Annotated in this window: 46 protein-coding genes (2 of these 46 only partly in view); 23 read left to right on the top strand and 23 right to left on the bottom strand. The window is 70.2% G+C overall.

Going from position 1 to position 45,065, the window contains the following annotated elements; translation table 11 throughout:
- The 10 genes from AC3IF3_RS15490 to purC form a co-directional block, all read left to right on the top strand.
- On the top strand, positions 1-326 hold the 3' portion of the coding sequence (locus AC3IF3_RS15490) for a sigma-70 family RNA polymerase sigma factor (RefSeq protein ID WP_489217071.1). It extends 271 nt beyond the left edge of the window; 326 of the gene's 597 nt are visible here — the last part of the coding sequence; its start codon lies beyond the left edge, outside the window; its stop codon occupies positions 324-326.
- Positions 327-410: 84 nt separating this feature from the next.
- Positions 411-1,340, top strand: a complete 930-nt coding sequence (locus AC3IF3_RS15485) for a DUF4880 domain-containing protein (RefSeq protein WP_489229444.1) — start codon at positions 411-413, stop codon at positions 1,338-1,340.
- Between the two features lie 297 nt (positions 1,341-1,637).
- On the top strand, positions 1,638-2,450 hold the full coding sequence (locus tag AC3IF3_RS15480) for an energy transducer TonB (RefSeq protein WP_489231310.1): 813 nt from the start codon (positions 1,638-1,640) through the stop codon (positions 2,448-2,450).
- Between the two features lie 120 nt (positions 2,451-2,570).
- Complete coding sequence (gene exbB / locus AC3IF3_RS15475; protein WP_489229443.1) at positions 2,571-3,542, top strand: tonB-system energizer ExbB; 972 nt, start codon at positions 2,571-2,573, stop codon at positions 3,540-3,542.
- A 4-nt stretch (positions 3,543-3,546) separates the two neighbouring features.
- Positions 3,547-3,978 (top strand): TonB system transport protein ExbD, encoded by a 432-nt coding sequence (gene exbD / locus AC3IF3_RS15470; protein ID WP_489229442.1) that lies wholly within the window; start codon positions 3,547-3,549, stop codon positions 3,976-3,978.
- 130 nt (positions 3,979-4,108) lie between these two features.
- Entirely contained in the window at positions 4,109-5,413 is a 1,305-nt protein-coding gene (locus AC3IF3_RS15465; RefSeq protein WP_489229441.1) for a M16 family metallopeptidase, read from the top strand.
- 86 nt (positions 5,414-5,499) lie between these two features.
- A complete protein-coding gene (locus AC3IF3_RS15460; RefSeq protein WP_489229440.1) occupies positions 5,500-6,780 on the top strand; it encodes a M16 family metallopeptidase in 1,281 nt (426 codons plus the stop codon).
- A gap of 150 nt (positions 6,781-6,930) precedes the next feature.
- Entirely contained in the window at positions 6,931-9,456 is a 2,526-nt protein-coding gene (locus tag AC3IF3_RS15455) for a TonB-dependent siderophore receptor (RefSeq protein ID WP_489229439.1), read from the top strand.
- Positions 9,457-9,588: 132 nt separating this feature from the next.
- Complete coding sequence (locus AC3IF3_RS15450; protein WP_489229438.1) at positions 9,589-11,382, top strand: ABC transporter ATP-binding protein/permease; 1,794 nt, start codon at positions 9,589-9,591, stop codon at positions 11,380-11,382.
- A 290-nt stretch (positions 11,383-11,672) separates the two neighbouring features.
- Positions 11,673-12,467 (top strand): phosphoribosylaminoimidazolesuccinocarboxamide synthase, encoded by a 795-nt coding sequence (purC, locus tag AC3IF3_RS15445; protein WP_091789573.1) that lies wholly within the window; start codon positions 11,673-11,675, stop codon positions 12,465-12,467.
- A gap of 5 nt (positions 12,468-12,472) precedes the next feature.
- Here the strand turns inward: purC and AC3IF3_RS15440 are convergent, their stop codons facing one another.
- From AC3IF3_RS15440 to AC3IF3_RS15425, 4 genes are all read right to left on the bottom strand, one after another.
- Entirely contained in the window at positions 12,473-14,050 is a 1,578-nt protein-coding gene (locus tag AC3IF3_RS15440) for a glycosyltransferase (RefSeq protein WP_489229437.1), read from the bottom strand.
- Complete coding sequence (locus AC3IF3_RS15435) at positions 14,047-15,927, bottom strand: glycosyltransferase family 2 protein (protein WP_489229436.1); 1,881 nt, start codon at positions 15,925-15,927, stop codon at positions 14,047-14,049. The genes AC3IF3_RS15440 and AC3IF3_RS15435 overlap by 4 nt, the downstream gene beginning before the upstream one ends.
- Before the next feature lie 151 nt (positions 15,928-16,078).
- Entirely contained in the window at positions 16,079-16,744 is a 666-nt protein-coding gene (locus tag AC3IF3_RS15430; protein ID WP_489229435.1) for a hypothetical protein, read from the bottom strand.
- A gap of 23 nt (positions 16,745-16,767) precedes the next feature.
- Positions 16,768-17,313, bottom strand: a complete 546-nt coding sequence (locus AC3IF3_RS15425; RefSeq protein WP_409564807.1) for an invasion associated locus B family protein — start codon at positions 17,311-17,313, stop codon at positions 16,768-16,770.
- Between the two features lie 185 nt (positions 17,314-17,498).
- Here AC3IF3_RS15425 and AC3IF3_RS15420 point away from each other — a divergent pair, with 185 nt between their 5' ends.
- Positions 17,499-17,873, top strand: a complete 375-nt coding sequence (locus AC3IF3_RS15420; protein ID WP_243968427.1) for a hypothetical protein — start codon at positions 17,499-17,501, stop codon at positions 17,871-17,873.
- A 16-nt stretch (positions 17,874-17,889) separates the two neighbouring features.
- On the opposite strand, the gene AC3IF3_RS15415 is transcribed toward AC3IF3_RS15420, so the two are convergent.
- From AC3IF3_RS15415 to AC3IF3_RS15405, 3 genes are all read right to left on the bottom strand, one after another.
- A complete protein-coding gene (locus tag AC3IF3_RS15415) occupies positions 17,890-18,624 on the bottom strand; it encodes a M48 family metallopeptidase (protein ID WP_489229434.1) in 735 nt (244 codons plus the stop codon).
- A 112-nt stretch (positions 18,625-18,736) separates the two neighbouring features.
- Positions 18,737-19,288 (bottom strand): A24 family peptidase, encoded by a 552-nt coding sequence (locus AC3IF3_RS15410; RefSeq protein ID WP_489229433.1) that lies wholly within the window; start codon positions 19,286-19,288, stop codon positions 18,737-18,739.
- 185 nt (positions 19,289-19,473) lie between these two features.
- Entirely contained in the window at positions 19,474-19,638 is a 165-nt protein-coding gene (locus AC3IF3_RS15405) for a Flp family type IVb pilin (RefSeq protein WP_243968360.1), read from the bottom strand.
- Positions 19,639-19,956: 318 nt separating this feature from the next.
- Here AC3IF3_RS15405 and AC3IF3_RS15400 point away from each other — a divergent pair, with 318 nt between their 5' ends.
- The 6 genes from AC3IF3_RS15400 to AC3IF3_RS15375 all read left to right on the top strand — a co-directional run bounded on the left by AC3IF3_RS15400 (position 19,957) and on the right by AC3IF3_RS15375 (position 24,229).
- Complete coding sequence (locus AC3IF3_RS15400) at positions 19,957-20,445, top strand: pilus assembly protein N-terminal domain-containing protein (protein WP_489217045.1); 489 nt, start codon at positions 19,957-19,959, stop codon at positions 20,443-20,445.
- Positions 20,446-20,616: 171 nt separating this feature from the next.
- Positions 20,617-21,258: an RraA family protein gene (locus tag AC3IF3_RS15395; protein ID WP_489229432.1), complete on the top strand. Its 642-nt coding sequence runs from the start codon at positions 20,617-20,619 to the stop codon at positions 21,256-21,258.
- 55 nt (positions 21,259-21,313) lie between these two features.
- A complete protein-coding gene (locus tag AC3IF3_RS15390; protein WP_489229431.1) occupies positions 21,314-22,477 on the top strand; it encodes a mandelate racemase/muconate lactonizing enzyme family protein in 1,164 nt (387 codons plus the stop codon).
- A gap of 59 nt (positions 22,478-22,536) precedes the next feature.
- On the top strand, positions 22,537-23,214 hold the full coding sequence (locus tag AC3IF3_RS15385; protein ID WP_489229430.1) for a metallophosphoesterase family protein: 678 nt from the start codon (positions 22,537-22,539) through the stop codon (positions 23,212-23,214).
- 280 nt (positions 23,215-23,494) lie between these two features.
- Positions 23,495-23,701 carry a type II toxin-antitoxin system HicA family toxin gene (locus AC3IF3_RS15380; protein ID WP_489229429.1) on the top strand — a complete coding sequence of 69 codons (207 nt, stop codon included), beginning with the start codon at positions 23,495-23,497 and terminating at the stop codon, positions 23,699-23,701.
- Between the two features lie 78 nt (positions 23,702-23,779).
- Positions 23,780-24,229 carry a type II toxin-antitoxin system HicB family antitoxin gene (locus AC3IF3_RS15375; protein WP_489229428.1) on the top strand — a complete coding sequence of 150 codons (450 nt, stop codon included), beginning with the start codon at positions 23,780-23,782 and terminating at the stop codon, positions 24,227-24,229.
- Positions 24,230-24,359: 130 nt separating this feature from the next.
- Here the strand turns inward: AC3IF3_RS15375 and AC3IF3_RS15370 are convergent, their stop codons facing one another.
- The 8 genes from AC3IF3_RS15370 to hemA form a co-directional block, all read right to left on the bottom strand.
- Complete coding sequence (locus tag AC3IF3_RS15370; protein WP_489231309.1) at positions 24,360-24,731, bottom strand: DUF423 domain-containing protein; 372 nt, start codon at positions 24,729-24,731, stop codon at positions 24,360-24,362.
- Positions 24,732-24,733: 2 nt separating this feature from the next.
- Positions 24,734-25,387, bottom strand: coding sequence for a ribosome biogenesis GTP-binding protein YihA/YsxC (gene yihA / locus AC3IF3_RS15365; RefSeq protein WP_243968365.1), 654 nt, complete (start codon positions 25,385-25,387; stop codon positions 24,734-24,736).
- 11 nt (positions 25,388-25,398) lie between these two features.
- Entirely contained in the window at positions 25,399-27,258 is a 1,860-nt protein-coding gene (gene yidC / locus AC3IF3_RS15360; protein ID WP_489229427.1) for a membrane protein insertase YidC, read from the bottom strand.
- Entirely contained in the window at positions 27,248-27,859 is a 612-nt protein-coding gene (gene rnpA, locus AC3IF3_RS15355) for a ribonuclease P protein component (RefSeq protein WP_489229426.1), read from the bottom strand. Before rnpA ends, yidC begins: the two co-directional genes overlap by 11 nt.
- 61 nt (positions 27,860-27,920) lie before the next feature.
- Positions 27,921-28,055: a 50S ribosomal protein L34 gene (rpmH, locus tag AC3IF3_RS15350; protein ID WP_039893469.1), complete on the bottom strand. Its 135-nt coding sequence runs from the start codon at positions 28,053-28,055 to the stop codon at positions 27,921-27,923.
- A gap of 169 nt (positions 28,056-28,224) precedes the next feature.
- The gene (locus AC3IF3_RS15345; RefSeq protein WP_243968368.1) at positions 28,225-28,770 is read right to left on the bottom strand and encodes an adenine phosphoribosyltransferase; all 546 of its coding nucleotides are present in this window, start codon (positions 28,768-28,770) and stop codon (positions 28,225-28,227) included.
- A gap of 70 nt (positions 28,771-28,840) precedes the next feature.
- Complete coding sequence (locus tag AC3IF3_RS15340; protein ID WP_243968369.1) at positions 28,841-29,638, bottom strand: inositol monophosphatase family protein; 798 nt, start codon at positions 29,636-29,638, stop codon at positions 28,841-28,843.
- Positions 29,639-29,797: 159 nt separating this feature from the next.
- Positions 29,798-31,078, bottom strand: coding sequence for a 5-aminolevulinate synthase (hemA, locus tag AC3IF3_RS15335; protein ID WP_489231308.1), 1,281 nt, complete (start codon positions 31,076-31,078; stop codon positions 29,798-29,800).
- 330 nt (positions 31,079-31,408) lie between these two features.
- Here hemA and AC3IF3_RS15330 point away from each other — a divergent pair, with 330 nt between their 5' ends.
- The gene (locus AC3IF3_RS15330; RefSeq protein ID WP_489229425.1) at positions 31,409-31,621 is read left to right on the top strand and encodes a hypothetical protein; all 213 of its coding nucleotides are present in this window, start codon (positions 31,409-31,411) and stop codon (positions 31,619-31,621) included.
- A gap of 85 nt (positions 31,622-31,706) precedes the next feature.
- Positions 31,707-32,996, top strand: coding sequence for a UDP-N-acetylglucosamine 1-carboxyvinyltransferase (murA, locus tag AC3IF3_RS15325; protein ID WP_243968432.1), 1,290 nt, complete (start codon positions 31,707-31,709; stop codon positions 32,994-32,996).
- A 187-nt stretch (positions 32,997-33,183) separates the two neighbouring features.
- Here murA and AC3IF3_RS15320 read toward each other — a convergent pair whose 3' ends face one another.
- Positions 33,184-34,857, bottom strand: coding sequence for a DHA2 family efflux MFS transporter permease subunit (locus AC3IF3_RS15320; protein ID WP_489229424.1), 1,674 nt, complete (start codon positions 34,855-34,857; stop codon positions 33,184-33,186).
- Between the two features lie 5 nt (positions 34,858-34,862).
- Positions 34,863-36,158 carry an HlyD family secretion protein gene (locus AC3IF3_RS15315; RefSeq protein WP_489229423.1) on the bottom strand — a complete coding sequence of 432 codons (1,296 nt, stop codon included), beginning with the start codon at positions 36,156-36,158 and terminating at the stop codon, positions 34,863-34,865.
- A 205-nt stretch (positions 36,159-36,363) separates the two neighbouring features.
- On the opposite strand from AC3IF3_RS15315, the gene AC3IF3_RS15310 reads away from it, so the two are divergent.
- The gene (locus AC3IF3_RS15310; protein WP_243968373.1) at positions 36,364-36,999 is read left to right on the top strand and encodes an HdeD family acid-resistance protein; all 636 of its coding nucleotides are present in this window, start codon (positions 36,364-36,366) and stop codon (positions 36,997-36,999) included.
- Between the two features lie 103 nt (positions 37,000-37,102).
- Positions 37,103-39,553, top strand: a complete 2,451-nt coding sequence (locus AC3IF3_RS15305; protein ID WP_489229422.1) for a PBP1A family penicillin-binding protein — start codon at positions 37,103-37,105, stop codon at positions 39,551-39,553.
- Positions 39,554-39,557: 4 nt separating this feature from the next.
- Here AC3IF3_RS15305 and AC3IF3_RS15300 read toward each other — a convergent pair whose 3' ends face one another.
- Positions 39,558-39,986: a DUF1810 domain-containing protein gene (locus tag AC3IF3_RS15300; RefSeq protein WP_489229421.1), complete on the bottom strand. Its 429-nt coding sequence runs from the start codon at positions 39,984-39,986 to the stop codon at positions 39,558-39,560.
- A 98-nt stretch (positions 39,987-40,084) separates the two neighbouring features.
- On the opposite strand from AC3IF3_RS15300, the gene AC3IF3_RS15295 reads away from it, so the two are divergent.
- Entirely contained in the window at positions 40,085-40,450 is a 366-nt protein-coding gene (locus AC3IF3_RS15295; RefSeq protein WP_489217020.1) for a hypothetical protein, read from the top strand.
- A gap of 27 nt (positions 40,451-40,477) precedes the next feature.
- Here AC3IF3_RS15295 and AC3IF3_RS15290 read toward each other — a convergent pair whose 3' ends face one another.
- Positions 40,478-40,747 (bottom strand): hypothetical protein, encoded by a 270-nt coding sequence (locus AC3IF3_RS15290; protein ID WP_489229420.1) that lies wholly within the window; start codon positions 40,745-40,747, stop codon positions 40,478-40,480.
- A 211-nt stretch (positions 40,748-40,958) separates the two neighbouring features.
- On the opposite strand from AC3IF3_RS15290, the gene AC3IF3_RS15285 reads away from it, so the two are divergent.
- Positions 40,959-41,234: a DUF2061 domain-containing protein gene (locus AC3IF3_RS15285; protein WP_489229419.1), complete on the top strand. Its 276-nt coding sequence runs from the start codon at positions 40,959-40,961 to the stop codon at positions 41,232-41,234.
- Between the two features lie 115 nt (positions 41,235-41,349).
- Here AC3IF3_RS15285 and lanM read toward each other — a convergent pair whose 3' ends face one another.
- The 4 genes from lanM to AC3IF3_RS15265 all read right to left on the bottom strand — a co-directional run.
- Positions 41,350-41,763 (bottom strand): lanmodulin LanM, encoded by a 414-nt coding sequence (gene lanM / locus AC3IF3_RS15280; protein ID WP_489229418.1) that lies wholly within the window; start codon positions 41,761-41,763, stop codon positions 41,350-41,352.
- A 183-nt stretch (positions 41,764-41,946) separates the two neighbouring features.
- A complete protein-coding gene (locus AC3IF3_RS15275; protein WP_489229417.1) occupies positions 41,947-43,566 on the bottom strand; it encodes an ABC transporter substrate-binding protein in 1,620 nt (539 codons plus the stop codon).
- Between the two features lie 130 nt (positions 43,567-43,696).
- Complete coding sequence (locus AC3IF3_RS15270; protein ID WP_489229416.1) at positions 43,697-44,758, bottom strand: MBL fold metallo-hydrolase; 1,062 nt, start codon at positions 44,756-44,758, stop codon at positions 43,697-43,699.
- A gap of 88 nt (positions 44,759-44,846) precedes the next feature.
- On the bottom strand, positions 44,847-45,065 hold the 3' portion of the coding sequence (locus AC3IF3_RS15265) for a DUF6894 family protein (RefSeq protein ID WP_243968382.1). The gene runs 18 nt beyond the window's last position; 219 of the gene's 237 nt are visible here — the last part of the coding sequence; the start codon falls outside the window, past its right edge — the gene reads right to left on this strand; the stop codon is at positions 44,847-44,849.

Genomic DNA, 45,065 nt, shown 5'->3' with positions numbered 1-45,065 from the left:
TGATCACGATCGCCAAACGGCTGATGATCGAGATCTTTCGGCGAAATCAACTGCGCAAGGATTACGAGGCCGAACTCGCGCGGGCCCCCGTCGGCACGGTCGCGTCCCCCGAACACCAGCTCATCGTGCTGGAGGCCCTGCGCGAGATCAGCAGGATCCTGGCGTCGATGTCGCCGCGGGCCCGGGCGGCCTTCCTGCTCAGCCATATCGACGGCATGACATACACCGATGTCGCCCGGGAACTCGGCGTGTCGGTGACGATGGTCCGACGCTATATCGCGCAGGGCCTGATGCGCTTCTACCAACACCACCCGGACCGGGGCTGAGAGCCCGTGGCGAAGTCCAGATCCTCCGAGAGATTTCGCGCCGATGCGCCGGTCTCAGGTTCGTCCAAAGAAGTTCCTCCCGCGGTGATCGAGGCGATCACCTGGATGGTCAATCTGAATTCCGGCGCGGTGACGGCGTGCGAGCGCCGGGACTTCGCCGCCTGGTATGAGGCCGATGCCGCGCACAGGGAGGCCTGGGGCCGCCTGTCCGCGTCGCTCGCCCGGGCGGATCTCGTCCGCGACGCGCAACCCGTATCAGGGGACGGCCTCGGCCGGCGCCTCGTCCGAGGCGAGATGAGCCGCCGCCGCTTCGTCAAGACCGTGGCCCTCGGCGGCGCCGCGGTGGCCGGAGCCGGTTTGGCGGACAGGGTGCGCCCCCTCGGTGATCTCCTCGCCGACCAAACAACATGGACCGGCGAGCGGCGGGCGCTCGACCTCGCGGGCGGCGGGAGCCTGATCCTGGGGCCGCGCTCGGCCGTCAATCTGGGCGGCGACGCGGGGACCGACCGCATCGATCTCCTGACCGGCGACCTGTTCGTGACGCTCGATGCCGCACGGCGCCGGCCCGTGCACGTCACGATGGGCGACTGGCTGCTCGAACCGACGGCCGGGCGCCTGTCGCTGCACCGGAACGGCCCGTCCCTCGCGATGGTCGGCCTCGATGCGCCGGTGCGGGCGACCGTCGGGGGGCGGCGGCTCAGCGTCGAGGCGACCGAGACCCTCACGTTCGAGGACGGCGCGCTGCGTCAGGGACGTGCCGATGTCGAGGTCGAGGCCGCCTGGACCAGGGGCCTCCTGATCCTCCGCGACGGCCATCTCGCCGGCGTGGTTCGCTCGTTGCAGCCGTATTTCGTCGGCCTCATCCGGGTCTCGCCGGCGGCCGCGGCGGTGCGGGTGGCGGGCGTGTTCGACGTCAGCGACCCGCACGGCACGCTCGACGCCCTCACCGAAATCGCCCCGGTCACGATCCGCGCCGTGACGCCCTTCTGGCTGAGCGTCGACGTGATCGCCTGAGCCGACCGGAGGACCATGCATTCCCGCAAACTTTTTCGCCGCGGGGGGTGTCACTCCGGGCGTCAGCCCCGTCTTCCTCGAAGCGGTGCTGCGAAGCGGCCGTGCCGTCGCGGGGCGGCGTCTTCAGGGAGATGAAGCATGTCGGCTCGGGGATGGCCAGCCTTGCAGCTCTTCGTCCCGCGTCCGGAAGCGCGGCGCCCCCTCCATGAGGCCGAGATCGGCCGTCGGGGCACGCATGGCCGCGCACGGCCGGGTCGTGATGGGGGCTCCGATGGGCGGATGTGGTCCTTGGGCGCGATGCCCCTCACCGCCCAGGGTCGGATCCATCCGGATCGCAGGCGGGCGCTTCAGGCGGAGGATAGGAGCCGCCGCCGGGCGCTGGCCGCCGGATGGGGCGCCGCCGCCCTCCTGGTGGTCGGGCTGCATGTCGGCGCCGCCTTTCTCCTGACGCGCGCCCGGATCCCGGACCCGGCCCGCCCCGACGAGATGGGGGCGATCGTGATCGACCTCGCCCCCGAGATCCGGCAGGCCGCCTCGCAGGTGGACGCCGCCGTCGCCAAGCCGGAGGAGCAGGCCGAGCCCACCATGCCGGAACCGGCACCACCGGAGGAGACGGTCGAGCCGGTACCGAAGGTCGCGGAGGCGCCGGTCGAGGCGGTCGCGCCGCTTCCGCAGCACAGGGAGAAGGCGAAGCCGGCCGAGCGGAAGCCGGTGACGCGCAAGCCGCCCGAGCGGACGCTGCGGGTCGTGCGCAAGGTCGGCCTCCGCACCGCCAGCGCGCCGCGCTCGGAGCAGCACGCCGCGGCGACCGCCGCGGCTGCGGCCGGAGCGGCCAATTCCCTGTCCGCCGCCGACTGGAAGAGCCTCGTCTCGGCGGCCCTCAACCGGAACAAGCGCTTTCCCTCCGGCGTGGCGCTGAGCGGCAGCCCGACGCTCCGGGTCGCCATCGCCGCCTCGGGCCAGGTCACCGCCGCGGCGGTGATCGCGTCCTCCGGCTCGCCGGAACTCGACGCCGCCGCGGTCCAGACCGTCCACAGGGCCTCGCCGCTGCCGCCGCCGCCCGCGGGCCCGCAGACCCTGACGTTCCGGATGAACTTCCGCCCCCGCTGAGCGGCCCCTGAACCCGGAGCAGCGCCGGCGCGAGGCGAAGAAAATCGCGGCGCCCCGTTTCGGATTCCGGGGCTCGTCGCACAAGCATAGGGAACCGTCTTCTCCAGGGGGCTAGAAACGATGCCGGCATGGATCGCAGCAATCCATCCGTTCCTCCCGTCCGGCGCGGTGCGCCGGCTGCTGAGGCTTGTCGTGCTGGCCATGCCGCTCATCGGCCCGGTCGCGGGATCCGCAGGCGCCCAGGATGTCGAGACAGTCGGTCAGACCGCGCCGGCCGTATCGGGCGGGGAGACCGGCGCGCCGGCCGTCGCGGCTCCGCCGTCCTCGTCGTCGGCAGACGCCCCGTCACCGCCCGTCTCCGCCGGGCCCGCGGTCGCGGCCGCGACCCCGAAGGACCACGACCTGACGCCGGCCGGCATGTTTCTCCACGCCGACCCGGTCGTGCAGGGCGTGATGATCCTGCTCGCGTGCGCCTCCATGGCGTCCTGGGTGGTGCTGCTGGTCAAGGGACTCGGCCTCCGGCTCGCCAGATGGCGCCTGAACGCGGACCTCGCGGCGATCGGCGCGGCGCGCAGCCTCGCCGAGGCGGGGCTCAGGGTCCGCCGGGGGATCGCCGCCCACCTTCTCCTGGAGGTGGAGGAGGAGCTCGCCGCCTCGCAGGGTCTGGCCGCCGAGGGGATCAAGGAGCGCGCCGCCATCGGCCTCCAGCGCATCGAAGCCGCCGCGGCGAGGCGCATGGCGGTCGGCACCGGCATCCTGGCCACGACCGGTTCGATCGGTCCCTTCGTCGGCCTGTTCGGGACCGTCTGGGGCATCATGCACAGCTTCGTCGGCATCGCGAAGTCCAACACGACGAACCTCGCCGTGGTCGCCCCCGGCATCGCCGAGGCGCTGCTCGCCACCGGCATCGGCCTCGTCGCGGCGATCCCGGCGGTGGTGATCTACAATGCCCTGACCCGCTCGATCGGAGGCTACCGGATGCTGGTCGGCGATGCCGCCGCCCTCGTCCTGCGTCACCTCTCCCGGGACCTCGACCGGCGCGACTCCGAGGCCTTCGGGCCGACGGTCGGCCTGCGCGCGGCGGCGGAGTGACGCGATGGCCTTCCACGTCGGATCGGGCGACGACGGCGATCTCAGCGAGAACGCCGACATCAACATCACGCCGTTCATCGACGTGATCCTGGTGCTGCTGATCATCTTCATGGTGGCGGCCCCGCTCTCGACCGTGACCGTCCCGGTCGAACTGCCGACGTCGAACGCCAGGCCGCAGCCGCACCCGAACAAGCCGATCTTCCTCAGCGTGCGGGCGGACCTGTCCCTGGCCCTGGGCGAGGAGCCGGTGGCCCGCCCGGCCCTCGCCGCGGCCCTCGATGCCGCCGCGAACGGCTCGAAGGAGGAACGCATCTTCCTCCGGTCCGACAAGGGGGTGCCCTATGGCGAACTCATGCAGGTGATGAACCTGCTGCGGGCGGCGGGCTACCTCAAGATCGGCCTCGTCGGCCTCGAAGACGCGACCGGCGCCCCCTGAGCCGAGCGGGACGCGATCGCACGCGTCGGCCTGCGCGCCATGGACCGGCGCCCGCTCAAAAAAAACCGTCCGGCCTGCCGAGGGGCCGAGGCGCCCGTCCGAAACCCGCCGGCCCAGGATGCCGCCCGTGATGCATCGTCCCACCGCATCCAACAGCCCGGCGCCCGACGGCGGCGAGCCGGTCGCCGTCGAGGCCGCATGCCTGCCGAACGGCCTGCAGATCGTCGTGATCCCGGACCGGCGCAGCCCCGTGGTCACCCATATGGTCTGGTATCGGACCGGGGCGGCCGAGGATCCGCCCGGACGATCGGGCACCGCACACTTCCTGGAACACCTGATGTTCAAGGGTACGGCGCGCCACCCGGCCGGGGCGTTCAGCGCGTTCCTGGGGAGCGTCGGCGGCCAGGAGAACGCGTTCACGAGCTGGAACTACACCTGCTACCACCAGCAGGTTCCCCGTCCGCACCTGAGCGCCTGCATGGCGTTCGAAGCCGACCGGATGGGCCGGCTCACCATCGACGCGGCGGTGGCCGCGACCGAGCGCGCGGTCATCCTCGAAGAGCGCGCCCTGGTGGCCGACGGCCGGCCGCAAGCGCTCCTCGAAGAGGCCATGGCGGCCGCCTTGATCCCGGAGCATCCGGCCGGGCGCCCGATCATCGGCTGGCGGCATGAGATCGCCGGCCTCACGGGCGCCGACGCGCAGGCCTATCACGGGCGCTTCTACGCGCCCGCCAACGCCATCCTGATCGTCGCCGGCGACACCACGGCCGAGGAGGTCGTGCGGCTCGCGGACGACGCCTACGGCCCGGTTGCCGGCGGGGCGGCCTTCATCCGGCGCCCGGCGCCGAACCCGCTGCCCCCGGTCGGCCGGCGGATCACCCTGGCGGATGCGCGCGTCCGGCAGCCGCAACTGCAGCGCCTTCACGCGGTACCCTCGCCCCGCACGGCAGCCCCCGGCGAGGCGGAGGCCCTGGAGGTTCTGTGCCACCTGCTGGGCGGGGGCCGGACCTCCGCGCTGCACCGGCGGCTGGTGGTCGAGACGCGCTGCGCGACCTCAGTCGGCGTGTACTACCTGAGCGAGTACTTCGCCCAGGAATCGCGCTGCTACCTCGTCGCCGAGCCGGCCGTCGGGGTCACGCCGGAGGCCCTCGACGACGCGGTGGAGGCGGCCCTTCAAGCCGTGCGCGACACCGGTTTCGCGCCGGCCGCGCTCGCGCGGGCCAAGACGCAGATCGTCGCCGACGCCCTCTATGCCCGCGACAGGCAGGTGCAGCTGGCGACCTGGTACGGGCGGTCCCTAGCCCTGGGCGCGAGCCTCGCCGACCTCGCGGGCTGGCAGGACCGCATCGAGGCGGTGACGCCGGAGGCGCTCGCCGCGGCGCTGACATTCCTCGACCGCCGGCACGGCGTCTCCGGCTACCTCGTCGGCGGCTGAGGGCGCCGGGGGCCCGGCGCGACCCGGTCGCCGGGAGATCGACCGTCCCCAGCCGTGCCGTTTCCACCCGGATCGAGACCGCGTCCATGCCATCGCAGCCCCCCTCGCCCGCCCCCTCGACCTACGCGGAGCGGATCCGAATCCTGCGCAGTCCCGGCGGCATCGCGGCCTGGCTGATCGAGGACCACACCCGCCCGGTCCTGACCTGTGCCTTCGATTTCCGCGGCGGCGCGCGTCTCGATCCAGAGGGCGCCCCCGGGGCGACGCGCATGCTGGGGGGCCTGCTCACGGAGGGGGCCGGCGCCCTCGACGGAACCGCTTTTCACGAGGCCCTCGGCGACGGGGCGATCCGGCTGGGGACCAGCGTCGGGCTCGACGGCCTCCAGGGCAGCCTCACCTGCCTCGTCCGGACGGCGGAGAGCGCCTTCACGCTGCTGGGGCTCGCCGTCCGGGAGCCCGCCTTGGCGCCCGACGCGGTGGAACGGCTGCGCGCCGTGATCGCCGCGCAGATCCGGTCCGCCGGCGGCCGGCCCGAGGAGGTCGCCCGGCAGGCCTTCATGGCGCGGGGTTTCCGCGGCCATGCCTATGCGCGGCCGGTCCAGGGCGACCTCGCCTCCATCGCGCGGATCGGCGAGGCCGACCTCCGGGCCGTTCAGGCGCGGCTGCTGACCCGGGACAACCTTCACGTGGCGGTGGTCGGGGCGATCACCGCAGACGCGCTCGGGCCGCTCCTCGATCGCGCCTTCGCGGCGCTCCCCGGCGGGGCCGCCCCGCCGGTCGCCCGAACCGAACTCGGCGGCCTGGGCGAACTGGTCCGGACCGACCACGCCGCGCCGCAGACCGCGATCGTCTTCGGCCGGCCCGCCCTCCCCCGGGACGATCCGGATATCGCCGCCGCGATCGTGGCGAACCATTGCTTCGGCGGCGGCGGCCTGACCTCCCGCCTGTTCCGGGCGCTGCGGGAGAGAGATGGGCTCTGCTACGCGGTCGGAACGAGCGTGGCCCCGTTCCGGGGGGCGAGCACGCTCATCGGCTCGACGCGGACCGGTAACGACCGCGTGCCCGAGATGATCGACCGGCTCCGCGGCGAGATGCGATGCCTCGCCGAGACGGGCCTGGACGCCGCCGAATTGGAGGCGGCGAAGAGCTACCTGATCGGTTCGCACGACATGGGGCTCGCCAGCTCCTCCGCCCTCGCCGGCGCCCTGCTGACGCTTCAGGTCGAGGGCCGGCAGCCAGACTGGCTGGATGCATGGCCGGCGATGATCGCGGCGGTCGGCGCGGCGGAGGTGGACCGGGCCATCGGCCGCGTCTTCGGAGACGGCGCGCTGCTGTTCTCCGTCGCGGGCCCAGCAATCAACCCCTGACGCGCCGGAACCGGTTGCGCTTTCGCGATCTCGCTCGTCATCCCAGGACAACAGAAAGGGCTGGAACAGCCCGAGTCGTGGGGGCGTGGCATGAGCTTGCGGCGTATCGGAAAAGTATATCTGCTATCGAGTCTGCCAATATTATTGGCGGTGCCGGCACATGTCACACTCGGCAACTTGGCACGCGCCGAAGACGGCGCGGTCGACTTCGCGATAAGCTCCGGCACACTCGGCGACGTGCTCACGCAGATCGGAACGGTTTCGGGGTCGCCGATCTCGTTTCCGCCGCAGGCGGTCCAGGGCCTGAAGGCCGGGCCGATCCGGGGACGGATGAGCAAGACGGATGCGGTCGCGCGGGCCATCGCGGGCACGCCCCTGCGGATGAGCGTGGGCGCCAACGGCATGGTGATGGTCACGGCCCGGCCGGCCCCCGCGGCGTCCGGGGGCGCCGCCACCGACATCGCCGACATCGACGTCACCGGCAACGGCATTAACGCCAACGGCAGCAGCGACCCCCTGGCGACCGAGGGATCGGGAAGCTACGGCGCCGCCGCCGCCAACGTCGCCAGCAAGACACCCCTGTCGCTCAAGGACACGCCGCAGAGCGTCTCGGTCATCACGCAGCAGCAGCTTCAGGATCAGAAGATCACGACCCTCGATCAGGCCGTCGATGCCGCGCCGGGCCTGATAAGGCAAACAGGCGGCGGCGCCGGCCAGAGCAACCTCAGCAGCGCCTATTATTCCCGCGGCAACCAGATCACCAGCCTGTCGGTGGATGGCGGCACCCCGATCCTGATCGGTGACCTCGGCGAATCGTTCAGATCCAGCTACATCCCGGTCATCGACCTGTCGCAATACGACAGCGTGCAGATCCTGCGCGGCTCCGGCGGCCAGTACAGCGGCACCGGCTCGCCCGGCGGCACCCTCAGCCTGCAGCGCAAGCGGCCCCTCGACCGGCTGACGGGCTCAATCGACCAATCGTTCGACTCGTTCGGAAGCAAGAGAACCGTCGGCGATATCAATACCGGCCCGATGCTCGACGGACTGGTCAGCATCCGGGGATCGTTCGTCCACGACGACACCGAGAATTTTTACCGGATCTCGAACAAGACCGTCAATCAGGGCTATCTCAACGCCGAGATCCGTCCGGCGGAGGGGACGCAGATCAATCTCGGCGGGACCCACAACGAGACGAACGCCGTGCCGTGGTTCAACGGTCTGCCGACCTACAAGGGCGGCGCCTTCATCCCGTTCTCCAGGTCGATCTGCCTCTGCGCACCGTGGGCCAAGACCGATATCGTCACCGACGAGTATTTTGCCCAGGTCCGGCAGGATATCGTGGAGGGGTGGCAATTCAATCTGAACAGCTCCGTCAATTTGCAGAGCTCGAAAAACGACAATTTGAATTTCAACGCCAGAGAAAATAACGGCATCCTCGCGAACAACACCGGATCGCGCTGGTTCGCAACATACAATCAGAGCAAATCCGATCAGTATCTGCTCGACAGTTTCATTACCGGTAAAGACGATCTTTTTGGGGTGCCGATCGAGACAACGTTCGGCACCAGCATCCAATACATCAACCAGGCCTTGCCGAATCAGCCGCTCAGTTATTCCTATCCCAACGCGACACGCATCAACGTCCTCGGGTATTCGGGATATGAACTGCCGCGGATGCCCCTGTCCAAATATTTCAAGGTGGATCAATACGACAAGGCCTATGACCTCACCCAGATCGGCGGTTACGCAAGCATCCGTCTGTCGCCCGTTCCGTGGGCGCATCTCCTGATAGCCGAACGGATCAGCGGCTTCCAGCAGAATATCCAAGAGTTCAATAACGGAACGACCATTACCTCCAACAGCGGCAACATTCACATCCCGATCCCGGATGTCGGGCTGACGCTGGATATCGATCCGCAGACATCGATATACGGAAGTTACACGACGATCTATCAGATCAGCCAGAACCTGTCCGCGCCGAGCAAGCTGATGCCGCCGATGGAGGGCCATACCTGGGAGGCCGGCATCAAGCGCAGCGATTTCGATAATCAACTCCAATCGTCGCTGGCATTCTATCAATCGGAATTGATCAATGTGCCCCTCTTGGATCCGAGCCAACCCTACAATCAGGATCCGACATCGCTGCTGAGCTGCTGCTTCCTGCCGGCCGGCCGGGCGATCTCGCAAGGGTTCGATGTGGCCGTGTCGGGCAAGGTCACGCCGGATTGGGATGTAAACGCGAACTACACGTTCAACGACAACAAATCATTTTCCGGCGACGGGTCAAACCAGAAGACAACCTACCTGTTCCCAAAACATATTGCCAAGCTGTTCACGACCTTCCGGCCCTGGACCGGGTGGGACGAACTGGATCAGCAATTGCGGCGGGTACGGATCGGGTTCGGTACCGATTTCCGCAGCACAACGGCCCATTCGGGCGTGTATTACGATGTTGCCGGACGCCGTCCGCAAGCGTTCTTCTATCAGATCAGGCAGCCGAGCTACGCGACATTCAACGCGCTCATCAAGTATGACGTCACCGAAACGGCCTTCGCCCAGATCAACGTGTACAATCTCTTGGACCGTCGGTACTATCAGTCGATCGGTACCTTCGGCGGCGGCAATTGGCTCGGCCAGGGGCGGACGGTGGTGGGTTCGGTCCATCTCACGTTCTGACCTGTGCCGGGATCCTCGGGCCCGCTGTGCAGGCCCGCGATCTCCAGGGCTGCGCTCAGAACCCGCACACGGTCCGAGACCTTCTGAAACCGGGATTTTGCCGATACGTGATCGAATACCGGACACGATGCGATGCAGGACCAATCCGTGACCGGCCTCGCCTCGGCCGAGGCGAGCCGCGTCGCGACGGATCCCGGCAATTTCAAGCTGGACACCCGCTTCGCGCGGCGACTCTGGGCAGTTCTCAAACCCTACTGGCTGCGTCGGGGGGCGTGGCCATCCTGGCTGCTCGCGCTCGCGGGGATCGTCCTGTCGGCCGCCTACGGCATCGCGGGCGGCTACGTGACCACCACCACCGCGAGCCTCACGAACCAGCTCGTCGCCAGGAACGCATCGGCGTACTGGCCGCTGTTCTTCGCGCTGCTTGGCCTCAATTTCCTGCGCCAGATCATCAGCACGCTGCAGATCCTGTCCAGCCAATACCTCAATGTGCACTGGCGCGGATGGCTGACGACCCGGTTGATCGATCAATACCTATCGGCGCGGACCTATTACGAGATCAGCCTCACGCAGTCGATCGACAATCCCGATCAGCGCATCCAGGAGCAGGTCGAGCCGTTCTGCGAGGCCGTCAGCCGCTTTCCGCGGGAGCTGACCCATGCGAGCATCGATGTCGGCGTCCAGGTCGCGATCCTGGCGAGCATCTCCCGGTCGATGCTGATCGCGACGCTGGCCTATGTCGGCTTGCAGATCGTCCTGAACTACGTCGTCTATCGGCCGCTGATCCGGAAGCAATGGGACGTGACGGTCGCGGAGGCGGACCTGCGCTACGGCCTGCTGCACGTGCGCGATCATGCGGAAACCATCGCGTTCTATCAGGGCGAGGCCGCGGAGCGGGGGCACCTGCTCGATCGGCTGAGGATCGTCCTCGCCAGGCGGCTACGCATCGTCCGCTACGCCCTGGTGATCGCCGGGGCGGGCGAACTCACCGCCATCATCTGGCATGCCCTGCCGGCGATCTGCCTGGCGCCGGTGTTCTTCGCGGAAGCGATGGATTACGGGACCATGACGGCCGGGATCGCGGCGGCGAGCATGATCGTCGGCGGCCTCAGCGTGGTCTCGCGCTTCATCCCGAGCATCGTCGAGGCCGCCCCGACGGTGGTGCGCATCGCTGAGATCCAGGAGACGTTCAACGCGCTGGCCGCCAACGCCCGGCCGGACGACGCCCCGCGCATCACCCTGCGCTATGGGAGCACCGACGGGATCGCGCTCCGCGACGTGTCGGTCCAGACGCCGGCGGGCGAGCGCCATCTCGTCGAGCGGCTCACCCTCAGCCTCGGCGCCGGGGAGCGCCTGCTGATCGTGGGCCGGACGGGCATCGGCAAGAGTTCGCTCCTGCGCGCGATGGCCGGGCTCTGGACCCGGGGACAGGGCACCATCGAGATGCCCGATCCCGCCACGATGATGTTCCTGCCGCAGCGGCCCTACATGCCGCTGGGTGACCTGCGGCTGCAGCTCACCTATCCCCGTCAGCGGAGCCTGTCCTTGAGCGACGGGGAGCTTCAGGCGATCCTCGAACGGGTGCACCTGCCGGACCTCGCGGAACAGGCGGGCGGCTTCGCGGCGCGGCGCGACTGGGGCCGGATCCTGTCCCTCGGCGAGCAGCAGCGGATCGCCTTCGCCCGTATCCTCGCGAGCCGGCCGCGCTGCGTCTTCCTCGACGAGGCGACCAGCGCCCTCGATCCGGAGACCGAACAGCTCCTGTACGACCAGTTGCGCCGCACCGGCGCGACCGTGGTCAGCGTCGCCCACCGGCCCAGCCTCACGGCCTATCACGACACGGTGCTGCGCCTGTCGCCGACGGACTGGACCCTCGAGCGCCTCGACGCGGCGGTGGATGAGCCCGCTCAGCTCCATCCCGCCTGAATCGGATCCCGGGGCGGGCCTGACGCCGAACCCCGCCGCCCCTGCGCCGCTCGCTCCGCCCGAGGCCGGCCGGGGGAGACTCGGCCGGCCATCCGCGCCCGCGCCCCGCGTCGACGCGGATCCGGCACCCCTGCCCCGCGGGCTAACGCGTTGTGCTGGAAGCCCGGTTCGGCTAGTTTAGAAGCCGGTCGCCGGGGCTCTCGGGCAGAGGTCGTCCGGCGGCCCGACCTCGCGTCCGGTCGCCGCGCCGCGGATTCCGCCCCATCGTCGCGCATCAGGAGCCTCGGCCCATGGACTTCCTCAAACCACGGTACACGCCTATGAACCGCCGCCGTCGCATCTACGAGGGCAAGGCGAAGGTCCTCTACGAGGGACCCGAGCCCGGCACGCTCATCCAGCACTTCAAGGATGACGCGACGGCCTTCAACGCGAAGAAGCACGAGGTCATTGACGGCAAGGGCGTGCTGAACAACCGGATCTCGGAATTCGTCTTTCAGCACCTCAACGACATCGGCGTGCCGACGCATTTCATTCGCCGGCTCAACATGCGCGAGCAGCTGATCCGCGAGGTCGAGATCATCCCGCTCGAGGTCGTGGTGCGCAACGTGGCGGCGGGCTCGCTGGCGACCCGGCTGGGCCTGGAGGAAGGCACCCAGCTGCCGCGCTCGATCATCGAATTCTATTATAAGAACGACGCGCTCAACGACCCGATGGTGTCGGAGGAGCACATCACGGCCTTCGGCTGGGCGACGCCGCAGGAGATCGACGACATCATGGCGCTGGCGATCCGCGTCAACGACTTCCTGTCGGGCCTCTTCCTCGGCGTCGGCATCCGGCTCGTTGACTTCAAGATCGAGACCGGCCGCCTGTGGGAGGGCGACATGATGCGCATCGTCGTCGCCGACGAGATTTCCCCGGATTCCTGCCGGCTCTGGGACATCAAGTCGTCCGACAAGCTCGACAAGGACCGGTTCCGCAAGGATCTGGGCGGCCTGATCGAGGCCTATACCGAAGTCGCCAAGCGGCTCGGGATCATGTCGGAGAACGAGAAGGTCCAGGGCAGCGGGCCGCGGCTCGTCCAGTAGCGGCGTCAGGCGCGCGGACGGCGCAGGCCGGCGGATCCGCCCCCCGGGAAGCCCGTGCGCAGGCGCGCATGGGTCGAGAGGTCCGGATCGAAAGCCGGGTGATAATGGGGGTCCTGCGCAAGCAGCGGCCCCCATCGCTTTTCGAGGGCCGCGATCTCGCGCTCGTGCCGGGCGCGGGCCTCCGGCGTCCAGCGGCGGCTCGCCGCCTCCCGGTGATGCAGCACCGCCGCCGGCACGAGGAGGGTGCGGTAGCCGGCCGCGCCGAGCCGCAGGCACAGATCCACGTCGTTGAAATCGACGGCAAAATGTTCGTCGTCGAAGCCCCCGACCGACCGGAACTTCGCCGCCTCGACGACCAGGCAGGCGGCGGTGACCGCCGAGACCGCGTGCGTCGCGCGCAGCGCCGCGAGATAGCCCGGCGCATCACCGGGGAAGTGGCGGTGCCCGTGCGTCACCAGCCCGCCGGTGCCGAGCACGATGCCGCCGTGCTGGATGCGGCCCTCGCCGTCGAGGAGCTTGGCGCCGACGGCCCCGACCTCCGGCCTCAGGGCCTCGCGGGCCATGAGCGTCAGCCAGTCGGGTCGGAACGCCTCGACATCGTTGTTGACGAAGACCAGCAGCGCCCCCCTGGCCCGGGCGGCGGCGGCGTTGTTCATCGCGGCGAAGTTGAACGGACCGGGACAGGGCACGACGTGCCCCCTCCCCTGCCGTTCCAGATCGACGAGGTAGGCCAGGGTCTCCGGCTCGCGGCTGTCGTTATCGCAGACCAGGATCTCGAGGGACGGCCAGTCGGTGGCGGTCCGCAAGCTGTCCAGGCAGGGGCGGAGCAGGTCGAGGCGGTCCCGGGTCGGCACGATGAGGCTGGCGAGCGGCGGCGGCTCGGGGAGCGGGTGCTCCACGCGCAGCAGACCGTCCGCCGCGGCGACGATGCCGGTTCCGGCGCGGCCGGTTCGCGCGAGATGGGCCTCCACCACCCGATGTTGGATGCCCCCCCTCCCCTCCCCCGCAAGCGGGGCGGTGCCGGACGTGCCCCCACGACGGACCGACAGGATCTCCGGCAGGTGGCCGACCGATCGGGCACCGTGCCGCTCTGCGATGCGGAACGCGGCATCGGCCGGGCTGAGCGGGGCTTGGCCGGGATCGAGGGCGCCGCGCAGATAGACCAGGACCGGCCCGAGATAGTCGAAGGCCGCGAGCCGGTCGGCGTCGAAGACCGGCGGCAGCAGCGGCAGAACCGGGCCACCGGGGTGATCCTGCGCGAGCGCGTCGCCGTAGACGGCCTGGAGATCGGGATCGGATGCGAAGGCCGCGGCGATCCGTGCCGGGGCACCGGCGACGAGTTCGCCGTCGCCGATCAGACGGATGTCGTCGCCCGGTCCGTCGGGAGCCGGCGGAAACCGCGCGAGGATCCGCTCCGGCAGGGCGAGCCGGTGATCGATGCCGACGAGCGCCGCGAGTCTCTGGCGGGCGCGCAGCCGCTTCCCGGTCAGGCGCGCCCAGGCGATCGCCCCCGCCTCCCGGGGATGGCTCAGGACCCGGCGCATCGCATCGGCCAGCCCGCGCCGGGATCGGCGCGGCGTCATTCGAGATCCTCGCCGAAGGTCGTGAGCGACAGGGCCGGATGATAGAACGGATCGTGGCGGATCGCCTCGCGCCAGCGCTCGGAGAACCGCGCGGCCTCCCGCTCGAACCGGACGCGCTGCGCGCCGACCGAAGGCCCCCGGCTGACTGATTCGAGATGGGCCAGGGTCGCGGCCGGGGTCCAGACCGTCTTCCAGCCGGCGGCGCCGAGCCGCAGGCAGAAATCGACATCGTTGAAGTCGACCGGGAAGGCCTCGGCGTCGAAGCCGCCCACCGCCCGATATTTCTCGCGCGACACCGCCAGGCAGGCCGCCGTCACCGCCGCGACCTCGTGGGCGACGCGCAGGCGCCCGAGATGGCCGGGGGTGTCCCCGGGCCGGCGGCGCAGGATGTGGCCCGCCCGTCCGCCGAGGCCGACGACGACGCCGGCATGCTGCAGGGTGCCGTCGCCGTAGACGAGCTTGGCGCCCACGGCGCCCACCTCGGGCCGGCAGGCGTGGCGAACCATCGCGTCCAGCCAGCCGGGTTCCAGCACCGCCACGTCGTTGTTGAGCAGCACGATCACGGTGCCCGTCGCCAGGGCGACGCCGGCATTGACCATGGCGGCGAAGTTGAACGGCTGCGGGTCGATGCGGATACGCACCCGCGGATCCCGGCGCAGGACCTCGTAATGGGCCAGGACCGCGGGGTCGGTCGAACCGTTGTCAACGATGATCAGTTCGAGGGGCGCGTAGGCCGTCTCGTGCAGGACGCCCCGGCAGACGCGGGCGATCAGTTCGAGCCGGTCGCGCGACGGGATCACGACGCTGACCGTCGGCGCCGGCTGCGGCAGCGGCCAGTCCAGCCGGACGGCACTCTCATGAAGAGCGGTCGCGGCCGGTGCGCCCGCTCCCTCCAGGCGCGCGCCGAGCGCCCGCGCCCGGGCGGCGGCGTCGAGGGGCGCCGCCACGGTGCGGGCGAGGATCCGCGGGATGTGGGCCACCTGCGCCCGCGCCGCGACAGCCGCAAACTCCAGGGCGAGGTCCATCTGCGCCATCGGCCCCACCGGGGCCGGCAGGGCCGTGGCGAGAAACGGCCGCGCCGCCAGCAGGGGCCGGCCCGGATAGCCCGTCGCCAGGGCGAGATCCGGGCTCCAATCCGGGTTCAGGCGCGGTTTCCCGTCGGGACCGATGGCGTCGCCGTAGGCGAGGTCCGCCCCCGGCATCGCCTGCGCGAGGAGCGCCAGGGCATCGGGCTCCGGGATGTCGCCCGCCCGCAGGAGGCACAGGGCCTCGGCATCCCCGATGAGATCGTCCGGGCCGGCGCGCTCGTCCCAGCGCCGGTGGGCGGCGCGGGCGTCCGGCGCCCCGGGCGGCTCGCCAGCCCAGGCGACATCGATCTCTGGCGCGCGGTGCGTCTGCACCGCGAGCGCGTCGAGCGTGGCGGCCAGGGCCGTGGCCTCCCCGGGCCGCGCGAGGACGAGGCAGCGGATCCGCAGGCTGTTAGGCGGCAGCAGGCTCGGCCGGGTCCGGGCCGCGGCCCAGGACGGGAAGCGCGCCAGCGGCGTCACCGCGCAGGCGCCGCGCAGGGTGTCGCGATAGGGACGCTGCGCGCCGCGGGCCCGTTCATAGAGCGCCCCGACGCAGCGCCAGGGCCGCCGCAGGAGGCATTGCGCCAGCACCCCGATCTCCCGCCGGGCTCCGACCCGCTCCAGAACGAAGTCGGGACCGGCGCAGAGGCGGATCTCCCGCGCATCGGGCGGGATCAGGCCGAGCCAATGCGCCACGCCCTGGGATGCCCCCGGCAGGACGAAATCCTGGGGCGTAAGGTCGGAACCGCGCAGGACGCGGAGGATCGGGCGGCGCGGCGCCCCCGTGGCAGCGCCCCCGTAGCTCAGCACGACCCAGCCGGTCGGATGGTCCGGGAGGAAGAGGCGGCGGTCGAAGACGGGGTCGTCCGCCGGTTCCAGGCGGAAGCGGGTCGCGCGGCCCGACCAGAGCCGGTGGCGATCGATCGTCGACGGGCGCGGATCGACGCGGCGCGCCGCGGCGTCACTGGGCAGCGTCGTCGCCTCCGCCCGCGGGGGGCGACGCGGCGACCGCCGGCTTCCGGCGGCGCGGCTTGGTGGCGGTCTTGGTACCCTTGCCGCCGGCGCCGACGGCCACCGCGATGTCGTAATCCGCCGTCAGCGCGGTGGGGACCAGGAGCGCGTCGGCCACGATGGTGGCGAAGCCCTGCGCCTCGCCGGGCCCGACGACCACGCTGGCGCGCTCGACGCGGCTCGTGACCACCTTGCCGTCATGGCGGATCTGGAGCGTGACCGGGACATCGAACCGCCCCGGCGCGCCGGCAGGCCCGAGCAGGACGTTCACCTCGACGCCGGCCTTGACCGAGATCGAGCCGTCCTGGAGCCGCGTGCATTCCCGGGCGAGACGGCCGAGGGAGAATTGCGTGCGCACCTCGGAGCCGGCCAGGGTGCGGGTTGCAGCCGCGCCTTCGGCGACCTCCACGGGCGGGCAGTAGGGCGGCTCGAGGCCCTCGGCCTGCGACGGCGGGACGGTCGTGCCGCCGAACTTGAGCAGGTTGGAGAAGATGTTGCCCTCCTCGGCCCGGGCCGGGAAAGCCGCAAGCGCCGCCGCGACCACCAGAACCGCGGCGGTCGCGCACAGGGGCGCAAACCGGCGGCAGATCCCCACTCCGTCCCGACCTCCAACCATCGCACGGCTCCCGAGCGGCATCGTCATTTCAGGCTGTCGAACCCGGCGGCGAAGCCCTTCATCGAGAGCGGGATGCCGACGCCTTCCTCGGGCGTCTGGAACACGATGAAGGTCGCCTGCGTGCCGCTCTTGAACTGCCGGACCAGACCGTCATCCATCACCACCTCGGCCACGCAACCGGTGGTGAGGCAGCGGACGAAGCCGGCCCGGCCGATATCGGTCTGGTCGATCTTCAGGCCGAGGCCGGAGGGCAGGAGCACCCCCAAGGGCGCCACGACCCGCAGCAGGTAGCCGCGGTTGTCGGCCGTCTTCAAGACGATGACCACGAGGGTCAGGTTCGGCCGGTCCTCGGCGGCGAGATACTGGACCAGGGCGCATTGCTCGGCCTTGGCGCCGGCCGGCGTCTCGCAGCGCAGCTGCCAATCGTCGAAGGTCTTGCGCACCATGCCCTGAGCCATGGCGGGCCCCGCGGGGGCGAGCGCCGCCGCGACCAGGGCGAGGAAAACCGGCGGCGCGGCGCGCCGGACAGCGCGCCGGAAACGAACGAGCCTCGCGTGAAGCGGCACCACCGATCCCTTCGGAACGCTCCGGCCCGGACGGGCGGGAGCCGTACAATCGGGCGTGTTCGGACCATGGTCGGACCCGCGCTGTCAAGCGATGCGGGCCCTGTGTTGCGCGACGGTGCTACCCGGCGCGCGGCTTACGGCCTAGATAAGTCTTCATCAGTCCTCAAGCGCCGGATCGTGACGTCGTGATGCGCCTGCTCGCCCTCTCGGCCGCCTGCTTGATGGCCGCCGTCACCCAGGCCGGGGCTCAGTCCCTGCCGGTCGATGAGACCACCTATGTCGAGCGCTCGCTCAACCACACCGACACGCTGGTGATCGAGCATCCGCCCGTGGCGGAGAACCCGTATGGCCGCCGCAACGGCCAAGCGGCGATCGCCGGCTATTGCCGGGAGGGCGGCCTGATCCGGCGGCGCGACGCGTTCGGCAACCCGGTGATCCTCCGCCAGCGCGAGATCTGCGACGGCGTCGCCCCGCGCACCCTCAATCCCGGCGAAGTCGAGCCCCGGCCGGCCTGGCCGGCCGACGCCGTCATCGGCCAGCGCGTGCTGCGCGCCAAGGGCTGACCGGCCGCCGCCGCGCTCAGCCGTACCGGTGCAGGTCGGTGCCGTTGCGCTTCAGCCACGCCTCCGCGGCCTCCACGTTCGGGCACAGCTCCCCCAGCAGCGTCCAGAACCGGGGCGAGTGGTTCATCTCGCGCAGATGCGCCATCTCGTGGGCGACGAGGTAGTCCAGCACCATCGGAGGTGCCAGGATCAGGCGCCACGAGAAATTCAGCTCGCCCCGCGCGGTGCAGGATCCCCAGCGGCTTCGGGTATCGCGCAGGGTGATGCGGCCCGGCCGCTGGCCGAGCCGCGGCGCGTAGCGCTCGACCGCCGCGGCGAGGTCCCGCCGGGCCTCCCGGGCCAGGAAATCCCGGATCCGGCGGGCGACATGGGCGGGCTCGCAGGCGAGCGAGATCACCGGCCCGCCGGCATCGTGTTCGACGCGCACCGCGCCGCCGCGCCTGTCGCGGAGGGTCACGCAGTGCGGCGCGCCACGCAACGGCAGGTGCGCGCCCGGCTCGAAGACCACGCGTTCGGGCAGACGGGCCAGCCGCGCGGCGATCCAGCCGGCGTGGCTGGCGGCGAAACGCTGCGCGGTGTCCACGGCCGTCCGGCTCGGGAGCGTGATCACCACCTCGCCGGTGGCGACCGAGACTCGGAGGGTGATGCGGCGCGCGGTCGGGCGGCGCCGGAGTGCGATGCGCAGGCGCGCGCCCTCGTGCTGGACCTCGAGATGTTCCGGATCGGGGCGACGCAGCAGCGCGAGGGGCATGCCGGACTTTTAGCGGGGCCCGGACCGGGGCTCCAGACGGCGGCCCCGGGAATCGAGTCGGGCCGGTGGAAACGGCAGGGTCGGCGCGGGACACAATCCCGCGCGCCGCGTGTCAGCCGGCGAGCGCCCGGGTCCAGACCTCGGTCTCCGGAAGGACCAGGAGGGCGGCGGCCGCGAGGGCGATCCCGTAGGGGATGCCGGTCTTGGCGTCGTGCAGGTGCAGGGCGAACGGCATGCGGGCGATGCGCAGGGGCAGCGGGTGCGTCCGCGCGAACAGGATCGCCAGGGTCAGGACGCCGCCGAGGATCGAGGCAACGAGGAGATAGTCGGCCAGACCGTCGAAACCGAGCCACAGGGCCGTTGCGGCCGCCAGCTTGGCGTCGCCGCCGCCGATCACGCCGCAGGCGAACAGCGTGAAGGTGACCGCGAGGATCGCGGCCCCCGCGCCGAGGTGGGAGCCGACCTCGGCCCAGCTCATCGGGCCGGCGAGCGCGAGCAGCGCGAAACCCGCCACCAGGGCCAGCGAGATCCGGTTCGGGATCAGCATGGTCAGCAGGTCGCTCGCGGCCGCGTAGGCCATCAGGAACGGGAACAGCACGAGCAGGCCGAAGCCTGCGGGACCGAGGCCCGCCATCTCAGAGCCTGCCGCGCCTGCACCGACCATGATGGGGCCAACCTGCGTTGTCAGTTGCCGGAAAGGAGATTTGCGCGGGGCCGGGACCATCCGCTTGTCGGAGGCCGTCTGCGCTCCGCGCCACGTCGGCGCCGGCCGGCCGGGAACGCCCCCGTCCGCTCACGCGCGACGGGGGTGTCCCGGACCTGCCGCAGATCGTGATCGTCGGGGTTCGATCAGTTCAGGTTGCCGGAGATCTGGGTGAACTTGTTGGTGAGGTTGTTACCGACGGTCTTCAGCGCGGCGATGATGGCGACGGCGATCAGGGCCGCGATCATGCCGTACTCGATGGCGGTGGCTCCGGACTCGTCGGAGGTGAAACGCGTGAACAAGCTCTTCATGGGGGGCGATCCTTCGATCAACACGGTGCGACGGAAACTCAAGCGATGACCGACGAAGAATTTTAAGGTCTCGATCGGCGGCTTGCACAGACTGCCAATTACGCCTTGAAAATCGGTTAAATCGGATTTTGGATGCATCGTCGGCCGTAACCATTGGAAGCTTGGTGAAGGTTTAGTTTCGGCGATGCCCCGCAAATCGGCCGACGCGCTGCGGTTCCACCACGCAAGTTTGCTTAGCGCTTCCTTCACCGGTGCAGCGTATCCCCGACACCAAGGGTGGAGCCCCGTCCTCCGCCCGCCTCCATTCGAGCACGTCCGATGCGCCGCACCCTGTCGAATGCGGGCCGAGCCGGCCTCCTACTCCTGATGACGGGCGTCGCGGCGGCCGGCCAGTCCGAGCCGCTGCCGGTGGTGACCGTGCTGGTGGACAACGCCAAGGTCATCCGCCTACCCGAGAAGACCGCGACCGTCATCGTGGGCAATCCGATCATCGCGGAGGTCACCCCGCAGAAGAACGGCGTGCTCGTGCTCACGGGCAAGAGCTTCGGCTCGACCAACCTGATCGCCCTGGACAACGCGGGCGCGATGATCGCCGAGACCATGATCCGGGTCGAGGCGTCGCGGGATTCGACCATCACGGTCCAGCGCGGCCTGGATCGGGAATCGCTGTCCTGCACGCCGAACTGCCAGCCGGCGGTCCAGCTCGGCGATTCGGCGAGCTATTTCGGGGCCGCCAGCGGCCAGGCGGACGCGCGGCGCAAGCTCGCCACGGGCGGCGGCGGGGCGGTGCCGGCGGCCGATCACTAGCGCATCGTCCCGAACGGTGGTCGCCGGCCCCCGGCCCTCGACGATCCCTTTCAAGAAGCGAACACCGAGATCCGCGAACGACAATGGGCGGTTCCTGAGGCAAGATCCCCCGACGCGTCGCCGGTTCCGCACGGAGCCGGCGGGCAAGCCGCTGGGGTGAGATCCGGGCCGATGACCGCCATCACGCACAACCCGCCGCCGCCTTCCGTCGATCCCGGCCTGCTCGCCGCGTTCGGGGATGTCGCGACGGCGACGATCAGCGATTGCCTCGACCGGATGCCGGTCCTGGCGGGCCTGCGCGCGTTCCATCGCGGCGGCCGGCTGATCGGCACCGCCTTCACGGTCCGGGTCCGGGCGGGCGACAACCTCGCCATCCACCAGGCGCTGGAGGCGGCCCGCCGCGGCGACGTGATCGTGGTCGATGGCGGCGGCGATACGAGCCGCGCCCTCGTCGGCGACGTCATGAAGGCGATCGCCGAGAGCCGGGGCGTCGCGGGCTTCGTGATCGACGGCGCCGTACGCGACACCGACGCCTTCGCGGCGTCCGATTTCCCCTGCTACGCCCGTGCCGCGACCCCGCGCGGTCCGTTCAAGACGGGCCCCGGCGCCACCAACCTGCCGGTCTGCATCGGCGGCTGGACGGTGAATCCGGGCGATGTGGTGGTGGGCGACGCGGACGGCGTCGTGACCTTCCCGCCGGGAATCGCGCCGACGCTGCGCGAGGCCGTGCGCGCCCAGGCCGATCGGGAGGCGGAGGTTCTCGCGCTGATCCGGGAAGGCCGCTACGACGGGCGCTACGCCCGGCCCGCTTAGGACCAAGGCGCCGCCGGCGATACGGTGGCGGAGGCCAGCGAAAGGACAGCCCACCATGCGCATCGTCGACGTCCGCGAGGTGACCAAGCCGATCGCCTCGCCGATCCGCAACGCCTATATCGACTTCTCGAAGATGACCACGAGCCTCGTGGCGGTGGTCACCGACGTCGTCCGGGACGGGCGCCGGGTCGTCGGCTACGGCTTCAATTCCAACGGCCGATACGGCCAGGGCGGCCTGATCCGCGAGCGGTTCCGCGACCGGATTCTGGAGGCCGATCCCGCGAGCCTGCTCACCGAGGGTGGCGACAATCTGGATCCGCACCGGATCTGGGCCGCCATGATGCGCAACGAGAAGCCCGGCGGCCACGGCGAGCGCTCGGTGGCGGTGGGCACCCTCGACATGGCGATCTGGGATGCGGCGGCCAAGATCGCCGGCAAGCCACTGTTCCGGATGCTGGCCGAACGAACCGGGAAGCATGCGAACCCGCGGGTCTTCGTCTACGCGGCGGGCGGCTATTACTACCCCGGCAAGGACGATTCCGCCCTGCGGGCCGAGATGCGCGGCTATCTCGACCGCGGCTACACGGTGGTGAAGATGAAGATCGGCGGCGCCCTGATCGACGAGGACCGGCGCCGGATCGAAGCGGTGCTCGCCGAGATCGGCGGACGGGGCCGCCTCGCGGTGGACGCCAACGGCCGCTTCGACCTCGAGACCGCCATCGCCTACGCGCGGATGCTGCGGGATTACCCGCTGTTCTGGTACGAGGAGGCGGGCGACCCGCTCGACTACGCACTCCAGGCGGCGCTGGCGCCCTATTACCCCGGGCCGATGGCCACCGGCGAGAACCTGTTCTCGCACCAGGACGCGCGCAACCTCCTGCGCTACGGCGCCATGCGGCCGGACCGCGACTGGCTGCAATTCGACTGCGCCCTGTCGTATGGACTGGTGGAGTATTTGCGCACCCTCGACGTGCTCGCCGAATTCGGCTGGTCGGCGTCCCGCTGCATCCCGCACGGGGGACATCAGATGTCGCTCAACATCGCGGCCGGCCTCGGGCTCGGCGGCAACGAGAGCTACCCCGACCTGTTCCAGCCCTACGGCGGCTTTCCGGACGGCGTGCGGGTCGAGGACGGCCACATCACCATGCCGGACCTGCCGGGCATCGGCTTCGAGGGCAAGGCGGATCTGATCACGGTGATGCGGGATCTCGCGGCGTAGCGCCCCTGCGGATCCGGCACGGCCTTGCGGCGGGCTCCGCCGCGTTGGACGATGGCGCCATGGAATCCGAATCCCTCACCTACGCCGTCGGCGACATCCACGGCTGCGCGGCCCTCCTCGATACCCTCCTGGAGCGGATCGCCGACCATGCCGGCGGCCGGGAGCACCGGCTCGTCTTTCTGGGCGACTACATCGACCGGGGGCCCGACAGCGCCGCGGTCCTGCACACCCTCGGCCGCCTCAACTGGGCCGAGCCCGACCGCGTCACCTGCCTGATGGGCAATCACGAGCGCATGTTGCTCGACGCCCTGCACACGCCGCAGGCGGCCGAGCGCTGGCTCAGCAACGGCGGCGACGCGACGCTCGAATCGTTCAACGCGCACGAGGTCGGCGAGCTTCCCCGCGACACCCTCGACTGGATCGAGGCCCTGCCAACCCTGCATGCGGACGCGGCCCGCTGGTACGTCCATGCCGGCTTCCGGCCGGGCGCCCCGATTCCGGATCCGGACGACCACAACCGCCTGTGGATCCGCGAGCCGTTCCTAGAGGGCGACCACGATTTCGGCCGGCACGTGGTCCACGGCCACACGCCGCAGCGGACCGGACGGCCGGAGCGGCGCCGGTTCCGCACCAACCTCGACACCGCGGCGGTCTACGGCGGCGCATTGACGGCCGGGGTGTTCTCCCAGGCCCAGGGACCGGCGCTGGCGTTCCTGCAGGTCCGGGCGGGCCATTGAGGCGGTCGGAGCCTTCCCTGTGTGCCAACCGGCCTGGATCGAAGAGGCTCATCGGTTCGGCATCCGCGCCCATACACGCTCTGCGGACAGAGCGGCTTGTACGAAGCGTGTCAGGCCTTTCCCAGAAGCCGACCCAAGTCGGGCCGCGGTCCGCAACATCCAGGACAATAACTCTTTCACCTTGATCGATGACCGGATGGGGTCAGACGTCCGTGTCCGCTCGCGCTTGCCATTCGGACATGAATGTCCGAAATTGGCGCCGTCGACCGGAGCGGGAGGCATGAAGCGGGACGATTTGATCCGAGAGTTGCGCCGCTACGCCCGGAGGAACGGCCTCGCCTTCGATCTGCTGAAGGACAAGGGCAAGGGGTCGCATTACACGGTCAGGGCGGGCAGCCGAACGACCACGGTACAGAGCGGTGACCTCAAACCTCTCTTGGTCAAACGAATCCTGAACCAACTGGGCATCGATCCCGCCGCCTTTTAGGCAAAATTGCTTGCGGTGGAGCGGCCGGACCATCGGCTGAGCCCCCGCATCTCGGCTCGGTCCTCGGATGACTGGGACATGACGATGGAATTTGATTGGACGTATGTCGTCGCACTCCGGCCCGAAGGGGATGGCTCGGTCGGCGCCTATGCGGAAGCAATGCCCGACGCCGTCGCGGCGGGTGATGACGAGGCGCAGGCGCTCGCTGAAATGGCGCATGCCCTCGACGCTGCGGTCCGTGGCCGCATCCATTTCGGAATGGACCTGGAGCCGCCCCCCCCGGCGCCGAGCCCGCTCACAGGGCCGCACCGGATCGCGGTGTCTCCAGCGCTTGCCGCGAAGGCGAGCCTCTACGTCCTGTGGCGCCGATCTGGGCTCTCCAAGGTGGCCCTGGCGGAGCGCCTCGCCGTGAACGAGAAGGAGGCCCGCCGCATCCTCGACCCCGATCACCCGACCGGGCTCGACCGGTTGGCCGCAGCGGTGGCGGTGTTCGGGCATCGTCTCACAGTGGGGGCCGTGACGGCCTGATCCTCTCCCGAGGCTCCACACGCCGACCGTTTCCATGCGGCGGGACGTGCGGCGTCAAGCAGATGCAAAGCCTCGAAGCCGTCCCGGAGCATTGTCGCGAACGGCGATCGCCAGTCTTTGCGGTGACGCGCTAGGAACGGACGGGTACCACGGCGCACACAACCCCAGTGAGCCAGCCGCCCATGAGGGCGAAACCACCAGTGGGCGCCGCCATCGGGAAGAGCGGGTGCTGCAGCCAGGTCCGCACCGCAAGATCGCCGCAGAACAGGATCAGGCCGAGGACCAGCAGCCCCGCCGCCGCGCGGGCGAGGCCCGGCCGGACGAGGCCGGCCGCGCCGAAGCCGACGAGGGCCAGGATCGCCGGGGCATGGAACAGCAGGAACTGCGCCGCCGTCTTCAGCGAATCCGCCCCGGGGATGTGCGCGGCGGCGGCGCTGAGCGCGACGCCGAGCAGGCCGGCGAGGCAGGCGAGCGCCGCGAGCGCGCGGTCGAGGCCGGACAATCTCACGCCGGGCGCTCCACGAGGAGCTTGGCGATCGCCGCCCGGAGTTCCGGGACGCCGCTGTCGTCGCGGCTGGAGGTCAGGATCACCTGCGGATAGGCGGCCGGGCGCCGGGCGAGCCCCGCCTCGATGCCGCTGATGCGGTCGGCGACCTCGCCCTTCTTGAGCGAATCGCCCTTGGTCAGCACGACCTGATAGCTCACCGCCGCCTTGTCGAGGCCGTCGAGCACGTCGGTATCGATCGCCTTGAACCCGTGCCGGGCGTCGATCAGCATGAACACCCGGGCGAGGTTGGCGCGGCCCTTGAGATAGGCGTGGATCAGCCGGGTCCAGGCCTCGACCTTGGCCTTCTCGACGGCGGCGTAGCCGTAGCCCGGCATGTCGACGAGCGACAGCCGCTCCCCGATCCGGAAGAAGTTGAGCTGCTGCGTCCGGCCCGGGGTGTGCGAAGTCCGCGCCAGGGTGTTGCGGCCGGTGAGCGCGTTGATCAGGCTCGACTTACCCACGTTCGAGCGTCCCGCGAAGGCGATCTCGACACCCTCCATGGGCGGGATGCGCTCAAGGGTCTGGGTGGCCGCGTAGAAGTCGGCGGCGCCGGCGAACAGCAGGCGGCCGGCCTCGACGAGGTCGGCCGCGTCGTCGTTGGTCTCGGTCACGGCTTTCCCTGTCAGCCCTTGGTGGTGGCCGCCGCCTTGGTGCCACCGCGTCGGAATGTCGATCGCAGGTTGTCCCACAGCTCCACCTTCACGCCGTTGCGGCGCATGATGACGTATTGCTGGATCACCGACAGGGTGTTGTTCCAGGCCCAGTAGATCACGAGGCCGGCAGGGAACGAGCCTAGCATGAAGGTGAACACGATCGGCATGAAGGTGAAGATCTGCGCCTGGACCGGGTCCGGCGGCGCGGGGTTCATCTTCATCTGCACGAACATGGTCACGCCCATGATCAGCGGCCAGACGCCGAGATGGACGAAGTCCGGCGCCGGGAAGGGCAGCAGGCCGAACAGGTTGACGATGCTCGTCGGATCCGGGGCCGCGAGATCGTGGATCCAGCCGAAGAACGGCGCGTGGCGCATCTCGATGGTGATGAACAGCACCTTGTAGAGCGCGAAGAACACCGGGATCTGGATCAGGACCGGCCAGCAGCCGGCGACCGGATTGATCTTCTCCTTCTTGTACAGCTCCATCGTGGCCTGCTGCTGCTTCATGCGGTCGTCCTTGTACCGCTCGCGGATGCTGGCCATCTCGGGCTGCACGGCCTTCATCTTGGCCATGGACACGTAGGAGCGGTTGGCGATCGGCAGGAACAGCAGCTTCAGGCAGAAGGTCACCACCAGGATCGAGACGCCGAAATTGCCGAACAGGTGGTAGAAGAAGTCCAGCGCCCGGAACATCGGCTTGGTGATGAAGAAGAACCAGCCCCAGTCGATCATCAGATCGAAGTGCTTGATGTTCAGGTCCTTCTCGTAGTTGTTGATCAGGTTGACTTCCTTAGCGCCGGCGAACAGCCGCTGGGTCGCGGTGGCCGAGGCGCCCGCCGCGAGGTTCACGGCATCGCCGCGCACGCTCGCCTGGTAGACGTTGGTGGTGCCGTCGGTACGGTCGGTGAAGGCGCCCGTGTACGGCATGTCCTGATCGGGGATCGCGGCCGCCGCCCAGTACTTGTCGGTGATGCCCACGAAGCCGCCGCTCACGCCGGTCCAGGCGCGGCCCTTGGTGTTGGCGCCGCCATAGGCGCCTTCCTTGGCGAGCTTGTCGTAGGTGAATTCCTGCAGGCCGTCGTTGCCGAGATAGCCGATCATGCCCTCGTGCAGGACGTAGTAGCCCTGGGTGTGCGGCTTACCCCAGCGGGAGACGAGGCTGTACGGGTAGAGCGTGATCGCGCCCGAGCCCTTGTTCTCGACCTCGTCGCGGACCGTGAACATGTACTTGTCGTCGACCGCGACGATCCGCTTGAAGACGAGGCCGGCACTGTTGTCCCAGGTCAGGGTCACCGGCGCTCCGGGGGAGAGCACCTTGCCGTCACTGGTCCAGAGGGTGTCGTTGGTCGGCAGCGGACCGGCCTCGGCCCCGACCCAGCCGAACTCGGCGTAGTACGGCGTCTCGCTCCCGGCCGGCGAGAACAGCACGATCTCCGGGCTCTTGGGGTCGACGGTCTCGTGATAGTTCTTGAGGGCCACGTCGTCGACGCGGCCGCCCTTGAGGGCGATCGACCCGGAGAGCGCCGGGGTCTCGATCCGGATCCGCGGCGAGCGGGCGAGCGCGGCCTCGCGGGAAACCGGGCCGCCCTGCGCGGTCGGCAGGGTTCCCGGCGCCGGGGCGGCCGGGCCGCCCTCCTTGGGCGAGGGCGAGGGCATGCCGTCCGGGGTCACGCCCGGGGGCTGCTGCTGTTGCTGGGCGGCCTTGTTCTGCGCCTCGATCAGGCGCTGCTGCTCCATCCGCGGGCCGGCCACGAAGTACTGCCACCCCAGCAGCACCAGCAGCGACAGGCCGATGGCCACGAACATGTTCGTCTTGTCATTGCCCATCAGGGACACCGCCGCACGCGTTCGGAGTGACGTCAGGGCGGACGCCGGTCCCGTCGGACCCGCGCGCGCCTGTGATTCGGGGACCTCTGCCGCGCCCGTACGACGTGCCGATGTCGGCTTGGCCGGACGGCGCGGGCTCACCCGCCTCGTGCGGGAGAGGTGTGGTCTTGGGTGTGGTCGTGGAAGACCGATCGCCAGGCTTGCCGGGGGGCGGCTTGCCGCGGCCCTGTCCCGGAGGCCGGGGGGCGGCCGGGCGCGTCACCGCGGGCAACGCCCGGCGCAGATCCTCGGCGAGGGTCTCGAAGGGCGCGTCCAGTGCGGGGCGGCGGGCGATCAGCACGATATCGGCCGGCAGGCTCGCGAGGTCGCTTGGGAGATCGGCCGCAACCAGGGACACGGCGGCGCGCAGGCGGCGGCGGATGCGGTTGCGCTCCGTCGCGTGGCCGACCCGCTTCGTGATGGTGAAGCCGAGCCGGAGGCCGGGCGGTCCGTCCGCCGTCCGGAGACGGCCCTGGGCGCTCATCCGCTCGGTGTGGATGCGGCGCCCCTCGGCCGCCGCCAGGAAGTCGGGTCGTTTCTTGAGCCGCTCGATCGTCGCCATCGATGGTCCGATCCCGGCCAATCCTATCCCCCGCGGCATGGCCGCGAAGGGCTATCCAGCCTTAGGCCGACAGCTTCTTTCGGCCGTGGGCGCGGCGGCGCGCGATGACCTTGCGGCCGCCAGCGGTGGCCATGCGCGCACGGAAACCGTGACGGCGCTTACGGACGAGCTTGCTCGGCTGGTAGGTTCTCTTCATGGCTCAGAGCCTTCAAAGGTCGAGGCGCGCTCGCGGGCGGCTAATGCCGCACCCGACCTTCACGCGTCCTTGGTTGTCTGCAAACACGAAGGGCGCCCAGGCGGGGCGCCACGTCGCGAGTGGCGGGCTTATGGCGGAAGGGTCTTGCGAAGTCAACGTTTCGCCGGCCTCAATGACCCTCGAACTGCATCAGGGTGCGCACCTCGACGCCCATGTCGCGCAGGCGCTGCGCCCCGCCGATCTCCGGCAGGTCGATGACGAAGCAGGCGGCCACGATCTCGGCGCCGATCTTCTGGAGTAGGTTCACGGCGGCGGTGGCGGTACCGCCGGTGGCGATCAAGTCGTCGACCAACAGCACCCGATCACCGGGCCGCACGGCATCGACGTGGATCTCGATCTCGTCGGTGCCGTATTCGAGGGCGTAGGCCATCGAGACGGTCTTGTGGGGCAGCTTGCCCTTCTTGCGGATCGGCACGAAGCCGCAGGAGAGCTGATGGGCGATGGCGCCGCCCAGGATGAAGCCCCGCGCCTCGATACCGGCCACCTGATGGATCTGCCCGCCCGCATAGGGGTGGACCAGCGCGTCCACGGCCCGGCGGAAGGCCCGCGGGTCGCTGAGCAGGGTGGTGATGTCGCGGAAGACGATCCCGGGCTTCGGGTAGTCGGGAATCGAGCGGATCGATTCCTTCAGCGCGACGTGGCGGCGGGCTTCCATGCGTTCGGCCTTCCGTGGGGATCCGCGGGCTTAAAGCAGAAGCGCGCCGCCCTGACCAGTTTCCGACGGCTCAGGCCGCCTGGACCTTCTTGAGGATGGCGACCAGCTCCCGGTGCAGCCCCTCGTTGCCGCAGGCGACCGAGCGCGGCGCCAGCGGTTCGGCCGCGCCGTCCGCCGAGGTCACGTAGCCGCCCGCCTCGCGCACCAGGATCACGCCGGCGGCGAAATCGTAGGTCTGAAGGTCGCGCTCCCAGTAGGCGTCGAGGCGCCCACAGGCGACGTAGGCCAGATCGAGGGCCGCCGATCCCATCCGCCTTGTACCGCCCGCCACCGCCATGACGGCGCCGAGTTCGCGCAGGAGGCGCGGATGGCTGCCCCGGCCCAGATAGGGCGTGCCGTAGCCGACCAGGGCGTCGGCCATGTCCTGGCGGCCGGAGACCCGCAGGCGGCGGTTGTTGAGGTAGGCGCCCTTGCCGCGCTCGGCGACGAACAGCTCGTCCTTGATCGGGTCGAAGATCACGCCGGCCACGATCTGGCCCTCGCGCTCCAGGCCGACCGACACCGCGAAATGCGGCACGCCGTGCAGGAAGTTCGACGTGCCGTCGAGGGGGTCGATGTGCCAGGTGTGGCTCTTGTCAGTGCCCTCGATGATGCCGTTCTCCTCCATCACGAGGCCGTAGCCGGGCCGGGCCTTCATCAGCGCCTCGCGCAGCACCTCCTCGGCCTTGCGGTCGGCCGCCGAGACGAAGTCGCCGGGGCCCTTCCGCGAGACCTGGAGGTTCTCGACCTCGCCGAAGTCGCGGCGCAGGCCGCGCGCGGCCTTGCGGGCGGCGTCGACCATCACGGTCATGAGCGGGGAGGAGATCATTTTAATGAGACTTTTCGCGAGAACGGGTTGGCGCCGTGGTTACAGGGGCGCGCCGGAAAAGACGAGATGGGGGCGGGAGATGGGCGGGCGCAGAGAGTACAGCGGCTCCCCCTCCCTCCTGTGCGGGGGAGGGAATGGCGCGGCGAGCCTCGAAAAAACCTACTCCGCCGCCTCGACGAACACCGTCCCGGCCCGCGGCAGGTCCAGCGTCTCCCAGGTCTCTGTCAACGCCGCAGCCAGGCGTTCGATGTGCCCGGCATCGTGGAACGGCGAGGGCGTGATCCGCAGGCGCTCGGTGCCGCGCGGGACCGTCGGGTAGTTGATCGGCTGGATGTAGATCGCGTGCCGCTCCAGCAGGTGGTCGGCCGCCGCCTTGCACAATTCGGCATCGCCGACCATCACCGGCACGATATGGGTCTCGGTCTCCAGCACCGGCAGGCCCGCCGCCGCCAGCGCGGCTTTGGTGGCCGCCGCCTGGCGCTGATGCGCCTCGCGCTCGGCGCTGGAGCGCTTGAGATAGCGCACTGAGGCCCGGGCCGCAGCGGCCACCGCGGGCGGCAGCGCGGTCGTGAAGATGAAGCCCGGCGCGAAGCTGCGCACCGCGTCGCAGATCGCCGCCGAAGCGGTGATGTAGCCGCCGACGCAGCCGAACCCCTTGGCGAGCGTCCCCTCGATCACGTCGACCCGGTGCATCACGCCGTCGCGCTCGGCGATGCCGCCGCCGCGCGCGCCGTAGAGCCCGACCGCGTGGACCTCGTCCAGGTAGGTCATCGCCCCGTAGCGGTCGGCGAGGTCGCAGATCCGGCCGATCGGCGCCACGTCGCCGTCCATGGAATAGACCGACTCGAACACGATCAGCTTGGGCCGGTCGCCGGCCTCGCGCAGGAGTTCCTCTAGATGCTGGAGGTCGTTGTGGCGGAAGATCGTCTTCGCGCAGCCGGAATGGCGTACGCCCTCGATCATCGAATTGTGGTTGAAGGCGTCAGACAGGATCAGGCAGTTCGGGATCAGCTTGGCGATGGTCGAGATGCCCGCCTGGTTCGAGACGTAGCCCGAGGTGAAGACGAGGCCGGCCTCCTTGCCGTGCAGGTCGGCGAGTTCGCGCTCCAGATCGACCAGGGGCGAGTTGTTGCCGGCGATGTTGCGCGTGCCCCCCGCGCCGACGCCGCAGCGGGCGGCGGTCTCGGTCATGGCGGCCACCACCTCCTTATGCTGGCCCATGCCGAGATAGTCGTTGGAGCACCATACGGTGATCTCGGCGGTCTTGCCGTCGGGCTGGCGCCACTTCGCCGTGGGGAAACGCCCGGAGATGCGCTCGATGTCGGCGAAGACGCGGTAGCGGCGCTCGCCGTGCAGCTGTTCCAGGGCGCCGCGGAAATACCGTTCGTATCCCGAGCCGGCGCGCGTCGATCCCGCTTGGGCGAGCACCGTGCTGGGCATCCGGGTGACGGTCATCGAGCGTCCTTCGCGTGTTCGGCCGGCGGGGTGGCGCCATCGGGCACCCGGATCCCGCGATCGAGGTCCGGCCTCGGTTCAATCCTTCGCGTGAGTGGCCGAAGATACGCGCGGATTTGGAACTGGTTCAAGGTAAGGTTCCGACATCGCTGCCCTGCATCCGTTGAGAGGGCCGGCCGAACGCGATAGCGTCGACCCGATCTCATTCCCCCAACATGGCGCCCGTTCCTTGAGCCTCCGCGACGCTTCCTTCCAAGACGGACCCCGGCCGGTCCAAGGACATGCCGCGATCTTGCGGCGGCGAAGGGTCGCGCGGTGACGGACGGAAAGGACGGGGGGGGCGCCAGGGACGGGCGCGCGGAGGACGGGCGCGCGGAGCGCCTCAAGGCCGCGCTGCGCGAGAACCTGCGGCGCCGGAAGGCGCAGGGCCGCGGGCGGGCTGAGGCGCAGCCCGCCCCCGACGCGGACCCGGCCCGCGACGGCGGGGTCGCGCGCAGCGGTCCAGATTCCGACAAATCCCGGCTATAGGAACGGCCAAGCCCGGGCGCCGCAGCGTCCGCGGGGAAGACGGCCGGCCGCGCGCCCCTCTGGGCGCGCCGCCCGAGGATACATGATGGACCGCATCCACATCACCGGCGGCGTGCCGCTCAACGGCGTGATCCCGATCTCGGGCGCCAAGAACGCGGCGCTGCCGCTGATGATCGCGAGCCTGCTCACCGGCGAGACGCTCGAACTCATCAACGTGCCGCGGCTGGCCGACATCGCCGCGCTGACGCGGATCCTCGGCAATCACGGCGTCGACCACATGGTCGTCGGCAAGCGTCCCGGTCAGACCACGGAGACCGGGCAGACGATCCGGCTCACCGCCTCCAACGTGATCGACACCACGGCGCCCTACGAGCTGGTCTCGACCATGCGAGCGAGCTTCTGGGTGATCGCCCCGCTGCTTGCCCGGTTCGGCGAGGCGAAGGTCTCGCTGCCCGGCGGCTGCGCCATCGGCACGCGGCCGGTGGATCTGCTGATCATGGCGCTCGAGAAGCTCGGGGCCGAGATCGAGATCGACGCCGGCTACGTGGTCGCGAAGACGAAGAACGGATTGCGCGGGGCCGAGATCGCCTTCCCCAAGGTTACGGTGGGCGGCACCCACGTGGCGCTGATGGCGGCGGCGCTGGCCTACGGCACCACGGTGATTGAGAACGCCGCCCGAGAGCCCGAGGTGGTCGACCTCGCCGAGTGCCTGAACAAGATGGGCGCCAAGATCCGCGGCGCCGGCACGCCCCATATCGAGATCGAGGGCGTGGCCCGGCTCGGCGGCGCCCGCCACGCGGTGCTGCCCGACCGGATCGAGACCGGCACCTACGCCATGGCGGTGGCGATGGCCGGCGGCGACGTGACCCTCAAGGACACCCGAGCCGACCTGCTGCATTCCGCCCTCGACATCCTGTCGACCACGGGCGCCGAGATCAGCCAGGTCGAGGGCGGGATCCGGGTGCGCCGCAACGGCGCCGGCATCGCGGCGGTCGACGTGACCACCGACCCGTTCCCGGGTTTCCCCACCGACCTGCAGGCGCAGTTCATGGCGCTGATGACCCTCGCCAAGGGCCAGTCGCACATCCGCGAAACGATCTTCGAGAACCGGTTCATGCATGTGCAGGAACTGGCCCGCCTCGGCGCGAAGATCCGGCTGGACGGCGACCTGGCCGTGGTCGAGGGCGTCGAGCGGCTGAAGGGTGCCCCCGTGATGGCGACCGACCTGCGCGCCTCCGTTTCCCTGGTCATCGCCGGGCTCGCCGCCGAGGGCGAGACGCAGATCAACCGGGTCTACCACCTCGACCGCGGCTTCGAGGCCCTGGAAGCCAAGCTCGCCCGCTGCGGCGCCCGGATCGAGCGCGTCCGGAGCTGAGTCGCTCCGCGGAGCCGGGACCCTGGTCGAGACCCGGGGGCCGCCCGGCACCGCGCCCGTGACGAAGCCCCCGTCCGCGCGTATGGAAGGGGGCGTGCTTCCGATCCCGGCGATCGCGTCCGGCATCGCCGCCGGGATGGGCGCGGCATCGCACCACCCGATCGCGATCGGCGAACCACGAGCCCCGTCAATGCCCCCCGGCCGGCGCGCCACCGCCGAGCTTGACGGTCTTCAGGCTGAGCGCCAGGGGCACCGCGCAGGCGGCGACGAGCCCGAGCACCCAGAACACGTCGATATAGGCCCAGTAGGCGACCTGGGTCTGGAGAACGCTGCCGATCCAGGCGGTCGCTTGGTTCTGGGCCTCGACGCCGGCATAGCCGTGCTCGGAGAAGTACTGCGTCGCCTGCCGCATGGTCTCCTGATAGGCCGGCGCGGAGGGCGTCACGGTCTCGACAAGCCGGCTCTGGTGGAACTGGCTGCGGTAGGCCAGGATGTTCTGGGCCAGCGAGACGCCCATCGAGCCGCCGACATTGCGGGCGACGTTGATCAGCGCCGAGGCCTGATCGGTCTGGTCCTTGCGGATCCCCTCGTAGGAGGCGGAGGTGATCGACAGGAACACCATCGGCAGGCCGATCCCGATATAGACCCGCGACCACGCGAAGAACGCGAAGGTGGTGGTGCCGTCGAGCCGGGTCAGGTCGACCATCCCGAGCGCCACGATGGCCATGCCGGCGGCGATCAGCCATTTCGGCTGGATGTAGGCGGAGACACGGCCGGTCAGGAACATCATCACCACCGTGACGATGCCGCCCGGGCCGAGCACCAGCCCCGACAGGGTGGCGGTGTAGCCGTAATACTCCTGCGTGATCTGCGGGATGAACTGCGTGGTGGCGATCAGGATCGCCCCGGTGAACATCATCACCAGGAAGCAGGAGCCGAACTGGCGGTTGCCGATGAGGCTCAGATCGACGGCCGGGTTCTTCTTGTTCAGGAGCCACGGGATCATGGCGATGAACGAAACCACCATCAGCACGGCCGAGACGTTCATCAGCGTCGAGGTGCCGAACCAGTCCTTCCGCTGGCCCTCGTCGAGGATCACCTCCAGGGAGCCGAGGAACAGGGCGACCAGCAGGAAGCCGACGATGTCGAAGCGGATCCCCTTCCGAACCAGGGCGCGGCGTTCGGTCTTGGCCGCCTCGCTGTCCTCGATGAGCCAGTACATCAGCCCGAGGGCGATGATACCGATGGGTCCGTTGATCAGGAAGCACCAGTGCCAGGAGGCGTTGTCGGAGAGCCAGCCGCCCAGCGTCGGGCCGATCACGGGCGCGACCACGATGGCGACGCCGTAGAGCGCGAAGGCCTGTCCCCGCTTCGCCGGCGGGAAGGAATCGGCCAGGATCGACTGCGCGAGCGGTGCCATCCCGCCGCCGCCAAGTCCCTGGAGCACCCGGAAGAACAGGAGCGATTCCAGGCTCCAGGCGAAGCCGCACAGGATCGACGCGATGGTGAACAGGCCCACCGACCACATGAAGAAGGCCTTGCGGCCGTAGCGCTTGGCCAGGAAGCTCGACGCCGTCAGCGTGATCGCGTTGGCCACGAGGTAGCTCGTCACCACCCAGGCCGCCTCGTCGGGCCCGACCGCGAGCCCCCCCGAGATGTAGCGCAGTGCCACGTTGGCGATCGTGGTGTCGAGCACCTCCATGAAGGTCGCGAGCGCCACCACGCCGGCGATCAGCCATGGATTGTGCCCGCCCGGCGCGGTGCCTGAGGCGGACTTGCCTGATGCCGCCTTGCCTGATGCCGCCTTGCCTGATGCCGCCTTGCCTGATGCCGCCTTGCCGGCCCCGGTGCTGCCGGCCATCCCGCTCACCGCACCGTGACGGTGGGGACGATCGACATGCCCGGGCCGATCGCGACGTCCTTCGGCCAGTCCTTGACGACGATCTTGACCGGGATGCGCTGCGTGACCTTCACGTAGTTGCCGGTGGCGTTCTGCGCCGGCAGCAGGCTGAAGGCAGTGCCGGAACCGGGCTGGACCGAGGCCACGGTGCCGTGGATCTTGCGGTTCGGGTAGGCGTCGATCTCCAGGTCGACCGGCTGGTCCGGACGCATGTCGGTGATCTGGGTCTCCTTGAAATTCGCGGTGACCCAGATGTCGTCGGGCACGAACATCGACAGGCTCTGACCGGCCTGGGCGAGCTGGCCGATGCCGCCGGTGAGCCGCACGACGCGGCCGGATTGGACGGCACGGACCGTCGTGTAGCCGAGATTCAGCTCCGCCTGCTCGACCTGCGCCTGGTCGCGGGCGAGCTGTGCCTGTGTCGAGGCTTTCTGGGCTTCGAGCGAGCCGATCTGCTTCTGCGCCGCGACCACGCTGGCATTGGCGCTCTGCAGCGCGGCCTGACGCTGCTGGAGCGTCGAGGTCGCCGATTGCGATTGCTGGATCGAGCCCGAGCCGCGATCGGCGAGGTCCTTGTAGCGGGCGGCGTCCTCCTGGGCGAATTTCAGGGCCGCTTCGGCGGTGGCTACCTGCGCCTTCGACACGTCGATATTGGCGTTCTGCGCCTGGATCTGGGCATCGATGTTCCGGATCGCGGCCTGGTCGGCCACGACCTGCGCCTTCGCCTGATCGAGGGCGATCGCATAGTCGCGCTGATAGATCTGGAACAGGATCTGCCCCGCCTCGACGTGCTGGTTGTCGGTGACCGGCACGTCGACGAGGTAGCCGCCGACCTTGGGCTGGATCGAGATGCTGCGGGCATCGACGAACGCGTCGTCCGTGCTCTCGTAGGGATGCATGTACAGGAGCCAGTAGAAGAACACCCCGACGCACAGGGCGACCACCGCGAGGCCGCCGAGCAGGAACGCGACGGGGTGCCGCCGTAGGATGTTGGGGCGCCGCGCGTCGCCCTGCGCGTCGCCCTGCGCGTCGTCCTCCGTCGCGTCGGCCTTGTCCTCGGCCTGCGCGGCCTGATCGTCGCCGTCCGAGCCGGGTTTGCGAGCGGTCTCCGGGTCCCGCTCCGGGCGATCTCCGCCGAGATCCATGACGTCGCGGTCGGAGAGGGCGCGGCCCGCGCCGTCCCGGTCGCCCGCATCAACCCGGCTGTCGGCCGGCCGCGCGCGTGCCTCGGCCTCGGAGGCCTGCCGCTGATCGTCAAGCATGGGAAGTCGCCGCCCGATGGGCCGGCCACCTCACGGTGACCGGGCTCTGCACATCGCCCGCCTCGCGGTTCAAAAGCCGGGCGCCGGCCCAAGGTTCCATCGCGGTTCCCCAGCGATGCCGCCCTGCACAGGAACGGTTGCCGCGATGCGGCGTTTTGCGCGGGAATCTCGGCCGTTCAAGACCGTGCAGGTTCGGAGTCCCACCATGACCAGCAGTCCGACCCCCTCCCCCGGGCCGACAGCGACCTCTCCCACCGGAATCCCGCTGGTGGGTGTCGCGCGTCTCGATGCCATGAGCGCGGCGCTCGCTCGCAACTGGTGGCTCGTCGCCCTGCGCGGGGTCGTGGCGATCCTGTTCGGCGCCCTCGCCCTCACCGCCCCGGGGGCGTTCGTGCTCTCCCTGGTGCTGTTTTTCGCCGCCTACATGCTGACCGACGGCGTCTTCGCCATCCTCGGCGCAGTCCGGGCCGCGCAACGTCACGAGCGCTGGGGCTTCCTGCTCCTGGAGGGGCTGGTCGACATCGTGGTGGCGGTCGCCGCCGCGCTGGTGCCGGCCGCCGCCGTCTGGGCCTTCGTCCTCATGCTCGCCGCCTGGGCCCTGGTGACCGGCGGCCTCATGATCGCGGCCGCGTTCCGGCTGCATCTCCATTACGGGCGCTGGTGGCTGATCCTGGGCGGCCTCGTGTCGATCCTGTTCGGGATAGCGCTCATCGTCGCGCCGGGCATGTCGGCCCTGGTGCTGACGTGGTGGATCGGTGGCTACAGCCTCGCCTTCGGCGTGCTCCTGCTGATCCTCGCCATCCAGCTGCGAAACCGGCACGGCGCGGCCGGGCTGCGGTGAGGCCGAGGGCACCGTCTTTTCCCCAAAGGCCGGTGGTCACCGTTCGGAACGATGCTCTAGAACCGACCCACGGCCGGAACGCCCGGCCCCGGAACCCCATGCGATGATGCCCGATGCGCCGGAGCGCAGCCCGGCCGACGGGCCGACCCCGTCAGGTCCGAATGCCGGGCCGGGCCCGCGCTCGGCGGCCCGGGAGGCCCGCCGGGCCGCCGGCGACCTCGCGCGCAGCCTCTGGGCCCTGATCGCCGCGGGCGGCCTCGGTATCGCCGGCCTGGCGCGGACGATCTCGGTGCGGGCGCGGGGCCTGCTGGAGCGGCGGCGCCGCGCCGGCCCGGAGGTCCGATCGCCGGAGCCGATCGCGGCCACCGCCCCCTCGCCTCTCCGTGGCGACCGGCCGCTCCGCTCCCGCCTGCGCCGGCACCCGGCCCTGATCGCCGCCGCGGCCGTGATCCTGCTCCCGGTCCTGGCGCTGGCGGTCTACCTGCTCGCCGCCCTCCTGACCCTGCCGCCACTCGGCGGGGCCGTGGTCGAGAGCGGCCAGCGGGCGATCACGGTCGAGGCCGATGACGGACGCGTCTTCGCCACCCGCGGCAGCTTCCGGGGCCAGAAACTCACCGCGGCCGACCTGCCGCCGCATCTCGCCCAGGCGATCGTGGCGATCGAGGATCGACGTTTCTACAGCCACTGGGGCATCGACTTGCGCGGCCTCGTCCGGGCCGCGTGGCGCGACGTCGCGGGCGGCGGCGTCCGCGAGGGCGGATCGACGATCACGCAGCAATACGCGCGCCTCACCTCCCTGAACCAGGAGAAGACGCTCTGGCGCAAGGCGCAGGAGGCGCTGCTGGCTCTGCGGATCGAGGCGACCATGAGCAAGGACGAGATCCTGCTCGGCTACCTCGACACCGCCTATTTCGGCGCCGGGGCCTACGGGGCCGACGCGGCGGCCCGGCGCTACTTCGGCAAACCGGCCAAGGCCCTGAACCTTCCGGAATCGGCCATGCTGGCCGGGCTGGTGCGCGCGCCCTCGCAGCTCGCCCCGACGCGCAACCTCGGCGGCGCCAAGGAGCGGGCCGACGTGGTGCTCCAGGCCATGGTCGAGACCGGCGCGATCACCCAGAGCGAGTCCGACGCGGCGCGGCGCCAGAGCGTGACCCTGAAGACGCCGCCCGAGGCGCCCCCCGGCACCAACTACTTCCTCGACATGATCGCCGGCGACGTGAAGCGGCTGGCCGGCAAGGACGGCGACCTCACGGTCCGCTCGACCTTGAACCTCGACCTCCAGAGCCTCGCCGAGGGCGTCGTCGCCCGACGCCTCGACAAGGACGGGCGCCGCCGCAAGGTCGGCCAGGCGGCCATGGTGGTGCTGTCGAAGGAGGGCGCGATCCTCGCCATGGTGGGGGGCCGCGACTACGAGGACAGCCAATTCAACCGCGCCGTCCAGGCCAAGCGCCAGCCGGGCTCCCTGTTCAAGCTCCTCGTCTACCTCACCGCCTACGAGCAGGGCTACACGCCCGACTCCGTGCTGGTCGACCGGCCGGTGCAGATCGGCGACTGGGAGCCGGAGAACGACGACGGGCGCTTTCGCGGGCCGGTGCCGCTGCGGACCGCCTTCGCCCTCTCGATCAACACGGTGGCGGCCCAGCTCGGCCAGGAGGTCGGCATTCCGGCGGTGATCGCGACCGCGCGCAAGCTCGGGATCCAGTCCGACCTGCCGAACGTGCCGAGCCTGGTCCTCGGCTCGGGCGCCGTGAGCCTCTTGGAGATGACCCGCGCCTACGGTTCGGTGCTGTCCGGCCGCGCTCCGCTCCAGGCCTTCGCCATCCAGGCGATCCGCGGGGCGGCGCCGCAGCCGCTCTATGTCCAGCCCGACGCCGCGCCCGGGGCAACCCTCGCCCAGGAGCCGCGCACGGCGATGCTCGATTCGCTCCAGGCGGTGGTCGAGTCCGGGACCGGACGGGCGGCGCGGGTGCCGGGCCAGATCATCGGTGGCAAGACCGGCACGAGCCAGGATTTCCGCGACGCGTGGTTCGTAGGCATGAGCCCGGATCTCGTGGTCGGGATCTGGGTCGGCAACGACGACGACAGCCCGATGAACCGGATGTTCGGCGGCGAGATGCCCGCCGGGATCTTCCACGACTTCGTCCAGCGGGCGTCGGAGAAGCTGGCCAAAGGGAAGCCGCGCCCCTCCGCGGAACGGTCCGAGCCGGCCCGGGCGCCCATGCCCGCGCCGGCCGCGGCGGGGGATATCCGGGGCGTGCCGGAGGTGGTCGATACCGGGACCCTGTCCCTGCGCGGGCGCACCGTGCGCCTCCTCGGCGTCGAGGGGGAGCGTGGCCATCTCGCCCGCCAGCTCGCGAGCTACCTGCGAAGGCGCGAGGTGGTCTGCACCGGGGTCGCCGACGCCGCCGGCGCCCGGTGCCGGATCGAGGGCGACGACCTCGCCGGGCTGATCCTGGCGGCGGGCGGGGCCCGGGCTGCGGAGGACGCACCCCCGGACCTGCTCGGCGCCGAGGAGCAGGCGCGGGCCGAGCGCGTTGGGCTCTGGGGCCGCTGAGACGTCAGCCCGTCCCGAGCTTGGCCAGGGTCAGCGGATCGGGTTCGGCGGCGAAATACCGGGCCAGCGCCTCTGCGAAGAGGGCCTCGTCCGGCGCAGCGGCGGAAAACAGCGTCAGGCTGGAGCGGAACTTCACGTCGTCCGGGGAGCCGAAGATCGCCCGCGCCGAGCGCCCGGACACGGCGTTGACCGCCGTCGTGCAGGCCCGCAGGCGCGCCCCCAGTATCGGATGCGCGAGATAGGCGCGCGCCTCGGCCAGGGAACCGAGCGCGTAGCGCTGCGCCATCGGGCTCGAACCCAGGCCGGCGATCTGCGGGAAGATGAACCACATCCAGTGGCTGCGCTTCTCCCCGGCCCGCAATTCCGCGAGGGCCTGCGGATAGACGCCGTCCTGGGCCGTGACGAAGCGTCCGAGATCATGCACGTCCGCCATCGCCCCGCTCCTCGCCGCCTCAGTGGGACAACGGCCCGCCGCGCTCCGGGATGCAGGGCGTCCCTGACGTCCCGGCTGGTTTCGTGTAAGCGCGGCCTATGTTCGGCACCCTCGTCGCCTTCATGGTCGCGAATCCGGCGACAAGCCACGCCCTGACGGCCATCCTCGAGACCGGCGGGATGGCGGCCGCCCTGATCCTGCTGCGGACGCCCCGGCCGGAGGGCACCGCTGCGCTCCTGGTCTCGACCTACTATTACGGCCGGGAGGCCGGCCAGCGCGAGCACGACGTCAAGCACGCGGGCTGGGACGCCGTTCAGGCGCATCTCGGCGCCGAATTCCTGTATGGATGGGCCCTGCCGAACCTTCAGCAATGGGTGGCGCCGACCTGCGCAGCCTGGGCGGTGGCGGCCACGATCCTCCTGCTCCGGTCGCGGACCCGGCGCGCCGGCAGCGCTCTCCGGTAGCCTGCTCCGGTTCGAACCGCCCCGCGTTCAGGTCCGCGCGAAGGGGCCGTCCGACGGACCGATCTCGCTCCGGTCGCCGAGGAGTCGGCGGGCCGAGGCGATGATCTGGACCGTGTCGCGGTTGTCGCACTGACGCCGCGCCAGGGCTTCCAGATCACGCAGGTAATCGATCACCGGACTGCGCTGCTTCTCGCCCCGTCCGATCACCGGCTCGACCTTGGCGGTCACCGTCCCGGCGACCGTCTCCCAGAATCCGGGCTGGCAGCCCGCGGGATCTCGACGTGAAGGCTGGTGCATCTTGCGTACCCTTCTGCCTCGCAGGCCGGGTTTGTCGAGCGTTTCGCGGCGCGCCGCATTCACCCATGTTGGATGCGGCGCCGCAATGGCGCGGACGCCCCGACACGCGTGCGCCATTGTCATCGCCGGCCGCCGAACGTCAGGTGTCGGGGCCATCAGGGCGGCCCGCGCCTCCAGGCGGCTGCGTCCGGGCGGGCAGGGAGGGATCGCTATGCCGGCCGATGATTCACCAACCGAGGACCAGTCGGTTCGACCCGATGCCGGCGCGCGACCGGCCGCGCCGCCCGGGGAGACCCGCCTTCGCTCGATCGCCAAGGCCGTGAGCTGGCGCGTCGTCGGAAGCCTCGACACGCTGCTGCTGTCCTACCTGTTCACCGGGAATGTCCTGATCGCCGGTTCCATCGCGTCGACGGAGACCCTGACCAAGACGGTGCTGTACTACCTGCACGAGCGCGGCTGGGGCCTGGTGCGTCTGGGCCGCGCCTGAGAGGGGGCGTATCCCTCCGACAGACCGCGTTCCGCGCGCCGCGACGAAAAAACCCCCGTGGAGGGATCCACGGGGGTTCGGATCGGAGGCACCCCGGTTGGGGGGCCCGGTGCGGTTACTTGATGAGGGCGAGCAGCGCCTTGCCGGCCTTCGTGTTCAGCTCCTTAGCGTCCAAGGTGCCGTCGCCGTCCGGATCGGCCATCTTGAAGCGCGCGGCGACCGCAGCGAGGTACTCCTTCTTGTCGAGGGTGCCGTCGCTGTCCGGGTCGGCCTGCTTCACGCCGGCCTGGCTCAAGCGGCCCTTCAGCTCACGGGCGTCGAGGGTCCCGTCGGAATCCTTCTCGAGACGGTCGAAGGTCGCGGAGGCCACCGCCTCGACTTCCTTCATGTCCACCGTGCCGTCGCTGTCGGTGTCGATCATCTTCACGGCGCTGGCGCCGCCCACGGGCTTGGCCCACGCGGCCGGAACCGAAAGGGTAGACAGCGCGAGGGCTGCGGCGGCGAAACCACTGAGAACACGAAGGGTCATTGCCAAATTCTCCCGAAAAATTATGCCCGATCTTCCTAGTTCGCGATTCGCTTTGCTGCAAGTGCGAAATTGCCGGCCCGAGGTCGTCGGCACGGACAAGACAGATCCTTCATGAGAAAGGGGCCGGCGGTTGCCGGCCCCTCATGTGTTGGACAATCGTCGGAATGCGGGTCGGGGATCGGATCAGGCGAGGGTCGCGAGATCCTGGAACCAATGCTGCGCCTGCACATAGGTCTTCACCCGCGGCGACAGGGCGTGCGGGTTGGTGTCGTGCACCACCCAGACCTGGACCGCGTCATCGACGACGATCTCGTGGATGCGCGCCAGCAGCCTGTTCTGCTCGTCCGTATCGAGGCTGGCCTTCACCTTGTCGCAGAGGGCATCGACCTCGGGGTTGCGATAGTGGCTCCAGTTCACGCCGTTCGGAGCGATCTGCTTCGAGTCGTAAAAGCGCAGGATCGCGTAGAACGGGTCCGAGGTGACGTAGGCGATGTTCTCGGCCGTGACGCCCTTGAGGCTCGGATCCGCAGCCCCCTGGCGCCAGGCGGTGTAGGCCACCTCCAGCTCCACCGTCTTGAATTCGACCTGGATTCCGACCTCCGCCCAGCTCTGCTGGATGAACTCGTTGATCGGCAGGGACAGCATCTGCCCGGTTCCGCCGGTCGGGATCAGGATCGTGGCCTTGACCGGATTCTTCACCGAGAAGCCCGCCTCCGCGACGAGCTTGCGCGCCTGATCGACGTCGGTCTTGATCTGGAAGCTCGGGTTGCCGAACCACGGGCTCGACTGCTGCACCTGACCCACGGCCGGCTGCGCGAGCCCGCCCATCAACTCCACGACGCCCGCGCGGTCGACGGCGAGGTTGGCGGCCCGGCGCAGGCGCAGGTCCCGCCAGGGCGAGCCCTCCAGCATCGAGAGATGGTAGTTCCAGACATGCGGTGTCTCGTTGCCGACGACCCGCATGCCGGCGCCCTTCAGGCGCGGGACCGCGTCGGGGGCCGGCGATTCGATCAGGTCGACCGCGCCGGACAGGAGCGCGTTCACCCGGGCGAGGTCCTCGGGGACGCAGCTGAGCGTGAGCTTGCCGAGCTTCGGCACCCGCTTCGGGTTCCAGTATCCGACGTTCGGCAGGAGTTCGAGGCGCACCCGCGGGACCAGCTGACCCATGCGGAACGGCCCGGTGCCCGAGGGTTCGAAGGCGAACTTCGCCCAGTCGCGGCCGACCTTCTCGTACTGGGCCGGCGAGGAGATCAGGAACCAGAGCATCTGGTAGGGGAACAGGCTGTCGGGCGCCTTGGTGGTCACCTGAACGGTCCTGGGGTCGAGCTTCCGGTAGCTCGCCACGCCGGGCAGGCGCGGGCGGACCTGCGCGGCCTGGCGCTGGTCGAAATGCGGCGCCTCCTTGTTCAGCACCTTGTCGAAGTTCCAGATCACCGCGTCGGCGTCGAAGGCCGAGCCGTCGTGGAAGGTCACGCCCTCGCGCAGGTGGAAGGTCCAGACCTTGGGATCCGCCGGATCGGCCTCCCAGGCGGTGGCGAGCCCCGGGACCATCTTGCCCGGCCGGTCGGCGACGTCGAGTTCCCAGGCGACCAGGGGGTCGTAGAGGGTCAGGCCGGTGAACTGATAGCCGCCGGCGCCCCGGTCGGGCTGGCCGGTGGTCAGCGGCAGATCGGTCATCGAGATGCCGTAGGTCAGGCTGCCGGGGGCCGCACCCTGCGCCCCGGCCCGGCCCGGCGCCCCGAACGCGGCCAGGGCGGCGCCTCCGGCCATCAGCGAGCGGCGTGTCGGCTTGATCGAATCCATCGTGTCTCTCGGCAGAGGGGAACGCGCCGCCCGGAAGCGCCGCCCATCCGTCGGGGGCGCCGCGCCCTAGGCTGCATACGGTATCTTGCATGCATCGTGCCCAACGCCGCAGCCTTCGGTATTTGGCGCCCTACCCCTCCCAGACCTGCCCGGGCCGCAGCGCCAGGAACCGATCGGGGGCGATCCCCTGCGCTTCGAGCGCCGCAGACAGCGCCTCCGCCGGGCGTTCGATGCCCTCGTCGGTGAGCTGGAAGGTGCCCCAATGGTGGCCGAGCGCCTGCTCGGCCCCGAGCAGCGCCAGGGCCTCCACGGCCTCGGCGGGGTTCACGTGCTGGGCCTTCATGAACCAGCGCGGCTCGTAGGCGCCGATCGGCAGGGTCGCCAAGCGGGGCGCCCCGAACCGGGCGCGGATGTCGCGAAACAGGCCGCCGTCGCCGAAGCCGGTATCGCCGACATGGTAGTGGACGCCCCGGGACGAGGTGATCACGAAGGCGCACCACAGCGCCATGCGCCGGTCCTTCACGCCCCGGGCCGACCAATGGTTCGCCGGGGTCAGGTGGACCTGCAGCCCGTCGCCGAGATCGACCGACTCACCCCAGTCGCGGGTCTCGACATGCATCGTGTCGTCGTAGCCGCGCAGGATCGCGTCGTTGCCCAGCGGCGCCACGATCAGCGGCTGGTGCGCTTGCCAGATCCGCGCGAGGGCCGGCCCGTCGAGATGGTCGTAGTGATTGTGGGTGATCAGCACCGCGTCGATGGGCGGCAGGTCGGACAGGGCGATGCCCGGCAGGTTCACGCGCTTCGGGCCGGCGAAGCGGACCGGGCTCGCGCGCTTGGCGAAGACCGGGTCGATCAGGATGTTGCGGCCGGCGACCTGAACGAGGTAACTCGCATGGCCGATCAGCACGACCCGCAATCCCGGGACGCGTTCGGGCGGCCGGTCCGCCGGATAGGGGCTCGGAAAACGCTTCGGCCAGGGCTCCCGCTGGCGCTTGGCCTGCCAGCGCAGGACATCGGGCAGCGACTTGTCGGTCGCCTGGTCCGGCAGGAAGAACCGCAGGCCGTCGAAATGGTCGGAGACGGGCCCCCGGTAATAGGGATTCTTGCCGCGCCGGTGGGCGGCATAGCCGACGCCGCCGAGCGTCATCACCGTGGCCGCACTCGCGACCGTGAGCAGGCTGCGCCGTTTCATGGATGTGACATGGCCGATCGCGCGCGCCGGTCAAGTTCACCGGCCTTGCGGCGGCGGGCCTCAGGGCCTGTCCGGGCCGCGGCGACGGTCAGTCGACGGCCTCGGCGGCGAGCGAGAGCCGCGCCCGGTAGACCACCTTGCCGACGCCGTCGCGCACGCAGGCCACGTAATCCTGGCGCTCGACATCCGGCAGCATGTCGCGGGCGATCGCCGACATGATCCGGGTGACCTTGGCCCGGGCGGCCGGAAGGTCCGGGAGCTCGAAGCCGACCTCGTCGCGGATCGGCTGGGAGCCGTCGTGAAGATC

Source organism: Methylobacterium sp. J-118, assembly GCF_057836565.1.
The sequence above is the reverse complement of the archived record's forward strand: the minus strand, read 5'-3'. Positions and strand labels throughout refer to the sequence as shown.

Excerpts from the sequence above, each read along its gene's own strand:
- AC3IF3_RS15275 (WP_489229417.1), bottom strand. The coding sequence starts at position 43,566 with ATGGATTCGATCAAGCCGACACGCCGCTCGCTGATGGCCGGAGGCGCC.
- AC3IF3_RS15385 (WP_489229430.1), top strand. The coding sequence starts at position 22,537 with ATGGAATCCGAATCCCTCACCTACGCCGTCGGCGACATCCACGGCTGC.
- AC3IF3_RS15290 (WP_489229420.1), bottom strand. The coding sequence starts at position 40,747 with ATGCACCAGCCTTCACGTCGAGATCCCGCGGGCTGCCAGCCCGGATTC.
- murA (WP_243968432.1), top strand. The coding sequence starts at position 31,707 with ATGGACCGCATCCACATCACCGGCGGCGTGCCGCTCAACGGCGTGATC.
- AC3IF3_RS15310 (WP_243968373.1), top strand. The coding sequence starts at position 36,364 with ATGACCAGCAGTCCGACCCCCTCCCCCGGGCCGACAGCGACCTCTCCC.
- AC3IF3_RS15465 (WP_489229441.1), top strand. The coding sequence starts at position 4,109 with ATGCATCGTCCCACCGCATCCAACAGCCCGGCGCCCGACGGCGGCGAG.
- AC3IF3_RS15410 (WP_489229433.1), bottom strand. The coding sequence starts at position 19,288 with ATGGTCGGTGCAGGCGCGGCAGGCTCTGAGATGGCGGGCCTCGGTCCC.
- AC3IF3_RS15405 (WP_243968360.1), bottom strand. The coding sequence starts at position 19,638 with ATGAAGAGCTTGTTCACGCGTTTCACCTCCGACGAGTCCGGAGCCACC.
- AC3IF3_RS15395 (WP_489229432.1), top strand. The coding sequence starts at position 20,617 with ATGACCGCCATCACGCACAACCCGCCGCCGCCTTCCGTCGATCCCGGC.
- exbD (WP_489229442.1), top strand. The coding sequence starts at position 3,547 with ATGGCCTTCCACGTCGGATCGGGCGACGACGGCGATCTCAGCGAGAAC.
- exbB (WP_489229443.1), top strand. The coding sequence starts at position 2,571 with ATGCCGGCATGGATCGCAGCAATCCATCCGTTCCTCCCGTCCGGCGCG.
- AC3IF3_RS15420 (WP_243968427.1), top strand. The coding sequence starts at position 17,499 with ATGCGCCTGCTCGCCCTCTCGGCCGCCTGCTTGATGGCCGCCGTCACC.
- AC3IF3_RS15305 (WP_489229422.1), top strand. The coding sequence starts at position 37,103 with ATGATGCCCGATGCGCCGGAGCGCAGCCCGGCCGACGGGCCGACCCCG.
- AC3IF3_RS15430 (WP_489229435.1), bottom strand. The coding sequence starts at position 16,744 with ATGGTTGGAGGTCGGGACGGAGTGGGGATCTGCCGCCGGTTTGCGCCC.
- AC3IF3_RS15380 (WP_489229429.1), top strand. The coding sequence starts at position 23,495 with ATGAAGCGGGACGATTTGATCCGAGAGTTGCGCCGCTACGCCCGGAGG.
- purC (WP_091789573.1), top strand. The coding sequence starts at position 11,673 with ATGGACTTCCTCAAACCACGGTACACGCCTATGAACCGCCGCCGTCGC.
- AC3IF3_RS15390 (WP_489229431.1), top strand. The coding sequence starts at position 21,314 with ATGCGCATCGTCGACGTCCGCGAGGTGACCAAGCCGATCGCCTCGCCG.
- hemA (WP_489231308.1), bottom strand. The coding sequence starts at position 31,078 with ATGCCCAGCACGGTGCTCGCCCAAGCGGGATCGACGCGCGCCGGCTCG.
- AC3IF3_RS15400 (WP_489217045.1), top strand. The coding sequence starts at position 19,957 with ATGCGCCGCACCCTGTCGAATGCGGGCCGAGCCGGCCTCCTACTCCTG.
- AC3IF3_RS15295 (WP_489217020.1), top strand. The coding sequence starts at position 40,085 with ATGTTCGGCACCCTCGTCGCCTTCATGGTCGCGAATCCGGCGACAAGC.
- AC3IF3_RS15315 (WP_489229423.1), bottom strand. The coding sequence starts at position 36,158 with ATGCTTGACGATCAGCGGCAGGCCTCCGAGGCCGAGGCACGCGCGCGG.
- AC3IF3_RS15345 (WP_243968368.1), bottom strand. The coding sequence starts at position 28,770 with ATGGAAGCCCGCCGCCACGTCGCGCTGAAGGAATCGATCCGCTCGATT.
- AC3IF3_RS15480 (WP_489231310.1), top strand. The coding sequence starts at position 1,638 with ATGCCCCTCACCGCCCAGGGTCGGATCCATCCGGATCGCAGGCGGGCG.
- AC3IF3_RS15300 (WP_489229421.1), bottom strand. The coding sequence starts at position 39,986 with ATGGCGGACGTGCATGATCTCGGACGCTTCGTCACGGCCCAGGACGGC.
- AC3IF3_RS15450 (WP_489229438.1), top strand. The coding sequence starts at position 9,589 with ATGCAGGACCAATCCGTGACCGGCCTCGCCTCGGCCGAGGCGAGCCGC.
- AC3IF3_RS15440 (WP_489229437.1), bottom strand. The coding sequence starts at position 14,050 with ATGACGCCGCGCCGATCCCGGCGCGGGCTGGCCGATGCGATGCGCCGG.
- AC3IF3_RS15285 (WP_489229419.1), top strand. The coding sequence starts at position 40,959 with ATGCCGGCCGATGATTCACCAACCGAGGACCAGTCGGTTCGACCCGAT.
- AC3IF3_RS15320 (WP_489229424.1), bottom strand. The coding sequence starts at position 34,857 with ATGGCCGGCAGCACCGGGGCCGGCAAGGCGGCATCAGGCAAGGCGGCA.
- lanM (WP_489229418.1), bottom strand. The coding sequence starts at position 41,763 with ATGACCCTTCGTGTTCTCAGTGGTTTCGCCGCCGCAGCCCTCGCGCTG.
- rpmH (WP_039893469.1), bottom strand. The coding sequence starts at position 28,055 with ATGAAGAGAACCTACCAGCCGAGCAAGCTCGTCCGTAAGCGCCGTCAC.
- AC3IF3_RS15415 (WP_489229434.1), bottom strand. The coding sequence starts at position 18,624 with ATGCCCCTCGCGCTGCTGCGTCGCCCCGATCCGGAACATCTCGAGGTC.
- AC3IF3_RS15340 (WP_243968369.1), bottom strand. The coding sequence starts at position 29,638 with ATGATCTCCTCCCCGCTCATGACCGTGATGGTCGACGCCGCCCGCAAG.
- rnpA (WP_489229426.1), bottom strand. The coding sequence starts at position 27,859 with ATGGCGACGATCGAGCGGCTCAAGAAACGACCCGACTTCCTGGCGGCG.
- yidC (WP_489229427.1), bottom strand. The coding sequence starts at position 27,258 with ATGGGCAATGACAAGACGAACATGTTCGTGGCCATCGGCCTGTCGCTG.
- AC3IF3_RS15375 (WP_489229428.1), top strand. The coding sequence starts at position 23,780 with ATGACGATGGAATTTGATTGGACGTATGTCGTCGCACTCCGGCCCGAA.
- AC3IF3_RS15270 (WP_489229416.1), bottom strand. The coding sequence starts at position 44,758 with ATGAAACGGCGCAGCCTGCTCACGGTCGCGAGTGCGGCCACGGTGATG.
- AC3IF3_RS15460 (WP_489229440.1), top strand. The coding sequence starts at position 5,500 with ATGCCATCGCAGCCCCCCTCGCCCGCCCCCTCGACCTACGCGGAGCGG.